The sequence below is a fragment of the Serpentinimonas raichei genome, assembly GCF_000828895.1.
GTDB lineage: Bacteria > Pseudomonadota > Gammaproteobacteria > Burkholderiales > Burkholderiaceae_C > Serpentinimonas > Serpentinimonas raichei.
In genome coordinates, this window is record NZ_AP014568.1 from 1,288,158 (window position 1) to 1,343,796 (window position 55,639).

53 protein-coding genes and 1 tRNA gene (2 of these 54 only partly in view) are annotated in these 55,639 nt (G+C 65.7%); 13 read left to right on the forward strand and 41 right to left on the reverse strand.

Going from position 1 to position 55,639, the window contains the following annotated elements:
* The 14 genes from cas3 to SRAA_RS06095 form a co-directional block, all read right to left on the reverse strand.
* Positions 1-801, reverse strand: partial view of a CRISPR-associated helicase/endonuclease Cas3 gene (gene cas3, locus SRAA_RS06030; RefSeq protein WP_045531467.1) — the 5' portion only. It extends 1,851 nt beyond the left edge of the window; only the first 801 of its 2,652 coding nucleotides appear in the window; the start codon lies at positions 799-801; the stop codon falls past the left edge of the window.
* A 10-nt stretch (positions 802-811) separates the two neighbouring features.
* Entirely contained in the window at positions 812-1,816 is a 1,005-nt protein-coding gene (locus SRAA_RS06035; protein ID WP_045531468.1) for a helix-turn-helix transcriptional regulator, read from the reverse strand.
* A 192-nt stretch (positions 1,817-2,008) separates the two neighbouring features.
* Positions 2,009-2,803, reverse strand: coding sequence for a TSUP family transporter (locus SRAA_RS06040; RefSeq protein WP_045531469.1), 795 nt, complete (start codon positions 2,801-2,803; stop codon positions 2,009-2,011).
* Between the two features lie 14 nt (positions 2,804-2,817).
* Positions 2,818-4,023, reverse strand: coding sequence for an acyl-CoA dehydratase activase-related protein (locus SRAA_RS06045; protein ID WP_082039941.1), 1,206 nt, complete (start codon positions 4,021-4,023; stop codon positions 2,818-2,820).
* Positions 3,968-6,166, reverse strand: a complete 2,199-nt coding sequence (locus SRAA_RS06050; protein ID WP_045531471.1) for a BadF/BadG/BcrA/BcrD ATPase family protein — start codon at positions 6,164-6,166, stop codon at positions 3,968-3,970. Before SRAA_RS06050 ends, SRAA_RS06045 begins: the two co-directional genes overlap by 56 nt.
* Positions 6,163-7,824: a hypothetical protein gene (locus tag SRAA_RS06055; protein WP_197538498.1), complete on the reverse strand. Its 1,662-nt coding sequence runs from the start codon at positions 7,822-7,824 to the stop codon at positions 6,163-6,165. The genes SRAA_RS06050 and SRAA_RS06055 overlap by 4 nt, the downstream gene beginning before the upstream one ends.
* A 241-nt stretch (positions 7,825-8,065) precedes the next feature.
* The gene (locus SRAA_RS06060; RefSeq protein ID WP_045531473.1) at positions 8,066-9,241 is read right to left on the reverse strand and encodes an acetyl-CoA C-acyltransferase; all 1,176 of its coding nucleotides are present in this window, start codon (positions 9,239-9,241) and stop codon (positions 8,066-8,068) included.
* Between the two features lie 32 nt (positions 9,242-9,273).
* Positions 9,274-11,388: a 3-hydroxyacyl-CoA dehydrogenase NAD-binding domain-containing protein gene (locus SRAA_RS06065; protein WP_045531475.1), complete on the reverse strand. Its 2,115-nt coding sequence runs from the start codon at positions 11,386-11,388 to the stop codon at positions 9,274-9,276.
* Between the two features lie 131 nt (positions 11,389-11,519).
* Positions 11,520-12,215 (reverse strand): ABC transporter ATP-binding protein, encoded by a 696-nt coding sequence (locus tag SRAA_RS06070; RefSeq protein WP_045533391.1) that lies wholly within the window; start codon positions 12,213-12,215, stop codon positions 11,520-11,522.
* 18 nt (positions 12,216-12,233) lie between these two features.
* The gene (locus SRAA_RS06075; protein WP_045531477.1) at positions 12,234-13,007 is read right to left on the reverse strand and encodes an ABC transporter ATP-binding protein; all 774 of its coding nucleotides are present in this window, start codon (positions 13,005-13,007) and stop codon (positions 12,234-12,236) included.
* Positions 13,004-14,302 (reverse strand): branched-chain amino acid ABC transporter permease, encoded by a 1,299-nt coding sequence (locus SRAA_RS06080; RefSeq protein ID WP_045531478.1) that lies wholly within the window; start codon positions 14,300-14,302, stop codon positions 13,004-13,006. The genes SRAA_RS06075 and SRAA_RS06080 overlap by 4 nt, the downstream gene beginning before the upstream one ends.
* 12 nt (positions 14,303-14,314) lie before the next feature.
* Positions 14,315-15,340 carry a branched-chain amino acid ABC transporter permease gene (locus SRAA_RS06085; protein ID WP_045531479.1) on the reverse strand — a complete coding sequence of 342 codons (1,026 nt, stop codon included), beginning with the start codon at positions 15,338-15,340 and terminating at the stop codon, positions 14,315-14,317.
* Between the two features lie 165 nt (positions 15,341-15,505).
* Complete coding sequence (locus SRAA_RS06090) at positions 15,506-16,759, reverse strand: branched-chain amino acid ABC transporter substrate-binding protein (RefSeq protein WP_045531481.1); 1,254 nt, start codon at positions 16,757-16,759, stop codon at positions 15,506-15,508.
* Between the two features lie 138 nt (positions 16,760-16,897).
* A complete protein-coding gene (locus tag SRAA_RS06095) occupies positions 16,898-18,535 on the reverse strand; it encodes a 3-(methylthio)propionyl-CoA ligase (protein ID WP_045531482.1) in 1,638 nt (545 codons plus the stop codon).
* 138 nt (positions 18,536-18,673) lie between these two features.
* On the opposite strand from SRAA_RS06095, the gene SRAA_RS06100 reads away from it, so the two are divergent.
* The 4 genes from SRAA_RS06100 to SRAA_RS06115 all read left to right on the forward strand — a co-directional run bounded on the left by SRAA_RS06100 (position 18,674) and on the right by SRAA_RS06115 (position 21,754).
* On the forward strand, positions 18,674-20,152 hold the full coding sequence (locus tag SRAA_RS06100) for a protein adenylyltransferase SelO (protein ID WP_045531484.1): 1,479 nt from the start codon (positions 18,674-18,676) through the stop codon (positions 20,150-20,152).
* A gap of 22 nt (positions 20,153-20,174) precedes the next feature.
* A complete protein-coding gene (gene msrB, locus SRAA_RS06105; protein WP_045531485.1) occupies positions 20,175-20,588 on the forward strand; it encodes a peptide-methionine (R)-S-oxide reductase MsrB in 414 nt (137 codons plus the stop codon).
* 71 nt (positions 20,589-20,659) lie between these two features.
* Positions 20,660-20,950: a BolA family protein gene (locus tag SRAA_RS06110; RefSeq protein WP_045531487.1), complete on the forward strand. Its 291-nt coding sequence runs from the start codon at positions 20,660-20,662 to the stop codon at positions 20,948-20,950.
* A gap of 30 nt (positions 20,951-20,980) precedes the next feature.
* The gene (locus SRAA_RS06115) at positions 20,981-21,754 is read left to right on the forward strand and encodes a peptidylprolyl isomerase (RefSeq protein ID WP_045531488.1); all 774 of its coding nucleotides are present in this window, start codon (positions 20,981-20,983) and stop codon (positions 21,752-21,754) included.
* Positions 21,755-21,864: 110 nt separating this feature from the next.
* On the opposite strand, the gene tadA is transcribed toward SRAA_RS06115, so the two are convergent.
* The 7 genes from tadA to dusB form a co-directional block, all read right to left on the reverse strand.
* Positions 21,865-22,965 carry a tRNA adenosine(34) deaminase TadA gene (gene tadA / locus SRAA_RS06120; RefSeq protein WP_045531490.1) on the reverse strand — a complete coding sequence of 367 codons (1,101 nt, stop codon included), beginning with the start codon at positions 22,963-22,965 and terminating at the stop codon, positions 21,865-21,867.
* Between the two features lie 3 nt (positions 22,966-22,968).
* Entirely contained in the window at positions 22,969-23,703 is a 735-nt protein-coding gene (locus SRAA_RS06125) for an aquaporin (protein WP_231849256.1), read from the reverse strand.
* Positions 23,700-24,236 carry an arsenate reductase ArsC gene (locus tag SRAA_RS06130; protein ID WP_045531492.1) on the reverse strand — a complete coding sequence of 179 codons (537 nt, stop codon included), beginning with the start codon at positions 24,234-24,236 and terminating at the stop codon, positions 23,700-23,702. The genes SRAA_RS06125 and SRAA_RS06130 overlap by 4 nt, the downstream gene beginning before the upstream one ends.
* Positions 24,229-24,570: an ArsR/SmtB family transcription factor gene (locus SRAA_RS06135; RefSeq protein ID WP_045531493.1), complete on the reverse strand. Its 342-nt coding sequence runs from the start codon at positions 24,568-24,570 to the stop codon at positions 24,229-24,231. Before SRAA_RS06135 ends, SRAA_RS06130 begins: the two co-directional genes overlap by 8 nt.
* A 107-nt stretch (positions 24,571-24,677) precedes the next feature.
* Positions 24,678-26,282, reverse strand: coding sequence for a bifunctional phosphoribosylaminoimidazolecarboxamide formyltransferase/IMP cyclohydrolase (gene purH / locus SRAA_RS06140; protein WP_045531494.1), 1,605 nt, complete (start codon positions 26,280-26,282; stop codon positions 24,678-24,680).
* Between the two features lie 102 nt (positions 26,283-26,384).
* Positions 26,385-26,621: a helix-turn-helix domain-containing protein gene (locus tag SRAA_RS06145; RefSeq protein WP_045531496.1), complete on the reverse strand. Its 237-nt coding sequence runs from the start codon at positions 26,619-26,621 to the stop codon at positions 26,385-26,387.
* Positions 26,618-27,628 (reverse strand): tRNA dihydrouridine synthase DusB, encoded by a 1,011-nt coding sequence (gene dusB, locus SRAA_RS06150; protein WP_045533395.1) that lies wholly within the window; start codon positions 27,626-27,628, stop codon positions 26,618-26,620. The genes SRAA_RS06145 and dusB overlap by 4 nt, the downstream gene beginning before the upstream one ends.
* A 160-nt stretch (positions 27,629-27,788) precedes the next feature.
* Here dusB and SRAA_RS06155 point away from each other — a divergent pair, with 160 nt between their 5' ends.
* On the forward strand, positions 27,789-28,280 hold the full coding sequence (locus tag SRAA_RS06155; RefSeq protein WP_045531497.1) for a YqaA family protein: 492 nt from the start codon (positions 27,789-27,791) through the stop codon (positions 28,278-28,280).
* Positions 28,281-28,319: 39 nt separating this feature from the next.
* Here the strand turns inward: SRAA_RS06155 and SRAA_RS06160 are convergent, their stop codons facing one another.
* From SRAA_RS06160 to ettA, 3 genes are all read right to left on the reverse strand, one after another.
* A complete protein-coding gene (locus SRAA_RS06160; RefSeq protein WP_082039942.1) occupies positions 28,320-28,715 on the reverse strand; it encodes an Hpt domain-containing protein in 396 nt (131 codons plus the stop codon).
* A complete protein-coding gene (locus SRAA_RS06165) occupies positions 28,708-29,511 on the reverse strand; it encodes a helix-turn-helix domain-containing protein (protein WP_082040089.1) in 804 nt (267 codons plus the stop codon). Before SRAA_RS06165 ends, SRAA_RS06160 begins: the two co-directional genes overlap by 8 nt.
* A 98-nt stretch (positions 29,512-29,609) precedes the next feature.
* Positions 29,610-31,274, reverse strand: coding sequence for an energy-dependent translational throttle protein EttA (gene ettA, locus SRAA_RS06170; protein ID WP_045533403.1), 1,665 nt, complete (start codon positions 31,272-31,274; stop codon positions 29,610-29,612).
* A gap of 354 nt (positions 31,275-31,628) precedes the next feature.
* On the opposite strand from ettA, the gene SRAA_RS06175 reads away from it, so the two are divergent.
* Both SRAA_RS06175 and gloA read left to right on the forward strand, forming a co-directional pair.
* On the forward strand, positions 31,629-33,482 hold the full coding sequence (locus tag SRAA_RS06175; RefSeq protein WP_045531500.1) for a DEAD/DEAH box helicase: 1,854 nt from the start codon (positions 31,629-31,631) through the stop codon (positions 33,480-33,482).
* A 23-nt stretch (positions 33,483-33,505) separates the two neighbouring features.
* On the forward strand, positions 33,506-33,895 hold the full coding sequence (gloA, locus tag SRAA_RS06180) for a lactoylglutathione lyase (RefSeq protein ID WP_045531501.1): 390 nt from the start codon (positions 33,506-33,508) through the stop codon (positions 33,893-33,895).
* Here gloA and dcm read toward each other — a convergent pair.
* The 5 genes from dcm to SRAA_RS06205 form a co-directional block, all read right to left on the reverse strand.
* Complete coding sequence (gene dcm / locus SRAA_RS06185) at positions 33,892-35,046, reverse strand: DNA (cytosine-5-)-methyltransferase (RefSeq protein WP_082039943.1); 1,155 nt, start codon at positions 35,044-35,046, stop codon at positions 33,892-33,894. The genes gloA and dcm overlap by 4 nt on opposite strands.
* A gap of 5 nt (positions 35,047-35,051) precedes the next feature.
* Positions 35,052-36,401: a serine--tRNA ligase gene (serS, locus tag SRAA_RS06190; protein WP_045531503.1), complete on the reverse strand. Its 1,350-nt coding sequence runs from the start codon at positions 36,399-36,401 to the stop codon at positions 35,052-35,054.
* Positions 36,402-36,446: 45 nt separating this feature from the next.
* A complete protein-coding gene (locus SRAA_RS06195; protein WP_045531505.1) occupies positions 36,447-37,424 on the reverse strand; it encodes a Bug family tripartite tricarboxylate transporter substrate binding protein in 978 nt (325 codons plus the stop codon).
* Between the two features lie 135 nt (positions 37,425-37,559).
* Entirely contained in the window at positions 37,560-38,498 is a 939-nt protein-coding gene (ispH, locus tag SRAA_RS06200; protein ID WP_045531506.1) for a 4-hydroxy-3-methylbut-2-enyl diphosphate reductase, read from the reverse strand.
* Positions 38,498-38,944: an FKBP-type peptidyl-prolyl cis-trans isomerase gene (locus tag SRAA_RS06205; protein WP_045533407.1), complete on the reverse strand. Its 447-nt coding sequence runs from the start codon at positions 38,942-38,944 to the stop codon at positions 38,498-38,500. The genes ispH and SRAA_RS06205 overlap by 1 nt, the downstream gene beginning before the upstream one ends.
* An 82-nt stretch (positions 38,945-39,026) precedes the next feature.
* Between SRAA_RS06205 and radC the strand changes: the two genes are divergently transcribed.
* On the forward strand, positions 39,027-39,701 hold the full coding sequence (radC, locus tag SRAA_RS06210; protein WP_045531507.1) for a RadC family protein: 675 nt from the start codon (positions 39,027-39,029) through the stop codon (positions 39,699-39,701).
* 25 nt (positions 39,702-39,726) lie between these two features.
* Here radC and ahpF read toward each other — a convergent pair whose 3' ends face one another.
* From ahpF to SRAA_RS06225, 3 genes are all read right to left on the reverse strand, one after another.
* On the reverse strand, positions 39,727-41,322 hold the full coding sequence (gene ahpF / locus SRAA_RS06215; RefSeq protein ID WP_045531509.1) for an alkyl hydroperoxide reductase subunit F: 1,596 nt from the start codon (positions 41,320-41,322) through the stop codon (positions 39,727-39,729).
* Between the two features lie 52 nt (positions 41,323-41,374).
* Positions 41,375-41,938, reverse strand: coding sequence for an alkyl hydroperoxide reductase subunit C (ahpC, locus tag SRAA_RS06220; RefSeq protein ID WP_029463154.1), 564 nt, complete (start codon positions 41,936-41,938; stop codon positions 41,375-41,377).
* Between the two features lie 163 nt (positions 41,939-42,101).
* On the reverse strand, positions 42,102-43,604 hold the full coding sequence (locus SRAA_RS06225; RefSeq protein ID WP_045531511.1) for a CoA-acylating methylmalonate-semialdehyde dehydrogenase: 1,503 nt from the start codon (positions 43,602-43,604) through the stop codon (positions 42,102-42,104).
* Positions 43,605-43,750: 146 nt separating this feature from the next.
* Here SRAA_RS06225 and bfr point away from each other — a divergent pair, with 146 nt between their 5' ends.
* A complete protein-coding gene (gene bfr, locus SRAA_RS06230) occupies positions 43,751-44,227 on the forward strand; it encodes a bacterioferritin (protein WP_045531512.1) in 477 nt (158 codons plus the stop codon).
* Between the two features lie 69 nt (positions 44,228-44,296).
* Positions 44,297-45,082, forward strand: coding sequence for a PP2C family protein-serine/threonine phosphatase (locus tag SRAA_RS06235; protein WP_045531513.1), 786 nt, complete (start codon positions 44,297-44,299; stop codon positions 45,080-45,082).
* On the opposite strand, the gene SRAA_RS06240 is transcribed toward SRAA_RS06235, so the two are convergent.
* The 9 genes from SRAA_RS06240 to cysS all read right to left on the reverse strand — a co-directional run bounded on the left by SRAA_RS06240 (position 45,075) and on the right by cysS (position 54,119).
* Positions 45,075-46,892: an EAL domain-containing protein gene (locus SRAA_RS06240; RefSeq protein WP_045533409.1), complete on the reverse strand. Its 1,818-nt coding sequence runs from the start codon at positions 46,890-46,892 to the stop codon at positions 45,075-45,077. The two genes, SRAA_RS06235 and SRAA_RS06240, sit on opposite strands and share 8 nt — an antisense overlap.
* An 85-nt stretch (positions 46,893-46,977) precedes the next feature.
* Entirely contained in the window at positions 46,978-47,496 is a 519-nt protein-coding gene (locus SRAA_RS06245) for a disulfide bond formation protein B (protein WP_082039944.1), read from the reverse strand.
* A gap of 18 nt (positions 47,497-47,514) precedes the next feature.
* Complete coding sequence (locus tag SRAA_RS06250; RefSeq protein WP_045533413.1) at positions 47,515-48,291, reverse strand: ferredoxin--NADP reductase; 777 nt, start codon at positions 48,289-48,291, stop codon at positions 47,515-47,517.
* A 72-nt stretch (positions 48,292-48,363) separates the two neighbouring features.
* A tRNA-Ser gene (locus SRAA_RS06255) sits at positions 48,364-48,456 on the reverse strand.
* Positions 48,457-48,514: 58 nt separating this feature from the next.
* Entirely contained in the window at positions 48,515-49,798 is a 1,284-nt protein-coding gene (locus tag SRAA_RS06260; protein ID WP_045531515.1) for an aspartate kinase, read from the reverse strand.
* 70 nt (positions 49,799-49,868) lie between these two features.
* Entirely contained in the window at positions 49,869-50,813 is a 945-nt protein-coding gene (gene tilS, locus SRAA_RS06265) for a tRNA lysidine(34) synthetase TilS (protein WP_045533415.1), read from the reverse strand.
* A 76-nt stretch (positions 50,814-50,889) separates the two neighbouring features.
* Positions 50,890-51,900, reverse strand: a complete 1,011-nt coding sequence (locus tag SRAA_RS06270; protein WP_045531516.1) for an acetyl-CoA carboxylase carboxyltransferase subunit alpha — start codon at positions 51,898-51,900, stop codon at positions 50,890-50,892.
* 69 nt (positions 51,901-51,969) lie between these two features.
* On the reverse strand, positions 51,970-52,713 hold the full coding sequence (locus tag SRAA_RS06275; protein WP_082040090.1) for a DNA-3-methyladenine glycosylase family protein: 744 nt from the start codon (positions 52,711-52,713) through the stop codon (positions 51,970-51,972).
* Positions 52,713-54,119, reverse strand: coding sequence for a cysteine--tRNA ligase (gene cysS / locus SRAA_RS06280; RefSeq protein ID WP_045531518.1), 1,407 nt, complete (start codon positions 54,117-54,119; stop codon positions 52,713-52,715). The genes SRAA_RS06275 and cysS overlap by 1 nt, the downstream gene beginning before the upstream one ends.
* Before the next feature lie 127 nt (positions 54,120-54,246).
* On the opposite strand from cysS, the gene SRAA_RS06285 reads away from it, so the two are divergent.
* The 3 genes in view from SRAA_RS06285 to SRAA_RS06295 are tightly spaced (at most 50 nt apart) and all read left to right on the forward strand, a layout consistent with a single transcriptional unit that may run on beyond the window.
* Positions 54,247-54,822, forward strand: coding sequence for a tetratricopeptide repeat protein (locus SRAA_RS06285; RefSeq protein WP_171820227.1), 576 nt, complete (start codon positions 54,247-54,249; stop codon positions 54,820-54,822).
* 50 nt (positions 54,823-54,872) lie between these two features.
* Positions 54,873-55,496, forward strand: a complete 624-nt coding sequence (locus SRAA_RS06290; protein WP_082039947.1) for a peptidylprolyl isomerase — start codon at positions 54,873-54,875, stop codon at positions 55,494-55,496.
* Positions 55,497-55,500: 4 nt separating this feature from the next.
* Positions 55,501-55,639, forward strand: the beginning of a protein-coding gene (locus SRAA_RS06295; protein WP_045531520.1) for a peptidylprolyl isomerase. 383 nt of this gene lie beyond the right edge of the window; 139 of the gene's 522 nt are visible here — the first part of the coding sequence; the start codon lies at positions 55,501-55,503; the stop codon falls past the right edge of the window.

Genomic DNA, 55,639 nt, shown 5'->3' on the forward strand with positions numbered 1-55,639 from the left:
GCCGTAGCGCGTGAGCATCCGGGTTGACTTAATGTGGTCGAGCCGTTCGCACAGGTAGTCCGCCAGTGCCGGGCCGGGTGCGCGATAGTTAAACTCGCCGGTATTCGACCCCAGCCAGTCGCAACTCGCGCAAAACCCCGCAAGCAGCGCGCGGGCTGGCAAAGAGCAAGTTGGTGGCCGGTCTTGCAGGCTGAGTCCGGCGGGCTGGAGAAACAGGCTTGCAAACGCTGTGACGAGAGTGCGGCGGGCGTCGCGGTCATGCTTGATCAGGGCAGGATCGGCCTCCAGTGCGGCCAAGCCTTCGAAATGAGGCTTGGGGAAATCGCCGTGGTGTCCGGTCACGGCAGCCAGCCAGTTATCCCAGCCCGACCAGATGGCACGATCGGCGTCGCGCGCACCCAGCCAAGTTTCGTACTCTGTAGCCGCCCACGCGATCCCGGCATGGCCGTGGTCGAAGGTGCTGATTTCCTGTGGTGGAATTTCGTGGTCCGTGCCCTTCGCAATCATGCGCCATGCCGCCGCCAGCGCGTCCGGCGCTTTGAGCTGGAAGCGAATATCGGCCTTGCCCAGATCGTGCAGGGAGACAAAAAATGTCACCCAAGCACGCAAGTGATTTTCCGACGTTTTCGGAAGCGCTGCGATAAACCTCCCGCGCAACGCGGGGCAGACATCCCACCAGGCGGCGGCGACCGCTGCCACATCGAGCATGTGATACGCCAGTGGATGCCATGTCTGCGTGTCCGAATGGTTGGGATCGGCCTTGCCCCAATAATGCGCGATGAATTCGGGTGACGGGTTCATGTCGGAAATCCTACTCGCCCCCAGGCTCAAAACCTGAGCCTTTGGATTTTCCGCGCCAATACTGGCTTGCCGCCGCATCAAGCGCATTTTTAACGACTTCGCGAAATTCGTCTGGCGCGACCACTTCCACCTCCGCGCCGTATTTCAAAACATCCATCAGCAACTCGCGGTCGTCGGAATACGGCACGCGCAGTTCGTACCGGCCATCCGCCAACCAGCGGCTCTGTTGCTCGGGGTGCCAGATTTCTTCGGCCACCCAGCGGGCGCGTTTGGCTGTGAAGACGAGGACGGCCACAGCGCGGGGTTTCCCGGAAAAGATGCCGTAGCTGCTGCCGAGTTCGCGGTTGAGCGTGGATTCGGCGACGGTCTTGGCAGGTTTGGTGAGTGGCTCGACTTCGCGGATGCATTCGACGGCGAAGCTGCGCAGGCTTTTTTTGTCGTGGCACCAGGCGTCGAGATACCAGTTGTTGCGGTAGTGGGCGAGCCGCTGCGGAGAGATTTCGCGCGCCGTGGATTCGTCTCGTTCGCGGTTGTAATAGTCGATGCGGAGCCGATGGCGCTGCAGGACGGCGCCTGCGACGATCTGAAAGTGACGTGGGTTTTTATGCCGCGCAGCCATGGCCAGCAGGCGGATGCGGCCGGCTTCGCCCAAGCTGAGGTGACGGCTGGCAAGCAGCTGGTCGATGCGGGTTTGCAGGGGGCGCAGGTGGTCTTCGAGCAGGCCGGGCTCCAGATTGCTGAGCAGGTGTTTCAGGGTGACCAGGGCGAGCAGTTCGTCGGCGGTGAACCACAGGCCGGGAAGGGCGAAGCGGCCGTCGGCTGTGTCGTAACGGTAGCCGCCGCGATCCTTGTCGTGGATGAGCGGGGCGTTGAGTTTGTTGCGCAGGTCGGCGATCAGTCTGGAAAGGGTGGCACGCGCGAAATCATGCGCACCGATCAGGTCGGCGCGCGCGATGCCGGTGCGTCGCCCGTCGAGCAGGCGGTGAAGTCGGTAGAGTTCGTCGAGTTTGCTCAATTTCGGTGCGGTTTGATTCGTTCTTTTCACCGCGCGATGTGTTGTTATCGTTATGCGGGCAGTGTATCCGTGCATTCGCAAACGGGTGGGCGGCCGCAAATGCCCGGCTGGCTAACAGCCTGGGGATTTCATGATGCGGAGTTCAGGCGGTGTTGACTGTGGGGTGGGGGATTTGCAGATGTTCCCTAAGCGCTAAATCAGCCCGACCATCAAACCCAAGCCGATCAGCAGCATCAGGGCGGCCACACCCACGCGCACGCTGTCCAGCGTGACTTTGGGCAGCAGCCGCTGGCCCAGGAAGGAGCCCAAGAAGGCGCACAGCACCGCCACCGGGGCCAACCAGTCGTCGCTGGCGGCCCAGTGCGTGCTGAGCGGCCCCAGGCCATAGACCAGCAGGCGCGACAGATCCACCAGCACCGCCGCAACGATTCCGGTGGCCAGGAAAGCCTCTTTGGACAAGCCCGCCTTGAGCAAAAAAGCCGTGCGCAAAGCCCCTTGATTGCCCGAGAGTCCACCCAAAAAGCCCGACAGCACGCCGCCCAGCGGCATCCAGCGCGGGGCAAAAGACATATGCTGGAAGCGTGGCCAAAACTCCAGCAGGGCAAAGGCTACGATCAAGGCCCCGATCACGAACTGGATCGGGGTGATCTCCATCTGCATCCCGACCAGGGTGTAGCGTGCCAACACCGGCAACGCATCGAGCCAAACCATCAGGCTGGCCCCGAGCAAGGCCGCGCCTGCAGCGGGCAGGCCAAAGCGCCACACCAGCGGCCAGTTGGCGTGGCGCTGCATGAGGCCAAACTTGAACAGGTTGTTGGCCAAATGCACCATCGCGGTGGCCGCTATCGCCAGCGGCACCGGAAAGAACAGGGCGAACACCGGCAGCAACAGCGTGCCCAGCCCGAAGCCAGAAAAAAAGCTCATCCCCGCCGCCAGCAGCGCCGCCAAGCCAATGAGCGCCAACGGAACCCACGAGCCGAACTCCATGCCCGGCACCGCGCTCAGGCCTTAAGCAAAGGGCAGTCGGGCTGGCTGGCGGCGAGTTTTTTGCCGATGATGTCGGCCCCTTGCTTGGCCAGGTAGTGCGCCACGGTTTCAACCCGGATCTTGACCGAGCCGGCCGGTTTGGTCGAATCCAAATCTTGGAAGGAAAAGAATAGGGTGCCAGAGCGCTCCACGATCGATTGCACCGGCGAATAGGTGGGCTGATCCATGCCGCACTCGTAGCTGGCCAGCCGCACCACGGCCGCAATCCAGGGCATGCGCGCCGCCACCTTGGCGCCCCACATGATCTCGTTGGTGTTGCCGCTGTAGGAGGATTTCCAGACATCGCGGATGTCGAGCGGCGAACGGATGTGGCCCTCGGCGATGTCGGGGTCGAACATCCAGTGCAGCAAATCGGGGTCGGTGGGCAGGTACTGCGCCCACAGAACCGGGTAGCCGTGCGCCTGCAAATCGACCTCGATCTCGTGCCCGATGCCCGGGTCCATGTGGTAGGGCCGCGCCAGCACCAAGATGCACGGGCGCTGCTCGCGCGCGCACCACTCCAAAATCTCACGTGCCTTGGCGCGCAGGCGCTGGTTGTAGGCATTCAGCGTGCGGTAGCCGACCTCCACCGCGTGCGTGGTTTCGGCCAGCGTCAGACCGGGAAAAGCATCCTGCATGCCCTCGTACAACTGCTTGGGCACCACCGGCGGGTCGGCCAGCGACACAAACGGCGTGACGTGCAACACCCGGGCTTCGGCAAAGGCGTCGCGCTCTTTGATGAAACCGGCCTTGATGTTCTCCGAGGCCGCCATCACGCGCGGACAGGTGAGCGAGGCATCCACATGCCCGTCGAGGTACGAGGGCACGGAGTGGATCATGGGCGAGAACAGGATGTCGATCTTGCGCTTGCTGCGCGCCAACAACTCACCGTAATGCCCCGAGATGCACTTGACCGGGTAGCAGCAGTCCACCGTGCCGCGCCCCTTGGCGTAGGTGCGCGACTGCTCATCCGATGTATCGGAGGAGAATTCGATGCGCCGCGGATCTATCCCCAGCGCCTCCAAGAAGCCAAACCAGAATTGGTGCGTGCTCCAGATGTTGAGCACGCGCGGAATGCCGATGCGCAGCTTGGCGCGCGCCTGGCGTTGTTCGGCCCGCTCGGCTTCAGTCGGCGCCGGCTGGAACCAGCTCTTCTTTGGCGCGCTTGAAGGCGCCTTCACGAACCAGTTCAGCAATGTTCGGGTAGGCACGTCGCGCTTCCTCCAGTTGATCTTTGACTACTTTCATTTCTTGCACGTCTTCGAGCAAGCCCTTGGGGCAGGTGTTGCCGCTGATGACGCGCTCCCAGCCCGCCTCCACCGGCACCTTGCTCCAAGGCCGGCCGGCCGCGCCGGGTATCTGCACGTCGATGAAAGTGCGACGGCAGTTCACGGGGCACCAGTGGCAGACCGTGTCTTCGTTGGTGGTGGCCTTGTATTCCAGCGCCTCGATCAGATCATAGCCGCGAAACTGGGTGGGTTTGCCGCTCTTGAACCAGTCGAGCGCGCACAGCGCGGCCCCGATGGCGCCCGCCTCGCCCGAGTACGGGTGCACCACCACCTCGGCGCTGGGCACCTTGGAATGGATGAAATCGACCTGCGCCTTGACCACCGCCAGGTTGCGGTGCGTGCCGCCTTGCAGCACGAACTTGCGCCCCACTGCGGCCAGATTCTGTATCTGCCCGGCATAGACCCAGACGTTGAGCGGCAGCACCGAGGCCAGCGCGGCCATGATTTCTTCGCGCGCCCAGCCCTTGCGCTGCTGGTTCACGATGTCGGACTGCAAAAACACCCCGCAGCCCATGGCCAGCGCCGGGATCGAGCGCGCCTCGAAGGCGTTTTGGGCGTATTCATCGAGCGGGATGCGGTAGCGCTCGGCCACCCCCTGCAAAAAAGCCCCGTTGCCCGATGAGCACTGCGAATTGAGCCGGAAATCGGCCACCGTGCCTTGGCGCAGCAGCATGATCTTGACGTCGGTGCCGCCCACGTCGCAAATCACGTCGGCATCCGGGATGTAGTGCAGCGCGGCGGTGGCGTGCGCCACGGTCTCGACCACCGCCATGTCGGAGCCGACGATGTCTTTGAGCAGGTCTTTGCCGTAGCCGGTCAGGCCCACCGCCCCGATGCGCTCGAACCCGGCTTGGCGCACGGCGCGCATCAGGCCCTTGGCGTCTTCGATCGGGTTGCCGTTGGAGGGCACGTACTGGCTGGCCAGCACCTCGCCACTTTGCGACAGCACCACCGCCTTGGCCGTGGTGCTGCCGAAATCGCAGCCCAAAATCACGGTTTGTTGGGTATGACCCGCTGCGGCCGCCGCCTCGGCGGTGGGCATCACGCGCTGGGTCTGGCCGTAGGACTGCAAAAATTGCTCCAGCTCTTGGGCACTGGCGGCCAAGCCCTTGGCCCCTTCGCGCGCCTTTTGCTCGTGCTGCCCTTCGCTGATCCACCACTGCAAGCGCTCGGTGCCGCTGTAAACGCCGACCGTGGCCGGCTCGCTGCGCCCGATTTCGATGCAGCCGATGCAGGCGTAGTAGAGCGCCTCGGTGGGCACCAGAATCAGGGATTCGGGGCTGGAGCCCTCGGGCAGCGCGACGTGGCGCTCGCTCCAGAGTTTGGCCAGATGGTAGCGCCAGGCCTCTTGCAAGCCTTTGAAGAACAGATTGGGGCCGCCCAGCAGCAGCACCTGCGGCGTAGGGATATTGCCCTTGGTCAGGGTGGCCAGGTTTTGATAGACCACCGCCTCGAACAGGCTGGCGATGATTTCTGGCACCGGCACGCCGCTCTTGACCAGCGTGTTGGCGTCGGTTTCGGCAAAAATGCCGCACTTTGAGCTGATTTTGTGCAAATCGAGCCCGGTGTAGCCCATTTGCGCCAGCTCAGCGGGTGCCACCTGCAGTTTGCGGGCGGTTTTTTCGATGAAGGTGCCGGTGCCGCCGCTGCAAGCGGACTGCATAAAGACTTGCTTCGATTTGCCGTCGCCGCTGGGGGTGAAAAACAGGGTCTTCATGTCTTCGCCGCCGATTTCGGAGACGAAGTTGACTTCTGGGTGCAGCTTTTCCACCGCCGCCGCTACCGCCACCACTTCCTGCGCGCACTTGGCCCCCAGCAGGGGCGCGATCAGCCCGGCGCCCGAGCCGGTGAGGAAGATGCGATCGACCCCGGGCGCAAAGCCGCATTCGGCCTCGAGGCGCTGCAAAAACTCCAGCACCTTTTCGGCCTGTTTGGTGTCGTGGCGCTGGTAGTCTTGCCACAGCACGGTACCGCTGTCGTCTTCGAGCAGCCCCTTGACGGTGGTGGAGCCTACATCGAGGCCGAGCCGTTTCATGCGCGCACCCCGGACAAGCCTTTGAGGTGCGCGATGTGCAGCGCCAAGTTGGCCGCCGTGCCGGCCACGCCATAATGCGGCACCTTGTAGGTGGCGCGCGACAACTCGGGCCGCGCCGCCACTTCGGCCGCCAATTGCGCCTCGGTCAGGCCGATGCGCTGCAGCACCGACTCGAACTCGCGCACGGCGCGCTTTTTGGCCTCGGTCAGGATCATCTGGCAGCGCGAGAGCGCGTGCACCTCGGCGTCGCCCTTGATTTCGATCGGCGCGTAGAGCAAATCAGGGTATTTGCCCTGCACCGCCGCCATGGCCCCGATGCTCATGGTGTTGGGCATGCAGGCGTAGGGCGAGAGCTCGCAGGTCATGTGCGCCTTTTTGTGCAGGTGCGACCACAGGGCCTTGCCGATCAGCATATCACCCTCGCCCCCGCTGAGCTGCTTGTGGTAGTAAGGGGCGGCCAAATCGCGCAACACCTTTTGCTCGGGCAAGGCGTGCGGCACATCGCCCAGCGCGTGCCGCATGCGGTTGTAGGTCCAGCGCAGCAGGCGCTCGATGGCGGCGTAGGTGGCGTCTTGGCGCCGCGCCCCGGCTTCGATGCCGATGCGCTCTTGGGTTTTCTGGCGCCCGTGGCGCAGCAGGTATTCGAGCCAGACCACCACCGGGGCCGGATAGACCTCGGCCCCTTCGCTTTCCAGCCAGCTGTGGATGTTGTAGTTGGGGTCGCCCTCGACCGTTTGCAGGTAGAACTCGCCGGTGATTTTGACCAGCGGCTTGACGCGCAGCCGATCGACCTCGATCGCATCGAAGCGCCGCCGCACCTCGCGCAGCGCGTTGATGAAGTAGGGCGTGGCGAAGTGCCACACCAAGGGGCCCCATTTTTTGCCTTGGGCGGGCCGCTGACGCATGGCTTCGTAAAGATATTCGACCGCTTCGCGCGCGACGCGGGTGGTTTCACCGGGGTTTTTCTCGTAGGGGCGCACCTGGTACTCCAAGTCTTGCACCACGTCGGCCAGCAGCACGCCCCACACCGCCCCAAGGGTGAAGGCCGGGCTGAGATCGAGCCCGCCACCGTGCGCCGGGCCTTGGTCGACCTTGGTTTGTTCCAGCAAGAAAAAGCGGAACGAGTCCAGCCCGACGTTGCGCAACGCCAGCTCGTAGCTCTGGTGGTACTGGCCAAAACGGCAGGCGCCACAGGCGCCGGCGGTGATGTATATGTATTCTTGGTTGACGCGCTCAACCCCGATGCGCTCTCGTTCGCGGCTCAAAAAGTTGGTCAGATTGCCGGTGACAAAGCTGGTCGGGCAGCACTGGCCGATGTCGGCCACCTCGCGCCCGGTGAGCAAGTCGGCCCGGGTTGCGTTGGGCAGCACCTGCACCCGGTAACCGAGGTTTTCCATGCCGCCCTGGATCAGGCGCTCGGCGCGCCAGTGCAGGCCACCAAACAAAATTGTGACCTTGTCGCGCTCCTCGCGCTTGAAAGGCCGGGGCTGGTAGGAGCGGTAGTGGCCGCTGGGCTTGGGGCTGCTGCCTGAGGGCGCATGCTTGGGCAGCGGCGGCAGCCCGACCGGGGCGCGTGCAGCAGGTGCCGTGAGGTTGTCGGTGACGACCCGAATTTTCTGCAGCGCGGCCAGGCCACGCGATGCTTCGCTAATGCTCATATTCACTCCTGTTGATGCAATAAGCCCAAATCCAGCCACCCGCACGCCCCAAAAGGCGTTGCACCAATTTTGCCGCATGCACGCCAAGAATGGGGCTAACCCGCAATAAAACTGCGGTTATAGGCTGCAAGCCGATGTTCAGTCCAAGCAGATGTGGCAGCGACCAATTTATTTCGAATATAAAAAAGAGCCAGGGTTCCAAAGAACCCCGGCCCAGTGCAGCAAAAGAACGCAACAGCGCTCAAAACACCTCGAACACCCCAGCCGCGCCCATGCCGCCGCCGATGCACATGGTCACGCAGACCCGCTTGGCCCCGCGCCGGCGGCCTTCGATGAGGGCGTGCCCGGTCAGGCGCTGACCAGACACGCCGTAGGGGTGCCCGAGCGCGATCGCGCCGCCATTGACGTTGAGCCGCTCGTTGGGGATGCCGAGCCGGTCGCGGCAATACATCACCTGCACCGCAAAGGCCTCGTTGAGCTCCCACAGGTCGATGTCATCGACGGTTAAGCCGAGCTTGGCCAGCACCTTGGGCACGGCAAACACCGGGCCTATGCCCATTTCGTCGGGCTCGCAACCGGCCACGGCAAAGCCGAGGAAGCGGCCCAGCGGCTGCAGGCCGAGCTTTTGCACCTGGGCTTCGTGCATCACCACACAGGCCCCGGCCCCGTCGCTAAACTGGCTGGCGTTGCCAGCGGATACCACACCACCCGGCAGCGCCGGCTTGATGCCGCTGATGCCCTCGCGCGTGGTGCCTTCGCGCAAGCCTTCGTCTTGGCTCACGCTGAGGTTGCGCGTGATCAGGCCCAGGGTTTTGTCGGCCACACCGGCGCGCACCTCGATGGGCGCGATTTCGTAGTCAAAGCGACCGGCGGCCTGCGCGGCGCAGGCTTTTTGCTGGCTTGCGGCACCGTACTCGTCCATCGCCTCGCGCCCAATCTGGTAGCGCTGCGCCACTTGCTCGGCGGTTTGCAGCATGGTCCAGTAGATCGCGGGCTTGGCCTTTTTGAGCGCCGGGTCGATCAGCATGTGCTGGTTCATCTCTTGCTGCACGCACGAGATGCTCTCGACCCCACCCGCCACATAGACCTCGCCTTCGCCCGCGATGATGCGCTGCGCCGCCAGCGCGATGGTTTGCAGGCCCGAGGAGCAAAAGCGGTTCACGGTCAGGCCGGAGGTGGTGACCGGGCAGCCGCCAGCGAGCGCGATCTGGCGCGCGATGTTCATGCCGGTGGCCCCTTCGGGGTTGGCACAGCCCATGATCACGTCTTCGACCGTGGCCGGGTCGATGCCGGCGCGCTCGATGGCGTGGCGCACCGCGTGGCCGCCCAGCGTGGCCCCGTGCGTGAGGTTGAAAGACCCTTTCCAGCTTTTGGCCAGCGGGGTGCGTGCAGTCGATACGATGAGGGCTTGGCTCATGGGGGTGATGCTCCGGGTTCGGTGGCTGGCGTTTAGCCGGTGAAAGTGCGGCCTTCGGCGAGCAGGCGCTCGATCAAGGGGGCGGGCTGCCAGAAACTGGCGTCGTCGTGCGGGTTGCGGGCAAAGCGGCGCATGGCTTGCACCACGTTGAATAGGCCAAACTGGTCGGCGTAGTGCATCGGGCCGCCGCGCCAGACCGGGAAGCCGTAGCCGGTGAGATAGACCATGTCGATGTCGCCGGCCTTGGCGGCGATGCCCTCTTGCAGCAGGTGCGCGCCCTCGTTGACCAGCGCAAACACCATGCGCTGCACGATTTCTTCGTCGCTGATGGCGCGCGGCTGCACCCCGATCTGCTGGCGGTTTTGCTCGATCAGTTGCTGCACCAGCGGGCTGGGGATGGGGTCGCGCTTGCCCGGGGCGTAGTCGTACCAGCCGGCGCCGGTTTTTTGGCCAAAACGCCCGAGTTCGCACAGCAAATCGGCGGTTTTGCTGTAGCGCACCTCAGGCTTTTCCACGTAGCGGCGCTTGCGGATGGCCCAGCCGATGTCGTTGCCGGCCAGATCGCCGACGCGAAACGGCCCCATGGCAAATCCGAACTGCTCCAGCGCCCGATCGACCTGCTGCGGCGTGCAGCCCTCGTCGAGCAAGAAGCCGGCTTGGCGCACGTACTGCTCGAGCATGCGGTTGCCGATGAAGCCGTCGCACACGCCCGAGACCACGCAGGTTTTTTTGATCGTCTTGCCCAGCGCCATGACGGTGGCCAACACGTCGGGGGCGGTTTGCGCGCCGCGCACCACTTCGAGCAGCTTCATCACGTTGGCAGGGCTAAAGAAGTGCAGCCCGACCACGTCCTGCGGGCGCCGGGTGAAGCCGGCGATGCGGTTGAGGTCCAGCGTCGAGGTGTTGGAGGCCAAAATGGCGCCGGGCTTCATGACCGCATCGAGCTGTTTGAACACTTGCTCCTTGACGCCCATGTCCTCGAACACGGCTTCGATCACCAGATCGGCGTCGGCCAAGTCGGCGTAGCTCAGGGTGCTGCGCAGCAATGCGAGGCGCTGATCGAGCTTGTCCTGCTTGAGCTTGCCCTTGCTGACTTGGGCCTGGTAGTTTTTGTGGATGATGGCCAGCCCGCGATCGAGCGCGGCCTGCTGCTGCTCGAGCAACACCACCGGGATGCCGGCGTTGAGGAAGTTCATGGCGATGCCGCCGCCCATGGTGCCGGCCCCGATGACGGCCACCGAGCGGATGGGGCGCGTCGGGGTGTCGGCGGGCACGTCGGCGATTTTGCTGGCGGCGCGCTCGGCCGCGAACACGTGGCGCAGCGCCATGCTCTCGGGCGTGTGCATGAGGTTGACGAACATTTCGCGCTCCAGCGCCAGCCCGTCTTCAAAGGGCTTGTGTGTGGCCAGCTCCACGGCGTCGATGCACTTGAGCGGGGCCGGGTAGCGCGGCGCCATACCCTTGGCCATGTTGCGCGCAAACTGGAAATAGGCCTCGCCCTGCGGGTGCTGGCACGGCAGATCGCGCACCCGTGGCAGCGGCGTGCCGTCGGCGTGGCGCTGCGCCACCTCGCGCGCCAGCGCCAGCGCTTCGTCGAGCAGCGTGTCGTTCGAAGCGGCGATGCGGTCGAACAGCTTTTGCCCCGGCAACTGGGCCAGCAGCTCGCTGGCCACCGGTTCGCCACTGACGATCAGGTTCAACGCCGGCTCTACGCCCAAGGCGCGCGGCAGGCGCTGGGTGCCACCGGCGCCGGGAATCAGGCCCAGCTTGACTTCGGGCAGCGCCATGCGGGTGCCGGGGGCGGCAATGCGGTAGTGGCAACCCAGCGCCAGCTCCAGCCCGCCGCCCATGCACACGCCGTGCATGGCCGCCAGCACCGGTTTGGGCGAGGCCTCGCAGGCGCGGATCAGGCCGAGCAGATTGGGCTCTTGGTAGGCCTTGGGGGAGCCGAATTCTTTGATGTCGGCCCCGCTGGAAAACACCTTGCCCGCCCCGGCGATGACGATGGCGCGCACCGCCGGGTCGTCTTGTGCCCGTTGCAGCGCCTGCACCGCTGCGCGGCGTGTGCTCAGGCCCATGCCGTTCATGGGCGGGTTGTCGAGCGTGATCACGGCCACCTCGCCGTGGGTTTGGTAGTGGGCGGTCATGCGGTCTCCTTGAAGGGGTTGCAGGGCTGCGTGGGGCCGAAAACTGCACGGCCGTTCGCTCTCGGATTCATTCTACAAAGGCCAGGGGCTTGCACAGGGCGGCCGCTGTCGCCGGTTTGTCTGGCCGAGGCTCAAACCTCCAGCCACTCGCGCCGGATGTAGCGGTTCTCTTGCAGCGCAGCCGGGGTGTCGTCGAACACAATGCTGCCGTGCCCCATCACCAGCGCGCGGTCCGAGATTTGCAGCGCGATGGTGAGCTTTTGCTCGATCAGCAGCACCGAGACGCGCTTGGCCTTGAGGGTTTGCAAAAAGGCCGCCACCTGCTCGACGATCTTGGGCGCCAGCCCCTCGGTCGGCTCGTCGATGATGATCAGCTCCGGATCGCCCATCAGGGTGCGGCACAGCGTGAGCATCTGCTGCTCGCCGCCCGAGAGCACCCCGGCCTCGGTGTGCTCGCGCTCCTTGAGGCGCGGGAACATGGAATACATGTCGTCAAAGCTCCAGCGCGGGTTTTTATGGCCGCTCTTTAGTCCCAGCAGCAGGTTTTGCTGCACCGTGAGCTTGGGGAAAATGTCGCGGCTCTCGGGCACGTAGCCTATGCCTAGGTGCGCGACCTCGAACGGTTTGCGCCCGCTGATGCGCTGGCCCTTCCAGACGATGCTGCCCTCGGTGTCCACCAGCCCCATGATGGCCTTGGCCGTGGTCGAGCGCCCAGAGCCGTTGCGCCCCAGCAGGGCGACGATCTCGCCCGGTGCCACCTTGAACGCCACCCCGTGCAGGATGTGGCTTTTGCCATAAAAGGCGTGCAAATTGTCGATTTCAAGCATGTTTGCTTTCTGCTGCACTCAGTGCGCTTCGGCCAGCACCGAGCCCAGGTAGGCCTCTTGCACCCGGGCGTTGGCGCGCACCGCCTGCGGGGTGTCGAAGGCGATCAGTTCGCCATACACCAGCACCGCGATCTTGTCGGCCAGGCCAAACACCACCCCCATGTCGTGCTCCACCGTGAGCAAGGTCTTGCCCACCGTGACTTCGCGGATCAGGTCGATGAAGCGCTTGGTCTCGCTCTTGCTCATGCCCGCCGTGGGCTCGTCGAGCAAGACCACGCCAGCGCCCCCGGCGATGGTGACGCCGATCTCGAGCGCGCGCTGCTCGGCATAGCTCAGGTTCATGGCCAGCGTGTCGCGTTTTTTCTCTAGCCGCATCTGGTGCAGCAGCTCATCGACGCGCTCGATCACGTCTTCGAGGTCGGCCAAAAACTTGAGGAAGCTGTAGCGGTAGCCCATGCTCCAGAGCACGGCGCAGCGCAGGTTTTCAAACACGCTCAGCTTGGGGAACAGGTTGGTGATCTGGAAGCTGCGGCTCAGGCCCATGCGGTTGATGGCGTAGGCCGGCTTGCCGTCGATGCGCTGGCCATTGAGCCAGATTTCGCCGCTGCTGGGGCCAAAACGCCCGCTCATCAGGTTGAACAGGGTCGATTTGCCGGCGCCGTTGGGGCCGATGATGGCCACCCGCTCACCGGCCGCCACGGCCAGATCGACGCCGCGTATGATTTCGGCCTTGCCAAAGCGCTTGCACACGCTTTTGAGTTCGATCGCATAGGGGACGGCGCTGCTGCTCATGAGGTCTCCCGGCGTTTGATTTCTTTTTCGATGTCGGTCTGGATCTCGGCCCACTGGCGGCTGAAGTAGCGCCGGCACAGCTCGAACAGGCCAAAGCTGGTGAGCGCCACGAACACGGCCCCGAACCAGACGTCGGCATCGAGCGTGTTGAGCGACATGCCCAAGAACGGCACCTCGTCGCCCATGGCGGTGCCCAGTTGCAGGTGATAAATCATTTCGATCAGCGCCCCCATGCTGGCCAACAGCACCAGCGCCGTCACCCCCAGCCCGAGGTAGCTGGCCCAGAGCTCGCGCAGCCGCCCAAACATGGCCAGCCGCAGGTTCATCATGATCAGCCCGGCGATGCCGCCCGGCGCGTACATCACCATGAACACAAAGATCAGCCCGAGGTAGAGCATCCAGGCCTTGGTGATTTCGGAGAACATGACAAAAGCCAGCACCATCAGGATGCCGCCGATGATGGGGCCAAAGAAAAAGGTGACGCCGCCCAGAAAGGCAAACAGCAGGTAGGAGCCGGAGCGGATCGGGCCCACCACCTCGGAGGTGACGATCTCGAACAGCACCGCCGCCATGCCGCCCGCGATGCCGGCAAAAAAACCGGCCAGCATGAACACCAAGTAGCGCACCGTCTGCGGGTCGTAGCCAATGAACTCGATCCGCTCCGGGTTGTCGCGCACCGCGTTGATGATGCGCCCCAGCGGCGTGCGCGTGTAAGCAAACATCAGCACCACGCACAAAAAGGTGTAAAAAGCGATCAGGTAATAGACCTCGATGCCGGGCCCGAAGCTGATGCCCAGAAACGGCTCGCCGATCACGCGGTTGGCCGAAACGCCGGCTTCGCCGCCAAAAAAGATGAAAAACACCATCGAAGCGATGAAGATCAGCTCACCCACCCCGAGCGTGATCATGGCAAAGGCGGTGCCGGCTTTCTTGGTCGTCACGTAGCCAAACAAGGCGGCAAAGAACAGCCCCGCCAAACCGCCGATCAAGGGAATGAGCGCCACCGCCGGCACCGGCAAACCGGCCTCGCCCAGCAGCAGCAGGGCGTGAATGGCCACATAAGAGCCCAAGCCGGCATAGACGGCGTGGCCGAAGCTGAGCATGCCGCCCTGCCCCAGAAGCATGTTGAACGACAGGCAAGCGACGATGGCGATGCCCATTTGCGCCATCATGCTGATGGCAAAGCTGCTGTCGAACACCTGCGGCGCCAGCAACAGCACCAAGGCAAAGAGCGACCAGATGAACCAGCGCCCGACGTTGATGGGCCTGAATTGGTAGTATTTTGCGGCGGTCATGGGCTGCCTCGTTCAGTGGTCGCGGTTGCCGAGCAAACCGTGCGGCCGGAAAATCAGCACCAGCACCAGCAGCAAAAAGGGCAGCAGCGGCGCCGCCTTGGAGACTGTGAAGCGCATCAACTCGTGCGCCTGCGCCTCGGCCGACAGCGCCACCCCCAGCCCCATCAGCAGGCTGCCCAGCGACTGGTCCACCGCCACCGCAAAGGTCTGCATCACGCCGATCAGCAGCGAAGCCAGAAAGGCCCCCGCCAGCGAGCCCAAGCCGCCCACCACCACCACCACGAACACGATCGCCCCCAGCGTGAGCGCCATCGCCGGTTCGGTGACGAAGGTGCTGCCACCCATCACCCCGGCCAGCCCGGCCAGCCCGGTGCCGGCGCCAAACACCAGCATGAACACGCGCGGCACGTTGTGGCCCAGCGCCTCCACCATTTCCGGGTGCTTGAGGGCGGCCTGGATCACCAGCCCGACCCGGGTGCGCGTGATCAGCAGCCAGAGCGAGGCCAGCATCAGCAGCGCCATGCCCATGATGAAGGCCCGCGTGGCCGGAAACTGCGAGCAGATCGCCGTGCCCAGCGGGGTGCACAGATCGAGCGCGGCGCGGCCCCAGACGAAGCCGAGGCTGCCGTCGGGCTGCGAGAGCAGCGTGAAAGCCGAGCCTTGCAGCAGCTCGGGCGGCCGGAAATCGAGCGCGATGCGGCCCCAGATCAGTTGCACCAGCTCGAGGATGATGTAGGACAGGCCGAAGGTCACCATCAACTCCGGCACGTGCCCGTATTTGTGCACCTTGCGCAGGCTGAACTTTTCGAACCAGGCGCCCATCAAACCCACCAGCAGCGGCACCAGCAGCAGCGCGAACCAAAACCCGACCACCTGCGACACCGCAAAACCCAAGTAGGCCCCGACCATGTAAAAGCTGGCGTGGGCAAAGTTGAGCACGCCCATCATGCTGAAGATTAGCGTCAGGCCCGAGCTGAGCATGAACAGCAGCAGCCCAAAGCTGATGCCGTTGAGCAATGAGATGATGAAAAACTCCATCGGCGTCTCTGGTTAGGTGTCAGGGGCAGCAAGCAGGCGGCGGCGGGTGACGGGCGACGTGCAGAACCGCATTGCGCTCACGGGAAGGAGTCGGCATAAACCCCCAACACACCCTGCGCCCGATGTGATGCAACGGGGTGTGCTGGCAGGAACGGCGGGTTGCTATCAGGTCGGAGCGGCCGGGCGCTGCATATTGCAACTGGTCGGCGTGCTGGCCACATAGGCCGGGAATTCGCGCACCGGCACCAGCGTCATGCCGGTGTTTTCCGGGCTGTAGGGGTGGCGCGCATCGACGCGCTGCCAGCGCGTGAGAAACAGCGGCTGCTGCAACTGGTGATCGGCGCGGCGCATTTCGACCTGGCCGCTAAAGCTGTTGAAGCGCAGCCCCGAGAGCGCGTGCGCCACCCGCACCGGGTTGGTGGAGCGGGCGTTGGCGATCGCCTGCCCCAAGCCGTTGTAGATGTGGATGAGCGAGCCGGTGAAGAAATCGTCGTTAAAGCGCTGGCGAAACTCGTTCATCCAGACCTGCATCTGGCCGCCCATGTTGTAGTGGTTGTAGGCGATTTGATAGACCCGCCCTTCGGAGGCGGTGCCGAGCGCGGTCGGGGTGCCGGTGACGCCGGCGTAGTAGGTGAAGAAGCGGCCACGGTAGCCGGCGTCGTTGGCGGCGCGGATCAGCAGCGTGAGGTCGGAGCCCCAGTTGCCGGTGATCACCGAATCGGCCCCGGAGGCCATGATCTTGGCCACGTAGGGGGCAAAGTCGCGCACCTGCGCCAGCGGGTGCAGGTCTTCGCCCACGATCTGGATGTCGGGGCGCTTGCGTGTGAGCATTTCGCGCGCAAAGCGCGCCACCTGATGCCCGTGGGCGTAGTTCTGGTTGATCAGGAACACGCGCCGTATGGTGGGCTCGCCGCGGATGAAGGTGGTCAGGGCCTCCATTTTCATGGAGGTGTCGGCGTCGAAGCGGAAATGCCAGAAGCTGCAACGTGAGTTGGTGAGGTCGGGGTCCACCGCCGAATGGTTCAGATACACCACCTCGCGCCCAGGGTTGCGGCTGTTGTGGCGGTTCACGGCGTCGATGATGGCCCCGGCAATGCCCGAGCTGTTGCCCTGCGAGATGAAGCGAATGCCGCGGTCGATCGCCGACTGCATGGCGGTGAGGGTTTCGGATGCGCTGAGCTTGTTGTCAAAACCCGTGACCTCGAAGCGCACCCCGGCCGGGTTGCCAGCACCGCTGAGCTTTTCGGCAAAAAACTGCGCGCTGCGCAACTGGTTGATGCCCACCGGCCCCATCAGGCCCGATTGCGGGTCGATCAGGGCGATGCGCACCGTCTCGCCCCGTTGCGCCCAAGCCGGCACAGCGGGTAAGGCACCGGTGAGCAGGGCAGCGGCGGTGAGTTCGCGGCGGGTCAATTTCATGTCTGGTCTCCTGTTATGGGCTGATGCCTGCGCAGCTTAGCGGGAATCGGGCTCAGGGGCTCTCAGGGAATGCCCCTAGCCGCTATCGCTTTGGCGACTCAGGCGGGCATTTATCGGGACTTTTGTGCTCTTTTGCACTCACAGACCGGGCAGACGGTAGCCCTGCAACTGCTCGCGCAGCTTCATTTTTTGCATTTTTCCGGTGGCGCCGAGCGGAATCGCATCCACGAACAACACGTCGTCGGGGATCTGCCATTTGGCAATCTTGCCGGCGTAGAAGTCCAGCAAATCTTCGCGCGTGAGCTCTTGCCCCGGTTTTCTGACCACCACCACGATCGGGCGCTCGTCCCACTTGGGGTGCGGCACGCCGACGCAGGCCGCCATCAGCACCGCCGGGTGCGCCATGGCGATGTTTTCCACGTCGATCGAGCCGATCCACTCGCCGCCGGACTTGATCACGTCCTTGCTGCGGTCGGTGATCTGCATGAAGCCGTCGGCGTCGAGGGTGGCCACGTCGCCGGTCGGGAACCAGCCATCAAGCAGCGGCGCCGGGCCTTCGGCGCGAAAATAGTCGCGCACCACCCACGGACCCTTGACCAGCAACTCGCCGGCCGAGCGCCCGTCCCAAGGCAGCTCCTGGCCGTTGGCATCGACGACCTTCATGTCGATGCCAAATATCGCCCGCCCCTGCTTGAGGCGGATCTGCATCTGCTCCTCTTCGGGCAGGCTCAGGTGCTGGTTTTTGAGCGTGCACAGGGTGCCCAGCGGGCTGAGCTCGGTCATGCCCCAAGCGTGCAGCACCTCGATGCCGTAGCGCTCCCGAAAGGCTCGGATCATGGCCGGCGGGCAGGCCGAGCCGCCGATCACGGTGCGCTGCATCTGCGGCAGCTTCAAATCGTGCTGCGCCATGTGGGTGAGCAGCATCTGCCACACCGTGGGCACGCCGGCGGCAAAGGTCACGCCCTCGGCGGCCAGCAGTTGATACACCGATTGGCCATCGAGCGCCGGGCCGGGCAGCACCAGTTTGCAACCCACCGCGCACGCCGAGTAGGGGATGCCCCAGGCGTTGACGTGGAACATGGGCACCACCGGCAGCACGCTGTCGCGCGCGCTCAGGCACATCACGTCGGGCAAGGCGGATGCGTAGGCGTGCAAAATGGTGGACTGGTGGCTGTAGAGCACGCCCTTGGGGTTGCCGGTGGTACCGCTGGTGTAGCACAGGCTGGAGGCGCTGCGCTCATCGAAGCGCGGCCACTGGTAGCTGCTGGGGTGGCCGCCGATCCATTCCTCATAGTTTTGCAGGTTTGGCACTTGTTCGACCCCGGGCAGTTTGGCCAGCGCGGCCTCGTCGCACAGCGCCACCCACAGGCGCACGCTCGGGCACTGGGCGGCGATGGCTTGCACGATGGGCCAAAAGGTGAGGTCAAAGCACAGCACCTGGTCTTGTGCGTGGTTGACGATCCAGGCGATTTGCTGCGGCAGCAGGCGCGGATTGATGGTGTGCAGCACGCGCCCAGAGCCGCTCACGCCAAAATACAGCTCGAAGTGGCGGTAGCCGTTCCAAGCCAGCGAGGCCACTCGCTCGCCCGGCTCCAGCCCGAGCGCATCGAGCGCCTGCGCCAACTGGCGCGAGCGCAGCGCCGCCTGGCGGTAGTTGCTGCGGTGGATGTCGCCCTCGACCCGGCGCGAAACGATCTCGACCTCGCCGTGGTGGCGCGCCGCGTGTTCGATCAGATCGGAAATCAGCAGGGGTTGTTCTTGCATCAGGCCAAGCATGGTTTGTCTCCGGTGGGTTGTTGTTAGGGTGCCCTTGCTGCTGCCAAGTGGCAACTTGGGCACGCGGGCGCATCATCTTAACGGGCTGCCACAGCCCCACCCACACCGGGGCATTGCCGTTGACCGCACAATGCTTGCATGGAATTGCAAAGCAGCCGCTTCGAATCACTGGGTACGGCCTTCTACACCCGGCTCAGGCCCCAGCCCCTGCCCGAGCCCTATTGGGTCGGCTACAGCGACGCGGCCGCAACCGAACTCGGCTTGCACACCGACTGGCCCTACGACGGTGCGAGCTTGGCTTGCGCCAGCGGCAATGCGCTGCCGCCGGGTGCCTCGCCTTTGGCCAGCGTCTATAGCGGGCACCAGTTTGGCGTCTGGGCCGGCCAGTTGGGCGACGGGCGTGCGCTCTTGCTGGGCGAGCGCCGTGGGCCCGAGGCGCTGTGGGAAGTGCAGCTCAAGGGCAGCGGCCCCACGCCGTACTCGCGCATGGGCGACGGCCGCGCCGTGCTGCGCAGCTCGATCCGCGAATTTTTGTGCAGCGAGGCCCTGCACGCGCTGGGCGTGCCCAGCACCCGTGCCCTGTGCGTGACCGGCTCGCCAGCCCCGGTGCGGCGCGAGCGCATCGAGACCGCGGCCGTGGTGACGCGGCTGGCACCGAGCTTCATCCGCTTTGGGCATTTCGAGCACTTTGCGCAGCGCGGCCAGCACGCGGAACTGCAGGCCTTGGCCGATTTTGTGATAGCGCACCACTACCCCGAATGCGCCGCTTGGCCGAACCCGGCGCAGCGCGTGGCCGCCCTGCTCGAAGCCGTGACCGTGCGCACCGCCGAGCTGCTGGCGCAGTGGCAGGCGCTCGGTTTTTGCCACGGCGTCATGAACACCGACAACATGAGCATCCTCGGGCTGACGATCGATTACGGCCCGTTCCAGTTCATGGACGGCTTCGACCCGCAGCACATCTGCAACCACTCGGACGACAGCGGGCGCTACGCCTTTGGGCAGCAGCCGGGCATCGCCCACTGGAATTTGTATTGTCTGGCGCAGGCGCTGCTGCCGCTGCTCGATGGCACACAACAGGCCGCCGAGGCGCTGCGCCACTACAAGCCCCGGTTTGAGGCCGCGCTGCAACAGCGCCTGAACGCCAAGCTGGGCCTGAACGAGCCGCGCGCCGGCGACGCCGCCTTGGCCGACGAGCTGCTGAGCCTGCTGGCCGCCGAACAGACCGACTACACCCGGTTTTGGCGCAGCCTGAGCGAGGGCGTGGCCGAATTTTCGCTCAGCGGCCGCGTGACCGAACTTGGTGCGGCGCGCGCGCTGTTGCAACAGACCGACGCTTTCAACAATTGGGCGCGGCGCTGGCGCGAACGCCTGCAGAGCGACGCCGCGCAGACCCCCGAACTGGCGCGTGAGCGGATGCGGCGCAGCAACCCGCGCGTGGTGCTGCGCAACCACCTGGCGCAAGCCGTGATCGAGGCCGCCGAACAACGCCAGTTCGAGCCCCTGCAACGCTTGCAGGCCGCGCTGGCGCAACCCTACGCCGATCTGCCCGACTGCGACGACCTGGCCGCCGAGGCACCTGCATGGGCGGCGCAGATCGCCATCAGTTGCTCCTCCTAAAAACCCGTCCCTGACCCGGCCCATGGAATTTGCTATCCACAAAACCCCTGAACAGTGGCGCGAGCTGCTGGCCGCCAAAGGGGCCGAGCCCTTGGCCTATGCCGTGCTGCGCCAGGCCGCCACCGAGCGCCCTTTTAGCGGCCGCTACGAGGCGCATTGGGCCAGTGGCCGCTACCACTGCATGGGCTGCGGCCAGCCCTTGTTCGACAGCGAAACCAAGTTCGACGCCGGCTGCGGCTGGCCCAGCTTCAGCCTGGCCCTGCCGGGCGCCATCACCGAGCGCCACGACCGCAGCCACGGCATGCTGCGCATCGAAACCCTGTGCAGCCAGTGCGGCGCGCACCTGGGCCACGTCTTCCCCGACGGCCCGACCCCTACGGGTCTGCGCTACTGCATGAACTCGGCCGCGCTCGACTGGCAAACTCCATCTGACTAGCGCGCCCCCCCCTTGGCTTGCCTTCCGCTCCCGGCCTAGCTCCTCTAGTCGGCACGATAATCCCATCTGCTATGCAACAAGCCCCCTCCCCCCACCCCCATCCCGCCACCGCCGAGGCCCTGCACGCCACCTTGCAGCAGTGCTTCGCACCCAAGCTGCTGGAAGTGCTCGACGAGAGCGCCGCCCACGCCGGCCATGCCGGAGCCAACGCGCACGGCTTTGGCAGCCACTTCCGGGTCCGCATTGCCTCCGAGCGCTTCCAGGGCCTGAGCCGCGTGGCTGCGCACCGGCTTGTGTATGATGCGCTTCGTCCCTATATAGACGCTGGCCTGCACGCGCTGGCGATCGAAATCCGGCGCTAGTTTTTTCGCTCAAACCCTTACCTTCGCTCCATGAAACTCCTACTCACCGCCGTGGCCCTCGCTGCCACCCTCGCCCTGCCCGCCTATGCGCAAAACCTGGCTGTTGTCAACGGCAAGCCAGTACCCACGGCGCGCCTCAACACGCTGGTGCAACAAGCCGAGCGCGGCGGCCGCCCCGTCGATGACGCCATGCGCGCCCAGTTGCGCGAAGAAGCCATCATGCGCGAGATTTTTGCGCAAGAGGCCGAACGCCGTGGCCTGCGCGCCAGCCCCGAGTTCCGCGCCCAAGTCCAACTGGCCTCGCAAACCATCCTCATCCGCGAGCTGTTCGCCGACTTCCAGCGCAAAAACCCGGTCACCGATGCCCAAGTGCAAGCCGAATACGAAAAATTCGCCGCTGCCAACCAAGGTCAAGAATTCCGCGTGCGCCACATCCTGGTCGAGACCGAGGCCGAAGCCACCGCCCTGCTGGCCCAGATCCGCGCCGGTGGCAACTTCGAGGAACTGGCGCGCACCCGCTCGCGCGACCCCGGCTCCGCCCCCCAAGGCGGCGACCTCGACTGGGCCGGCGCCGACGTGTTCGTGCCCGAGTTCTCGCAAGCCATGGTCAAGCTCGGCAAAGGCCAACTCAGCCCCGAGCCGGTGCGCAGCCAATTTGGCTGGCACATCATTCGCGTCGATGACGTGCGCCGCGCCCAACTGCCACCGCTGGAACAGTTGCGCCCGCAGATCGAGCAAAACCTGATGCAGCAGCGCCTGATGGCGTTCCAAGAAGAACTGCGCGGCCGGGCGCGGATACGCTGAAGCGCGCACGTGAAGGGCTGAGGCTGGGCGCGCTGGGGGCCGCGTGCCTCATGCCGTCCGCTTCGCGGCCAGAAATCGGCCCACAGCCCCCAGCGCACCCAGCCTCTGTTTCAGCACCAACCCCGCGCGCGCCAAGCCCGCTGCGCTGCCCGGTGCCCAGCGTCGGGATACGGCAGATCAGCCCAAGCGCCCGCTGGCCACTGCGGACTCGGCGGCGGGCTGCATTCGGCCAAATCCAGCAGCCGCGGCCCGGCGCGCTGCTGCAGCGCCTGCGCCAGTTGCGCCTGCCCCGGGGCATGGACGAGCTGCAGGCGCTGCATGCCCACGGCATCGCACAGCGCCAGCAAAATGGCGACGTGGCGCTCCAAGCTGTGCCAAGCGGCTTGCTTGGGTTTGTCGCTCTGGCCAAAACCGATCAAGTCCGGCACCAGCCAGCGCTGGCCCTTGCTGCGGCGCTGCTGCTCCAGCCAGCTCGCCCACTGCGGCCACCAGCCATCGGGGCCGTGCAGCAGTAACGTCGCGGATGCGGATGCGGATGGGGTTGTAGGGGCGGCTTGCGGCTCTGCAGCAATATCCAACGCGTGCAGGCGCAAGCCCTCCAGTTCGGGCCAATCGTGCCACATCCGGCTGTGCATCTGCCAGTGCGGGAACACCTGCCACAAGGACTCAAAAGCCGCCGCCGGGGTGCGCAGGGCGTCGGGCCGCAAGGGCGTGTGGACGCGCTTGGCCGCTAGGCGGCGCAGGGCGAAAAAATCCTCCAGCAAGGCCGCGCACTCCTGTGCCCGCACCCCGCCTTGAACCTCGGTTTGGTGATTCAGCGCCGGGTAGGCAAACAAATCCAGCACCGACCCGGCGGCCCCGCTCTTGGGCTCGCGCGCCCCATAGACCACGCGCCGCACACGGCTGTGCAAGGCGGCCTGGGCGCACATCGGGCAGGGCTCTAGGGTGACGTAAAGCTCGCAGCCGTCGAGGCGGTAGTTTTGCAGCGCCTGCGCCGCCTGGCGCAGCACCAGCATTTCGGCGTGTGCGCTCGGGTCGTGCAGGCCGATGGGCCGGTTGTGCGCCACCGCCAGCACGCGCGCCGTCGCAACGCCCTGCTCTGGCCCACGCTGCACCAGCACCGCCCCCACTGGCACCTCGCCCGCTGCGGCCCCCAGCCGGGCCTGCTCCAGCGCCAGCCCCATGAAGTATGCGTCGTCGCTGGGTTGCATGGCTCAGGGGCCTGATTGCTCGCTCAAGGCTTGCGCCACCGAAGCTGGCTTGGGTGTGGGTGTGGGCATGCGCAGCGCCTGCAGCAACAGCGCCCCCAGCAGCCCCCCAGCCACCTGCGCCGCCACCAAGGCCGGGAATGAGGCCGGCGCCACCCCGGCAAAGCTGTCGCTGAACATGCGCCCAAAGGTAGCCGCCGGATTGGCCAATGAAGTCGAGGCCGTGAACCACATCGCCGCCCCGATGTAGGCCGCCACCAGCGCCGGGGCCGTGCGCGCGCAACTGCGCCCGATCACAAACACCAGCCCGGCCGTGGCCAGCACCTCGGCCAGCCACAGCGGCGGCCCGCTGCGCACCTGCTGCGCCAGTTCCAGCGGCGCGTGCCCAAACATCAGATTCGCCAGCACCACCCCCGCCAGCGCCCCGGCCAGTTGCGCCCCCACGTAGCCCAAGCGCGCGCTCCAAGGCAGGCCGTTGGCGGCACCGAACACGGCTGTCACCACCGGGTTGAAATGCGCGCCGCTGATCGGCCCCAGGGTTTGAATCAGCACGAACAGGATGAACACCGTGGCCACGGTGTTGGCCAGCAGCATCAGCGCCACGTTGCCATCGGCCAGGTGCTGCGCCATGATGCCCGAGCCCACCACGGTGCACACCAGCAGCAGCGTGCCCACGAATTCGGCCAGCAGGCGCTGCGCCAGAGCGGGCTGCAGCGGCTCTGGCATAGCTTGCGCGCTCATGCTTGGGCCAGCCGACGCGCAATTTGCGCCAGCCGCTGGCCGTCCGATTCGGGTTCGGTGATCCCGCAGGCCGCAAGGTCGGCGCTGGCAGCAAGCAAAACTTCAAGGCGGCTGCGTATGGCTTGCAGGGTGCTGCGAAAACGCTGCAGGCGCTGCTCTGGGCTTTGTTCACCTGCCACTTCGGAGGGATCCGCATAGCCCCAATGCGCCGTGGCCGGGTGTCCGGGCCAGATCGGGCAGACCTCGCCCGCGGCGTTGTCGCACACGGTGACGATCAGGTCCATCGGCGGCGCATCCGGGCCGGCAAATTCATCCCAGTTTTTGCTGCGCAAACCCGCTGTGGCCATGCCGGCCTCTTGCAAGGTGGCCAGCGCCAGCGCGTGAGGCTGCTGCCCCGGCCGCGGGCTGCTGCCGGCCGAAAAAGCCTGCCAGCGCCCCTGCCCCAAGTGGTTCAAACAGGCTTCGGCCAAGATGCTGCGCGCCGAGTTGTGGGTACACAAAAACAGCACCCGAATGGGGCGGGGATCAATCATGTTGAGGCTCCAGCAGATTGCAAAACAGGGATGGGGGACTCAGGCAGCTCTGCCCTTGGCAGCAGTTTTCGCTCAAGTAGGCCAGCAGCGCATTCATGCGCTCCAGCGCGGCCCGGTAGTGGATGTGGCGCCCGCTGCGCTGCGCCAGCACCAGCCCGGTGTGCATCAGTTCCTTGAGGTGAAACGAGAGCGTGGCCGCCGGCAACACCAAGTTTTGCGCCAGCGCGCCGGGTGTCAGACCACCCGCACCCGCCACCACCAAGGCACGAAAGACGCGCAAACGCACCGGGTGCGCCAGGGCGGCAAAACAGGAGGCGGCTTGGGAGTCTTCCATAATTCGATGATTATCGAATTGTACGATACAGCAAGGCATGATGCACCCGACCAGCACAAAAACCCAAGGCAGCAAGCGCAAAGACTGGCACACCGCCCAGGTCGCCCTCAATGCCTGAAGTGCCGCACCCCGGTAAACACCATCGCCAGCCCGCGCTCGTTGGCGGCGTCGATCACCTCTTGGTCGCGCACCGAACCGCCGGGCTGGATGATGCAGCTCGCGCCCGCTTCGGCCACCACATCGAGCCCATCGCGAAACGGGAAAAACGCATCGCTGGCCACCGCCGAGCCGTGCAGCGACAAGCCCGCGTGAGCCGCCTTGATGCCGGCGATGCGCGCCGAATCGAGCCGGCTCATCTGCCCTGCGCCCACCCCCAGCGTCATGCCGTCGTGGCAAAAGACGATCGCGTTGGACTTCACGTATTTGGCCACCTTCCAGGCAAACAGCAAGTCGTCGAGCTGCGCCGGTGTGGGTTGCAGCGCTGTCACCACTTTCAAGTCCGTGCGCTGCAGCTCGAAATTGTCCGCCGTCTGCAGCAGCAGGCCCGAGCCCACGCGCTTGATGTCGATCGCATTGCGGCCGCGCGCCCAGTCGGAGGCACCGACTTGGGGCAGGGTGGGCAGCGCGATTTTGAGCAGCCGCACATTGGCCTTGGACTTGAACACCGCCAGCGCCTCGGGCGTGAAATCGGGCGCCAGCAAGACCTCGACAAACTGTTTCGACACCGCCAGCGCCGCCGCGCCGTCGAGCGGCCGGTTGAAGGCGATGATGCCGCCAAAGGCGCTGGTCGGGTCGGTCTGAAACGCCTTTTCGTAGGCCTGCTGCGCAGTTGAGCCCAGCGCCACCCCGCACGGATTGGCGTGCTTGACGATCACGCAGGCCGGCACCTCGAAACCCTTGACGCACTCCCAGGCCGCGTCGGCATCGGCGATGTTGTTGTACGACAACTCCTTGCCCTGCAACTGCGTGCCCGTCACCAGCGCACCCGGCGCGGGCTCTAGGTCGCGGTAGTAGGCCGCCTGCTGGTGCGGGTTCTCGCCGTAGCGCAAATCTTGCAGCTTGACGAAGCGGCCGTTGCTCTGGCCCGGAAAGAGCAAGCGCGGCGGCGTCGAGTAACCCGCAGGCACACCCGCAGATAGGTCCAATGCCGACAGATAGTCGCTGATGGCGCCATCATAATGGCTGATGCGGTTGAAAGCCGTTATGGCGAACTGTAGGCGGGTGCGCTCGCTCACGCCCCCGTCTTGCAGCTCGGCCAGCAGCAGCGGGTACTGGCTGGCGTCGGTGAGCACCGCCACGTCGCGCCAGTTCTTGGCCGCCGAGCGCACCATCGCTGGGCCGCCGATGTCGATGTTTTCAATCGCCTCATCGAGCGTGCAGCCGGGTTGCGCCACCGTGGCCTCGAAAGGATAGAGGTTGACCACCAAAATGTCGATGGGGGCGATGCCTTGCGTTTGCAGCGCCAGCATGTGCTCGGGCCGCTCGCGCCGCGCCAGCAGGCCGCCGTGCACCGCCGGGTGCAGGGTTTTGACGCGGCCGTCGAGCATTTCAGGGAAACCGGTGAGCTCGGCCACCTCGGTCACGGGCAGGCCGTCTTGCGCCAGCAGGCGCGCCGTGCCGCCGGTTGAAATGAGTTGCACACCCAGTGCGTGCAGGCCGCGCGCGAGTTCGAGCAGACCGGTTTTGTCGGAGACCGAGAGCAGGGCTTTCATGGGGAGACTTTCAATGCCTAAAAAATGATCAAAAAATGGGGCGGTGCAACCAGCGCAAGCGTCCGCTACAGGGGCCGTCGCTGACTCAGCGGGTACCTAGGCTCAATCGAGCAAACCGTGTTCCTGCAGCTTTTTGCGCAAGGTGTTGCGGTTCAACCCCAGCCACTGGGCCGCGCGCGATTGGTTGCCTTGGCAACGACCCAGCACCACCTCGAGCAGGGGTTTTTCCACCGTGCGCAGCAGCATATCGTGCATATTGGCCGGTTCGTTGGCGCCCAAATCCTTGAAATAGGCTTCGATGTTGGCGCGCACGCTCTCGGGCAAGCTCGGGGTGCTCATGCAGCCAGCCTCCAGTCGGGGGTGCAGGCGCTGTCGAAGCAATCTTGGACGCAGCGCAGTTGTTGCCCGGCCGATTCGGCGCAGTTGATGGCCCGCCTGAAGTCGGCCTGCTGCTGCACCGTGGCGGGCAGCGAACGCGCATACCAGCCCAGGTGTTTGCGCGCACTGCGCACGCCGCTGTGCTCGCCGTAGAGCTGATAGTGATCCAGCAAATGGGCGCGCAGCAAGCGGGCCAGCTCGGGCGCCGTGGGTGCCGGCAAATGTGTGCCGGTTGCCAGAAAATGGGCGATTTCCCTAAACAGCCACGGCCGGCCTTGGGCGGCGCGGCCGATCATGAGCGCATCGCAGCCAGTGGCGGCCAGCACCGCGCGCGCCTGTTCCGGGCTGTCGATGTCGCCGTTGGCCACCACCGGGATGCGCAATTCGGCCTTGATCGAGGCGGCTGTGTGGTGCTCGGCCAGGCCCTTGTAGCCTTGCTCGCGCGTGCGCCCATGCAGCGCGATCATCTGCACCCCAGCCGCCTCAGCGGCGCGCGCCAGTTGCGGCGCGTTTTTGGCGCTTTGGCACCAGCCGGTGCGCATTTTGAGCGTCACCGGCACGCCGTGCGGTTGGCAAGCCGCGACCACCGCCTCGATGATCGCCAAAGCGCGTGCTTCGTCTTGCATCAGGGCCGAACCGGCCCACTGGTGGCAGACCTTCTTGGCTGGGCAACCCATGTTGATGTCGATGATCTGCGCCCCGCAGTCGATGTTGGCGCGCGCGGCGTCGGCCATCTGCGCCGGGTCGGTGCCGGCGATCTGCACCGCGATCGGGCCGGGTTCGCCCACGTGGTCGAGCCGGCGCAGGGTCTTGCGGCTGTCGCGCAACTCGGGCCGGGCGCTGATCATCTCGCTCACGGCGTAACCCGCCCCCAACTGCTTGCACAGGATGCGAAAGGGCCTATCCGTCACCCCCGCCATGGGGGCGACGAACAAACGGTTGACGAGTGTGTAGGGGCCGATGCGCATCAGGAAACAAAAAAACCACAAGCCACGGGCCGCTGCCATAGGGGGGCCGACACGAGGGAAATGCTGAAAAATTATGCAGCCTATTGTAGCTTGCCCACCCAAGCGGCCAATTGATCTCGGTTCGCTGCGCCCGCTGCGCGCCCCTTATACTGGCACCACGATGGAAGCTGTGTTGTGGTCGATTTTAGATGCCTTGCGCCTGCCACAATTTGGGCTCAGCACGGTGTTCGTGGTGGCTTTTCTTTCGGCCACCCTGCTGCCCTTGGGCTCGGTGCCGGTGGTGCTGGGGGTCATCAAGCTCAACCCAGAACTGTATTGGCCCGTGATGCTGGTGGCCACCGCCGGCAACACCTTGGGCGGCATCACCAACTGGCTGGTTGGCTACGGCGCCCATTCGGCGGTGGACAAGGTGCGCGGCTCAGCCACCCACGTGCGCGCGCTGGATTGGCTGAAACGCTTTGGCCCCAAAGCCTGCCTGCTGAGCTGGCTACCCGGCATTGGCGACCCGCTGTGCGCCGTGGCCGGCTGGCTGCGGCTGCCGTTCTGGCAGTGCGTGCCCTACATGGCGCTGGGCATGTTTTTGCGCTACATCACCTTCATCACGGCTTTGCTGTGGTTGCTGCCCGACGAATGGGCGCAAACTCCGGGTTGAAACGCTGAGCCACCGCGCACTCAAAGCCAACGCAGCACTTTACGCAGCCAGATCGAGCCCGAACGCGGCCACCAGACGCAGACGCAACGCCGTCCACTGCCCTTGCAACTCGGCCCAATCGGCTCGCTCGGCTTGGACTTGCAAACCATGTGCCAAGGCACCGATTTCGGTGTGGCCCAAGGTGTGCAAAACGCCCTTCAAGCTGTGCGCCAAGCGCACCAGCGCCGCCCGATCCTGCTGCGCCGCCAGCAGCGCGGCAGCCAGCCGAAAATCGTGCTCGAACTGCTCGATGCAGGCGGCTCGAAAAGTTAGAAACAAAGCCAAATCGTTGTCGAACAAGCTCTGCACGGCCCCCTGCTCGCAAGGGGGCAGCTGCGCCACCGAGTCCGCCGCCAAAGCAGTCGGTGGCAGCGGCTCGGGTTTCATCTCAGCCATTCGCTGGCTGAGGCCGGGCTTCGGTCGCCACAGCCGCCTTGGCCTTGCTGGCGGCCTTGGCAGCCTTGGCAGGGGCTGGAGCCACCGCACCTCCCGCCGCCAACGCAGGAGGAGCGATTGCGCTTACCTCGGCGCTCCGATCGTCAAGCAAATGGCCCATCGCCGCCTCGATCAGCGGCGGCAGGTCTTGCACCAGGCGCGGTTTGTGCACCACCGCCACATCTTGTAGGGCATGGGCATAGGGTTCGCGCTGCGCCGCATCGAGCGCGGTGAGCACGATCAGCTTGCAGTTGCCAAACAGCGCGTGGCTGCGCAGCCCCGCAATGAGCGTGGCACCATCCATGCCTGGCAACAAAATGTCGACAATGATGAGGTCGGGCTGCAAATGGCCGAAGGAAACCAAGCCGGCAATGGCGTCGGCCGAAACGTGCAACTCTACGCCTTCAAAGCGTTGCCGCACCAGCGACGAGACCAGGTTCTGAAAATGCACCGAGTCTTCGATCAGCAGCACGCGCGGCACGTGCACCGAATGACGCCGCCGCCCACTCGGGCGCAGGGTTGCGCCGCCGTGCATGGCCGCCACCCCGGTCACGCCGGCGCGGCTGCCCTTGATCCAGCGCTCGAGCGAGTCGCGCGTGATGCGCCGGTGCCCGCCAGGGGTTTTCCAAGCTTGCAAGTCGCCCCGGTCCACCATCAGTTGCACCGAACGCACCGCCATACCAAGCATTTTGGCAACTTCCAGCGTGGTGAAATACGCGCCAGACGACATGTCAACGGGGTTGTTTGTATTGTTCATGGGCGTATTTTGCAACAAATGGCACATTCAGCACAAGACTGTTTTTAGTAATTTTGTCGGAAATTCTGCATGGCGGTGGCATTCATAGGCTCCAACGCTTAAGCCAGCGACTTGAAGCGCACCCGCTTGGGCCGTGCGCCCTCCTCGCCCAAGCGGCGCTGCTTGTCGGCCTCGTACTCGGTGAAGTTGCCGTCGAAAAACACCCACTGGCTCTCGCCCTCGTAGGCCAGGATGTGGGTGCAGATGCGGTCCAGGAACCAGCGGTCGTGCGAGATCACCATCGCGCTGCCCGCAAATTCGAGCAGCGCCTCTTCGAGCGCGCGCAGGGTTTCCACGTCGAGGTCGTTGGAGGGTTCATCGAGCATCAGCACGTTGCCGCCCAGCGCCAGCGTCTTGGCCAGGTGCAGCCGCCCGCGCTCACCACCCGAGAGGTTTTTCACCAGCTTTTGCTGGTCGTTGCCCTTGAAGTTGAAGCGCCCCAAGTAGGCGCGGCTGGGCATGATGAACTTGCCCACGGTGATGTTGTCGAGCCCGCCGGACACGTCTTCCCACACCGTTTTGTCGCCTTGCAGCGCTTCGCGGCTTTGATCGACAAAGGCCAGTTTGGCGGTCTTGCCGATCACGATTTCGCCCGCGTCGGGCTGCTCCACGCCCTGGATCATGCGAAACAGCGTCGATTTGCCGGCCCCGTTGGGCCCGATGATGCCCACGATGGCCCCGGCCGGCACGCTAAAGCTCAGGTCGTCGATCAGCAGCCGGTCGCCGAAGGATTTGCGCACGTGCTTGAACTCGATCACCTGCGCACCCAGGCGCTCGGCTACCGGGATGAAGATCTCGTTGGTCTCGTTGCGGCGCTGGTAATCGACGTCGGAGAGTTCCTCGAAACGCGCCAGCCGCGCCTTGCTCTTGGCCTGGCGGCCCTTGGCGTTGGCGCGCACCCACTTGAGCTCTTCTTTCATGGCGCGCAGGCGCGCGTCTTCGCTGCGCTGTTCGCTCTCCAAACGGCGCTCTTTCTGGTCCAGCCAGTCGGTGTAGTTGCCTTTGTAGGGGATGCCGTGGCCGCGGTCGAGCTCCAAAATCCACTCGGCGGCGTTGTCCAAGAAGTAGCGATCGTGGGTGATGGCCACCACGGTGCCTGAAAAGCGTTTCAGGAACTGCTCCAGCCAGTGCACGCTTTCGGCATCCAGGTGGTTGGTGGGCTCGTCGAGCAGCAGCATGTCGGGCCGGCTTAGCAGCAATCGGCACAGCGCGACGCGGCGTTTTTCGCCGCCCGAGAGGGTTTTGATCTGCGCCTCCCAGGGCGGCAGGTTGAGCGCGTCGGCGGCGAGCTCGAGTTGCAGGTCGGCGTTTTCGGAGCCGGAGGCGGCGATCACCGCCTCCAGCTCGGCCTGCTCGGCGGCCAGGGCGTCGAAGTCGGCATCGGGTTCGGCGTAGGCGGCATAGACCTCATCGAGCCGCGCCTTGGCCGCCAGCGCACCGCCTATGCCCTCTTGCACCGCCTCGCGCACGGTTTGCTCGGGGTTGATGTGCGGCTCCTGCGGCAGGTAGCCGATGCGGATGCCCGGCATGGGGATGGCCTCGCCCTCGATCTCTTTGTCCACCCCGGCCATGATTTTGAGCAGGGTCGATTTGCCCGAGCCGTTGATGCCGAGCACGCCGATCTTGGCGCCGGGGAAGAAGCTGAGCGAGATGTCTTTCAAGATCTGGCGCTTGGGCGGCACCGTCTTGCAGACGCGGTTCATGGAGAAAACGTATTGGGCCATGGGGATGTAAAACAAATGAAAGGAATGCGCACGCAACCCCACCGGGGCCAGCACTTCGCCTCGATTATCCGCTGCTTAAGCGGCTTTGTGCGGATTTGTGCCGCACGCCAGGTTCGGCCTGCGGGCGCACCCAACCTGTGGTTTTTAAACGCCATGCAGCGCACCCACCGCAGACAAGGGCGGTTTGTGCCACAATCGGGCGGTGCGTACTTGCATTCGGTACCACAGCAGCACCATGCTGGGGCTTGGACGGCCCACTTTGCTCCCCATCTGCCCCGCGATTGCCCTTGCCCCTTGCGGCGCAGGGAGTGGCCGATACCCCTCGACGCCCCATGATGGGCGCAACCTAGACCCATGACTTTTGACGAACTGAACCTCGCCCCGGCTCTGCTGGATGCCGTGCGCGAGCAAGGCTACACCCAACCCACCCCGGTGCAGGCGCAAGCCATCCCCTTGGTGCTGGCCGGCCACGACCTGCTGGCTGGCGCCCAGACCGGCACCGGCAAAACCGCCGCCTTCACGCTGCCGCTGCTGCAGCGCCTGCACGCTGGCCAAGCCGGCCCTGAAGGCCATGCCGGCCATGAGCCCCCCAAACGCGGCCAGCCGCGCCCCATTCGCGCCCTGGTGCTCACCCCCACCCGCGAACTGGCGGCGCAGGTGGAAGAATCGGTGCGCACCTACGGCAAGCACCTGCAGCTCAAATCCACCGTGATTTTTGGCGGGGTCGGCATGAACCCGCAGATCGACAAACTGGCCCGGGGCGTCGATGTGCTGGTGGCCACCCCGGGGCGGCTGCTGGACCTGGTGGACCAAGGTCGCCTGGATTTGTCCAAGGTGGAAATTCTGGTGCTCGACGAAGCCGACCGCATGCTCGACATGGGCTTCATCCACGACGTGAAGAAAATCCTGCGCCTGCTGCCACAAAACAAGCAGAGCCTGCTGTTTTCGGCCACCTTCAGCGACGAGATCCGCGAACTCGCCAACGGCCTGCTGCGCAGCCCGAAGCACATCCAAGTCACGCCGCCCAACACCACGGTGCAGCGCATCGTGCAGACCATCCACCCGGTCGGGCGCGGCAAGAAAAAAGCGCTGCTGGCGCACATCATCAAAGAGCACGACTGGAGCCAGGTGCTGGTGTTTACGCGCACCAAGTTTGGCGCCAACAACGTGGCCGACTACCTCAATGCCCACGGCGTCGGCGCGCTGGCGCTGCACGGCAACAAGAGCCAGAGCGCGCGCACCCAGGCGCTGGCCGACTTCAAGAGCGGCACCATCCGCGCCTTGGTGGCCACCGACATCGCTGCGCGCGGGATCGACATCGACGACTTGCCGCACGTGGTCAACTACGACATCCCCAATGTGTGCGAGGACTACGTGCACCGCATCGGCCGCACCGGCCGCGCTGGGGCCGAAGGGGCGGCGGTGAGCCTGGTGAGCCTGGACGAAGAAGGCTTCATGATGGCGATCGAGAAGTTCACCAAGCAACAGCTTGCGGTGCAGATCTTCCCCGATTTCATGCCCGAAGCCGACGAAAAAGCCGAACCCATCGCCATGGGGCGCCAAACCCTCTGGGGCGGGGCGGGCAAACCACCCAGCCGCGATGTCATGGCTGCCGCCGGGCGCGCCGCGCGCAAAGAGATGACCGACCGCGTGCGCGACAGCAAGGGCGGCGCGCGCACTGGCCGACCGGCGGGAGGCGCGCCAGCCCGATCCGGCGCGGGCCCCGCGCGGGTTGCGCCAGCGCGGACGGCGCCTGCGCGGGTTGCGGCAGCCCCCACCTTCCACGACGACGACTTCGACGACGACGCCCAGCCCCCGCGCCACGCCGACCCCTTGGCCCCGTCCCGGCTGGCCCATGCCCCCGGACGGCGCCGCAACGGTGGGGGCGCTGCCCCTGCTGGCGGGCGCAACCAGGCACCGGGTTCGGGCACCGGGCCACGCCAGGGCGGTCCGCGCCAAGGTCCGGGTCAAGCTCAGCCGGGCCAGGCACGCAGCCGAAGCGCCGGCAGTGCTGGCGCGGGCGGCCCCGGCAGCCCGGCACGCCAGCCCGACCCGCTGCGCACCGGCATCGACACCTTGGGCCAGCGCGGCGGCGGCAACCGTTCACGCACCGGCGGCGGTGGCCAGGGCCAAGGCCAAGGCGGTGGTGGCGGCGGTGGTGGTGGCGGTATCGACCCCCTGCGCACCCGCTTTGGGCGCATCAAATAAGCTCAAAAAACCAGGAGCAGACCATGCGCATTTTGCACACCATGCTGCGCGTAGGCGACCTCGATCGCTCGATCGCCTTCTACACCCAGGTGCTGGGCATGACCCTGCTGCGGCGCTCGGAAAACCCGCAATATCGGTACACGCTGGCGTTTTTGGGCTTTGAGGGCGGCAACCCCGGCCAGGCCGAAATCGAACTGACCCACAACTGGGGTGTGACGCAGTACGAAATGGGCAGCGCCTACGGCCACATCGCCATCGGCGTGCCCGATGCCTACGCGGCCTGCGAGCGCATCCGGCAGGCCGGTGGCGCCATCACCCGCGAGGCCGGACCGGTCAAGGGCGGCAGCACGGTGATCGCCTTTGTCACCGACCCCGACGGCTACAAGATCGAGCTGATCGAACGGGCGGACTAGGCCGCCCAAGCCTGCTGCGGCAAGGCTTGGCCCGTGCTACCCATCAGGCCGCGCACCGGCTCGACCATCAGGCGCGCCACCTCGCGCATGACCGGCATCACCACGCTGTTGCCAAACTGGCGATAGGCTTGGGTGTCGCTGACCGGTATCTTGAAAGTATCCGGGAACCCCATCAGTCGGGCGCATTCGCGCGGCGTCAGGCGGCGTGGCCGCTTGCCGGGCCCTTGGTCGACGAGGATCTCTGAGCCATCTTTGTGGTAGCGCGCCGACAGGGTGCGCGTCACGCTTTGGGGTTGCACCAGCCCAAAGCCAAAACCATTGCCGGCCGCCTTGTGCTTGAGGGCGTAGGCTTGCAGATACTCCCACAGCTTGGGCGTGAGCGTGTAGCGCGGTTGCACGGCGTGGCTTTGGTGATCAAAAAACCGGTCTGCGTCCCATTCCAGCACGGGCTCGCTGCCGTCGGTTCGGTGCAAGATGCCATGCAGTTTCGGACCTTGTGCGGGCAACTGCAAATCGTCCCAAGTAAACCGGGTCGGCCGGCAAAAGCCCACCAAAATGATGCGCTCCCGGTGCTGGGGCGTAAAGTGTCGGCCATCCAAGACGCGGTGATGCACCTCGTAGCCCAATTCTTCGCGCAGGGTCTGGAGAATCACGGCAAAGGTGCGGCCTTTATCGTGCGAGAGCAGGTTTTTGACGTTCTCCAGCAAAAAAGCCTGGGGGCGCTTGGCGGCAATGATGCGCGCCACATCAAAAAACAAGGTGCCCTGGGTCGTGCATTCAAAGCCATGCGCCCGACCGAGCGAGTTTTTTTTGCTCACCCCGGCGATGCTAAAGGGCTGACAAGGAAAACCCGCCAGCAGCACCTCGTGGTCGGGCACCTCGTGCGCCGGCAGCGGCACGATATCGCCCACAAAGGGGTGGGTGTCGCCAAAGTTCGCTAGGTAGGTCTGCTTGGCGAAGCGGTTCCACTCGCTGGTAAACACGCACTCGGCGCCGTGGGCGGCAAAGCCCAAGCGGATGCCTCCAATGCCGGCGAACAGGTCAACGACCCGCAACGCCGCACCTTGTGGCTGATCAAAAGGCAGGCAGGCCTGAATCGGCAGCCTGTGCGGCGTGGCGGCCTGCAGTTTGGTGGGCGCTGCTGCGCTCATGGGCGTCAAAGCGTCTCGGCCCCGCCCAAGTAGGGCCGCAGCGCCGCCGGAATGCCGATGCGGCCATCAGCCTGCTGGTGGTTTTCCAGCAGCGCGACCAGGGTGCGGCCCACCGCCAGCCCGGAGCCGTTGAGGGTGTGCAGCCACTCGTTTTTGCCTTGCGCGTTTTTGTAGCGCGCTTGCAGGCGCCGCGCCTGGAAGGCTTCGCAGTTGCTCACCGAGCTGATTTCGCGGTAGGTGTTTTGCGCCGGCAGCCAGACTTCGAGGTCGTGCGTGCGCGCCGCGCCAAAACCCATGTCGCCGCTGCACAGCAGCATCACGCGATAGGGCAGCTCCAGCAGTTGCAGTATGGTTTCGGCGTGCTGCGTCATGTCGTGCAGCGTCGCGTTGCTGCGCTCGGGGTGCACGATCTGCACCAGCTCCACTTTGTCGAACTGGTGCTGGCGGATCAGGCCGCGGGTGTCGCGCCCGGCGCTGCCCGCTTCGGAGCGAAAGCACGGGGTGTGGGCGGTGAATTTGAGCGGCAACTCGGCCTCGGGCACGATGCAGTCGCGCACGAAGTTGGTGAGCGTGACTTCGCTGGTGGGGATGAGGTAGAGCGCGCCCTCCTCCTCGCCCTCTTGGCCGCCTTTTTTGACGGCAAACAGATCGGCCTCGAACTTGGGCAACTGGCCGGTGCCGCGCAGCGTGGCGGCGTTGACCACGTAGGGCGTGTAGCACTCGGTGTAGCCGTGGCGCTCGGTCTGCACGTCGAGCATGAACTGGGCCAGCGCCCGGTGCAGCCGCGCCAGCCGGCCCTTGAGCACGGCAAAACGCGCGCCGCTGAGCTTGGCGGCGGTCTCGAAATCGAGCCCCAGCGGCTCGCCGAGCTCGACGTGGTCGCGCGGCGCAAAACCCAGCGCGGCCGGGCTGGCCCGGTAGCCGCCGGCCTCCGCACCCGGCACGCCTGTGCGCGGCGGAGCCCAGCGGCGCAGCTCCACGTTGGCGCTCTCGTCGGCCCCCAGCGGCACCTCGGGCTGCGGCAGGTTCGGCAGGGCCAGCAGCAGGGCTTGCAGCTCGGCCTGAATCTGCTCCAGCCGCGCCGCCGAGCGCTCCAGCGCCACTTTGAGCTGACCCACTTCGGCCATGGCCGCCTCGGCCTGGGCGTGCTGGCCTTGGCCCTTGAGCACGCCGATCTGTTTGGAGCAGCGGTTGCGCCGCGCCTGCAGCTCTTCGGTCTGCACCTGTAGGGCCTTGCGCTCGTGCTCGAGCGCACTGAAAGCGGCCACGTCGAGAAAGGGTTGCGGGTTTTTGCGGGTTTGCAAGCGGGCGACGACGGCGTCGAGGTCTTTGCGCAGGTGCGTGAGGTCTAGCATGGTGGGGCCGATTTTAGGGGTTGTGGGCAGCCCCTAAACCGAGCCTCAATCGGGGCGGATGCCGGTGCGCTGCACCAAGCGCGTGTAGAAATCGAACTCGAATCGGATTTGCTCGGCAAACTGCTCGGGGGTGCTGCCCACGACCGGCGCACCGGCGTCCTCGAGCCGCTGGCGCAGCGCCGGATCGGCCAAAACGCGCACGGTGTCGGAGTGGATGCGCTGCACCACCTCGCCGGGCAGGCCACGCGGGCCAATTAGACCAAAGAACCCCCCGCGGTTGGCGATCGGTAGCCCAACCTCAGCAAAGGTGGGCACTTGGGGCAGCTGGGCCAACCGCTGGGGCGACGCCACGGCCAGCGGAATCAGCCGGCCACCGGGTTGGATATGCGGCATCACCCCAGGCAGGGCATCAAAAATGATCGGCACACGGCCCGCCTTCACGTCAACCAGTGCGGGCGCGGTGCCGCGGTAGGGGATGTGCACCATGAAGATGCGGCTTTCGAGCTCGATCAGCTCGCCCAGCAGGTGCAGCAGGGTGCCGGTGCCGGGGGTGGCGTAGGAGTAACGACCGGGGTGGCGCCGAACTTCGCGCAGAAACGAATCGAAATCGCGCGCCGGGAATGAGGGATGCACCGCCAGCACCAAGGGGATGACGACGAGGTTGATGATGGGCGTGAAGTCGTTGACCGGGTGGTATGGCGTGTTGGGGATGAAGGCCGGATTGGTGGCCAGCGTCGAGACGGCGGACAGGCCCAAGGTGTAACCGTCAGGCGCCGCACGCGCGACCTCGTGGGTTCCGATGGCTCCACCGGCGCCGGTGCGGTTGTCCACCGCCACCGATTGGCCCAGCAGCGCCGCCAAGGGCGTGGCCACAGAGCGCGCCACCATATCGGCCGACCCACCAGGCGTGAACGGAACGATCAGGCGCAGCGAGCGGCTCGGGAAGGCGCGCGCCCAAGCGCGGCCACTGGCGGTGAGCATCGAGGCGAGCCCGGCGGCCCCCATGAGCGTGCGGCGTTGCATGGTTTTGTCTCCTGCATGGCTAAATGGCAAGCCATTGTAGGCAGCAACTTGGCGATTTCAAGGCCAATTTCGGCCGATCGGCATGCGGACTTACCCGCGCAAACCAGCCCCCACCCTGTGGGACGCTCTGCAGGCTCAATCCAGCTTGAGCCCCTTGGGCAGCGGGAACTTGAGGGTCTCGCGCGCGCCGTCTAGGCTGCGCACCGACACCGCCCCGAGCGCCTTGAGCCGCTGCAGCACGCCTTGCACCAGGGTTTCGGGGGCCGAGGCACCGGCGGTCACGCCCACGCGCGCTGCATCGGCAAACCAGTGGTCGCGCAGCTCCGAGGCGTCTTCGACCATGTAGGCGGGCACGCCCAAGCGCTGCGCAAGCTCGCGCAGGCGGTTGGTGTTGGAGCTGCTCGGGCTGCCTACCACCACCACGGCATCGACCAGTGGGCTGAGCAGCTTGACCGCGTCTTGGCGGTTTTGCGTGGCGTAGCAGATGTCTTGCTGCTTGGGCTCGCGCAAGGCCGGGAAGCGTGCGCGCACGGCGGCGGCGATTTCGGCCGCGTCATCGACGCTGAGCGTGGTCTGCGTCACCAGCGCCAGCCGCTCGGTTTGCTGCGGCTGCACCCGCGCCACGTCGGCCAAATCTTCCACCAGATGGATGCCGGCATCGAGCTGGCCCATGGTGCCTTCGACCTCCGGGTGGCCTTTGTGGCCGATCATGATGAACTCGTAGCCTTCTTGGTGCAGCTTGGCCACTTCCACATGCACCTTGCTCACCAGCGGGCAGGTGGCATCGAAGATGCGGAAACCGCGCCGCTCGGCCTCGCGCTGCACCGCCAAGCTGACTCCGTGGGCGCTGAACACCAGCGTGGCACCGGCGGGCACGTCGTCCAGCTCCTCGATGAAGATGGCCCCGCGATCCCTTAGGTCATTGACCACGTGGGTGTTGTGCACGATTTCGTGGCGCACGTAGATCGGGCGGCCAAACTTGGCCAGTGCGCGCTCGACGATTTCGATGGCGCGGTCGACCCCGGCGCAAAAGCCACGCGGCTCGGCCAGCAGCACCTCTTGCACGGCCGCCATCACAGCACCGCGATCAGTTGCACTTCAAAACGCACCGGCTGGCCTGCCAGGGGGTGGTTGAAGTCGATCTGGAGCGCGCCGTCGGGGCGCAGCTGGCAAACGGTGCCAGCATAGTGGCCCAGGCCGTCGGGGGTGGGGAACTGCAGCACATCGCCCACGGCGTGGCCCTGCAGCGGCAGGCCCAAGCGCTGCAGCAGCGTGCGCGCCACCCATTGCACCTTGTCTGGCTGGCGCTCGCCAAAGGCGGCACCGGCGGGCAGCTCGATCACGGCGTGCGCGCCGTCGTGCAAGCCGAGCAGTTGCGCTTCGAGCGCGGGCGAGAGTGCGCCGCTGCCCAGGCTCAGGGTGGCGGGCTGGGCGGCAAAGGTGTCGATCAGGCTGCGCCCGTCGGGCCCCGAGAGGCGGTAATGCAGGGTGAGGAAGGAGTCGGGGGCGACTGGGTTCATGGCGGGGCTGCGCGGCGGCAACAATAGAATAACTTGGCGTATTGTAAAAAACTTGGGAGCCGCCGCTGTGAACACCGCCTCAATGCCCTTGAAGGGCCTGCCCGCCGATGCGCGCCCGCGCGAAAAGCTGCTGCAGCGCGGCCCCGCCGCCCTGAGCGATGCCGAGCTGCTGGCGCTGCTGCTGCGCACCGGCATCCCGGGCAAAAACGTGGTGCAACTGGCGCAGGAGCTGGTGGACCGCTTTGGCGGCGTGGCCGGGCTGCTGCACAGCGGCCCGCAGGACCTGCAAAGCATCAAAGGGCTGGGGCCGGCCAAGCGCGCCGAGCTGCTGGCGGTGGTCGAACTGGCGCGGCGTGCGTTGGCGCAGGGGCTGGCCGAGCGGCCGCTGTTTGATACACCGCAGGCGGTGGCGCAGTACCTGCAACTGCATTTGGGCCACAAGCCGCACGAGGTGTTTGCGCTGTTGTTTCTGGATAGCCAGCACCGGCTGCTGGCCTACGAGGAGCTGTTTCGCGGCACCTTGGGGCAGACCAGCGTCTATCCGCGCGAGGTGGTGCTGCGCGCCCTGCACCACCACGCCGCCGCCGTGGTGCTGGCACACAACCACCCCAGCGGCGCCAGCGAGCCTTCGCGCGCCGACCAGCTCCTGACCGATTCGCTCAAGGCGGCGCTGGCGCTGGTCGATGTGCGGGTGCTGGACCACTTCGTGGTTACGGCAGCGGGCTGCCGCTCGATGGCCGAAATGGGGCTGGTCTAGCGGCCCCCCCGTGCACCCACGTGCATCAGACTTGCGGCACCGCCTCCCCCACCACCTGTTGCGGCTGCGGGGTGCGGATCAGGTAATCAAAAGCGCTCAGCGCCGCTTTGGCCCCTTCGCCGGCCGCAATCACGATCTGCTTGTAGGGCACGGTGGTGCAGTCGCCCGCGGCAAACACGCCGGGTACGCTGGTGTGGCCCCTAGCGTCGATCACGATCTCGCCGTGGGGGCTCAGGGCCAGCGCACCCTTGAGCCATTCGGTATTGGGCACCAGGCCGATCTGCACAAAAATGCCTTCCAGCGCCAGATCGTGCGCGCTGCCGGTGGCGCGGTTGGTGTAGCGCAGACCGTTGACGCGTGCGCCGTCACCCAGCACCTCGGTGGTCTGCGCCTGAGTGATCACGGTTACGTTGGGCAGGCTGCGCAGCTTGGCTTGCAGCACCGCGTCGGCGCGCAGTTCGGCGGCAAATTCGAGCAGCGTCACGTGCTGCACGATGCCGGCCAGGTCGATCGCGGCTTCCACGCCCGAGTTGCCGCCGCCGATCACCGCCGTGCGCTTGCCCTTGAACAGCGGGCCGTCGCAGTGCGGGCAGTAGGCCACGCCTTTGTTTTGGTATTCGCGCTCGCCCGGCACGTTCATGTTGCGCCAGCGCGCTCCGGTGCTCAGCACCACGCTGCGCGCTTTCAGCACCGCGCCACTGGCCAGTTCGATGCCGATCAGGCCACCCGGCTGTGCCGCAGGCAGCAGCCGCACCGCACGCTGCAGGTTCATGATCTGCACCTCGTAGTGGCGCACGTGCGCCTCCAGCGCGGCGGCCAGCTTGGGGCCTTCGGTGTGCAGTTGCGAGGGGTAGTTTTCGATCGCCAGCGTGTCGTTGAGCTGGCCACCCATGCGCTCGGCCAGCAAGCCGGTGCGGATGCCCTTGCGCGCCGCATACACCGCCGCCGCCGCACCGGCCGGTCCACCGCCGATGTTGAGCACATCGAAGGGCTCCAGCGCATCGAGCTGCTGCGCCTGCTTGACCAGAGCACCGGCGTCGAGCTTGGCCAGCACCTCTTCCACGCTCATGCGGCCCGAGCCAAACGCGGCCCCATTCAGATACACCGACGGCACCGCCAGCACATCGCGCTCGTTCACCTCTTGCTGGAACAGCGCGCCGTCGATCACCACCGTCTGCACGCGCGGATTCAGCAGCGCCAGCAGGCTGAGCGCCTGCACCACATCGGGGCAGTTGTGGCAGCTCAGCGACATATAAATCTCAAATCGGTAGTCGCCCGGCAAGGCCTTGATCTGCTCGATCAGGCCGGCTTCGACCTTGGGCGGATGCCCGCCCGCCCACAGCAGCGCCAGCACCAGCGAGGTGAACTCGTGGCCCAGCGGCACGGCGGCAAAACGCAACTGGCCCGGCTGGCCCTGCCCTTGCACGGTAAAGGATGGCACGCGCGCGTCTTGCCCGTCGGTGCGCAACGCGATTTTGTTTGAGAGCGCAGCGATGGTTTCGAGCAACTCGCGCATCTCTAGCGAGGCGCTGGAGCCATCCAGCGCGGCCACCAGCTCGATCGGCTGCTGCAGGCGCTCCAAATAGGCTTGGAGCTGGGCTTTGAGGGTATCGTCGAGCATCTCTGCAATCCTTGGGGTGTGGGCGGGGCCAGCGGGCTTTAGGGGGAGTCGCTTAGATTTTTCCTACCAGTTCCAGCGAGGGGGCCAGGGTTTTGGCGCCTTCGTTCCACTTGGCTGGGCAGACTTGGCCGGGGTTCTTGGCCACGTACTGGGCCGCCTTGAGCTTGCGCAGGGTTTCTTTGACGTCGCGCGCAATGGCGTTGTCGTGGATTTCGGCGGTCTTGATCTGGCCTTCGGGGTTGATGATGAAGGTGCCGCGCAGCGCCAGACCTTCGGCCTCGATGTGCACGCCAAAGGCGCGGGTCAGGGTGTGGGTGGGGTCGGCCACCAGCGGGAACTTGGCTTTGCCCACGGCGGGCGAGGTTTCATGCCACACTTTGTGCGAGAAGTGGGTGTCGGTGGTGACGATATAGACCTCGGCACCGAGTTTTTGGAACTCGGCGTAGTTATCGGCGGCGTCTTCCACTTCGGTTGGGCAGTTGAAGGTGAAGGCGGCCGGCATGAAAATCAGCACCGACCATTCGCCCTTGAGCGTTTCGTCGGACACTTGCACGAACTTGCCGTTGTGGAAAGCCTGGGCTTTGAAAGGCTGGACTGGGGTGTTGATGATCGACATGGAAACTCCTGAAGGGAAGGATTGAGGGTTAACGAGATTGGTGAAAACCCTAGTCATCATAGCCCAGCCGATAGCTGTTGTTTATTGATACTGGCTATCGCGAACATTGATGCACCGCCGCATGGGGCGCTGGTGGGGCGCTGAAGAGCCCCGTTGCGGTCGCCTACTTCATCGTTGGCATGACGAATTCGGGGTCGCGCACGCCGGTGGGCCAGCGCGCGGTCACGGTCTTGAGCCGAGTATAAAAGCGCACCCCGTCGGGGCCGTGCATGTGCAGCGGGCCAAACAGGCTGCGCTTCCAGCCGCCAAAGCTGTGAAACGCCATCGGCACCGGGATCGGCACGTTGATGCCGACCATGCCCGCCTGCACCCGGTGCGCAAACTGGCGCGCCGCGTCGCCATCGCGGGTGAAAATGGCGGTTCCGTTGCCGTATTCGTGCTCATCGACCAGCTTGAGGGCGGCCTCGAAATCGGGCACGCGCAGCAGGCACAGCACCGGGCCAAAAATTTCTTCGCGGTAGATGCGCATCTCGGGGCGGACGCGGTCAAACAGGCAGCCGCCCAGAAAAAACCCATCCTCGTAGCCGGGTACGCGCAAGCTGCGGCCATCGACCAGCAGCTCGGCGCCCTCGGCCACGCCGGAATCCACGTAGGCGCGCACGCGCTCGCGGTGCGCCGCCGTCACCAGCGGGCCGATATCGGGCTCGGCTTGGTTGCCGGGCCCGATGCGCAGCCCCTCGACCAAGGGCCGCAGCTTGGCGATCAGCGCCTCGGCCGTGGCATCGCCCACGCACACCGCCACCGAAATGGCCATGCAGCGCTCGCCCGCCGAACCGTATGCGGCCCCGAGCAGCGCGGCGGCGGCTTGCTCCAGATCGGCGTCGGGCAGGATCACCATGTGGTTCTTGGCCCCGCCCAAGGCCTGCACGCGCTTGCCCAGTGCGCTGCCGCGGGCATAGATGTAATCGGCCACCGGCGTCGAGCCCACGAAGCTGAGCGCCTGCACACGCGGGTCGTCGAGCAGGGCATCGACCGCCACCCGGTCGCCCTGCAGCACGTTGAACACGCCATCGGGTAGGCCAGCATCCTTGAGCAGCCGGGCCAAGATCAGCGGCGCGCTCGGCACGCGCTCGGAGGGCTTGAGCACGAAGGTGTTGCCGCAAGCCAGCGCCACCGGGAACATCCACATCGGCACCATGCAGGGAAAATTGAAAGGCGTAACGCCCGCCACCACCCCCAGCGGCGCGTACTCAGTGTAGGAATCCACCCCGCGGCCGACGTTGATCGAATGCTCGCCCTTGAGCAGGTGCGGCGCGCCACAGGCGAACTCGACCACCTCTAGCCCGCGCGTGAGCTCGCCGTGGGCGTCGGCCAGCACCTTGCCGTGCTCGGCGCTGATGGCGGCGGCGATTTCATCGGCATGGCGCTCCAGCAATTCCTTGAAGCGAAACAACACCCGCGCGCGCTGCAGCGGCGGCGTTTGGCCCCAAGCCGGGAAAGCGGCTTGGGCGGCGGCCACCGCCTGCGCCGCCTCGGCAGCCGTTGCCAGCGGCACTTGGGCCTGCACCCGACCCGTGGCCGGGTCGAACACCTCAGCGTGGCAGCCGCTGCGGCCAGCCAGGCTTTGGCCGTTGATGAAATGGGGGATGTGGCGCTGGGTGCTCATACAAAAAAACGGCGGCCAAATGGGCTTGGGCAGGGCATTCTAGCGCCCCCTTAAAAGCGCCAAACAAAAGCGCTAAACTGCGCAATGGCAAACCCAAAGCGCGCCGTGCGTGCTGTCTGCTCAAACAACTTTAAGGAACCTCCACCATGCAAGGCGACATACAAGTCATCGGCCATCTGCAAGCCCAGCTCAAAAACGAGCTGACCGCCATCAACCAGTATTTCGTGCACTACCGCATGCTCAAACACTGGGGCTTGGACAAGTTGGCGCAAAAAGAGTACCAAGAATCGATCGGCGAGATGAAGCACGCCGACCGCCTGATGGACCGCATTTTCACCCTCGACGGCCTGCCCAATCTGCAAGATTTGGGCAAGCTCAACATCGGTGAGAACGTGCCCGAGATTCTGAGCAGCGACCTGACCTTGGAGCGCACTGCCCAAGCCACCATCAAAGACGGCATCGCCCACTGCGAGAGCGTACGCGACTACGTTTCGCGCGACCTGCTGCTCGAGATTTTGGAAGACACCGAAGAACACATCGACTTTCTGGAAACCCAGATCGACCTGATCGACAAGGTCGGGGCGCAGAACTACCTGCAGAGCATGATGGGCAGCGTCGAATAAAGCCTAGGGGAAGGCTCGACCAAGGCACACCGATCGCCCCCTTTGGCGGGCGATCCGCCCCACCCCATCATGTCCGCCCCTTACCGCATCAGCGCCAGCACCGGGATCGACCAAGGCGATCGCCCGTATCAGCAAGACCAGCTCGGCTTGCTGGCGCATCGCTACATCAAGGGCTGCTTGCTGGGCGTGATTGCCGACGGCATGGGCGGGCTGGCGGGCGGACGCAAGGCGGCGGATCAGGTGCTGTTGACGGCGCAGCAGTTGTTTGATCAATTCGATCCGTCCACCGACGATGGGGCGGCGTTTTTGCTGCGCTTGGCGCAAGAGGCGCACATCGGCATCCGCCTGACGGCCGCCGCCGCCGACTTGGAGCCGCACAGCACCTTGGCCAGTTTTTTGATACTGCCCAGCGGCGACTGCCACTTCGTGCACTCGGGCGATTCGCGTTTGTACCATTTTCGCGGATCGCAGTTGCTGCACCGGAGCAAGGACCATTCGCTGGTTGAAGCGCTGGTCGAACAAGGCCAGCTGAATGAAGAGCAAGCCCGAACCGACCCGCGCAGCAACCTGTTGTTGCATTGCCTAGGCACCCAACAAGCCCCCACCATCGACAGCCACCGCTGTGAACCGCTGCAAGTGGGCGATGTGCTGCTGGCTTGCAGCGACGGCATTTGGCAATGTTTTACAGGCCAAGAGCTAAACACCCTGCTGCAACGCGCCACACCCCGCCAGGCTTGCGAGGAACTGGTGGCGCAGGCGCGACTGCGCGCCTACGGCCATTGCGACAACCTGAGCCTGATCGTGCTCAGGCTCGACCCTCCCGCAGCGCCCCAGTCCTTGCTGCGCCCTACCTAAGCGGCGAAGTGGGGGCGGTTTGGGGCGCGGGTTCGAGCAAATACAAACCGGAGCGGCTTTGTTTGGCGTGGTGCTTGGCACTGGCTGCGGCATTGGCCACGCTCTCGGCGTCGGCATAGCGACCCGGCGCAATCTTGACCACGCCCAAGCTGACGCTGGTGCAAGGGTGAAAGCGCAGTTGGCCGTTGCGGTCTTCGGCGTGTACGCCGCCCGCAATCTGATCGGCTTGGTCGTAGAGCTCGAGCGCCTTGCGGTTGAAGGTTTGCACCGAGCGCTCGAGCCGCTCGTGCCAGTCTGGGCTTTGCAGCAGCAGCACAAAGTCGTCGCCACCCACATGACCGATGAAGTCGCGCCGCGGGTCGCAGACGGCTTGCAGGCACTCGGCTTGCAGGCGAATCACGGCGTCGCCACGCCAGTAGCCGTAGTGGTCGTTAAAGGCCTTGAACTGGTTCAGGTCGGCGTAGCAGGCGATGAAATCCTGCTGGTTGTCGAGCAGGCGCTGGATGTGCAGCGTGATCGGGATGTTGCCGGGCAGGAAAGTGAGCGGGTTGGCGTGCCGCGCCGCCTCGATGCGCGCCTCGGTCACCATGCGCACCAGGTCGGCCCCGGTGCCTAGGCCCCGGTACTGGCCGCCTTCGGTGATGATGAAGCCCTCGCTGAGGTAGCGCTGGTCGGCTGCGGTCAGGATTTCGGTCAGGTTTTCGATTGGGGTGTGGATATCGACCAGCAGGGGGTCGGGGTTGGCGTGCAGGCGACACGGCCTGCCGCCGTAGATGTCGCGAAAGAAAATCTGGAGAAACAAATCCTGCAAGGTCTTGCGGCTGATCAGCCCCACCGGGCGCTCGCCCTCCATCAGGGCCAGCGCGTGCAAGCCCTTGTGCTGCTTGAACAGGCCCGCCACCAGCTCGTGGCTGGCTTGGGCCTCAACCGTGGGGGCTTCGATCAGCAAGGCGCGTGCCGTCAAGCCCCGGTTGCTGACCTGCTTTTGCAGTGGCAAGACGCTGATCTGGCGGCTGCTCAACACCCGCTCGGCATCGGGCAAGGGGACAGTGACCGGATCGGCCTGCGGGCGCCCAAGGTAGAAGCCTTGGGCGTAAGGCAGCCCCAGATCGCGCAAGATTTCGAGCTCATCGGCCGTTTCGATGCCTTCAGCCACCAGCTTGGCGCCAAAGATCTCTGCCAGACGGCTCAGGGCCTGCACGGTTTGCAGCTTGTGGCTGTGTTGGTTGACATCGCGCACGAAGTATTTGTCGATCTTGACGTACTCGGGGTGCAGCTCGGACCACAGGCGCAGGCTGGAGCGCCCGTCGCCAAAATCATCGAGCGCCAGCGCCCCACCGTGGCGCCGCAGGCGCTCGATCACGCTCTGGATGGCGTCGATTTCGACGACCTGCTCGTGCTCGGTGAGTTCGAGCACCAGCGATGAGAGCGACAGCCCGAGGGCCTGCGCGTGGTCGAATAGGCGCACGATCTGCTGGCGTTCGGCGGCCTTGACCAAAACCGAGGCGCTGATGTTGAGAAACAGCCGCCCGACGCGCGCGCTGCGGCTCCAGCACCACAGGGCCCGAAACAGGCATTCGAGCTCGAACTCGAGCGTTAAATTTTCGCTCTGCGCCGAGGCCAGCAGCTCGAGCGGGCCGTTCCACGGGCTGTTGGGGGGCGGTCGCACCAAGGCTTCGTGCGCATAGACCGAAACCCCGGCCAAATCGACGATGGGCTGAAAATGCACCCGCAGCGCCGCGCTGTCGATCAGTTCGCGGATGCTGCAGATTTGCTCCTGCCCAGCCAGCCCAAGGGAATCAGAATGCATGCGCATAAATGGCCCGCCTCACGAATTGAAATTTCAACTTTCAATTGTCAGCGGCCCGCATGACAAGGGGATGAAACCAAGTGCGCTAGCGCACGCGCCGGCGCAGCAAAGCCACAAACACCGCCAATGCCAACAGTGCCATGCCCGTGAACACAAAGAAAGACCAGTTGGCGATCGTCAGGCCCAGAAACCACCAATCCACCTTGGCACAGTCGCCGCTGCCGCTGAACAGCATCGGGATCAGGCGCTCGAGCGGGAAGCTGGCGATCATGCCGTAGAAGTCGCGCCCGCAGGTGACGAACTCGGGCGGGTACCACTGCAACCAGCTCTGGCGCGCGGCGGTAAAGGCGCCAAAACTGGCCATGAGCGCGATGGCGGTCGAGCCCGCCAGATGCACCCCACGCTGCGCGAAGGCCGCAGTGAGCAGCGCCAGCAGCATGACGCCGAGCAAGGCGTAGCGCTGCACCACGCACATCGGGCACGGCTGCAAGCCCACCACGTGCTGCAAATACAGGCCGTAGCCAAACATGCCCACGCACACCAGCGCCAGCAGCAGCAGCCAGCGGCGCGGGTGTTGCCCCAAAGAGTCAAGCCAAGCCATCATGCGCCCTATGGTAGCGCATCAGCTCTCGACGAAGGCGCGCTCGATCACATAGTCGCCTGGCGTACTCGTGTTTCCTTCCACGAACTGGCGCTGTTCCATCATGCGCTTGAGGTCACGCAGCATCTCGGGGCTGCCGCAGATCATGACCCGATCCTGCGCCGGATCCAGCGCCGGCAGGCCCAGGTCGGCGGCCAGCTTGCCGTTATCGATCAGGTCGGTGATGCGGCCGCGGTTTTTGAAGGGCTCGCGCGTCACGGTCGGGTAGTAGCGCAGTTGCGCGCGCACCATCTCGCCCAGAAACTCGTGCTGCGGCAAGTCCACCGTGAGGTATTCGTAGTAGGCCAGTTCCTTGACTTCGCGCACCCCGTGCACCAGCACCACCTGCTCGAACTTCTCGTAGGTGGCCGGGTCGCGCACGATGCTCATCCACGGCGCCAGCCCGGTGCCGGAGCCGAGCAGATACAGGCGCTTGCCCGGCAGCAGGTAGTCGATCAGCAGCGTGCCGGTGGGCTTGCGCCCGACCACGATGGTGTCGCCGGGCACGATGTGCTGCAAGCGGCTGGTGAGCGGGCCGTCGGGCACCTTGATGCTGAGGAACTCCAGGTGCTCCTCGTAATTGGCGCTGGCGATGCTGTAGGCGCGCAGCAAGGGCTTGCCGCCCTCGGTGCGCAGGCCGATCATGGTGAAGTGGCCGTTGGAGAAGCGCAGCGAGGGGTCGCGCGTGGTGGTGAAGCTAAACAGCCGGTCGGTCCAGTGGTGGACGCTCAAGACCCGTTCTTCGTTGAATGCGCTCATGGGGGGATGGGTGCGGGGGGCGGGGGTGTGGGTGCGGCCCAAGCGCGCCGCTGGGGCGCAGGGCCAAAATGGTGGCGGAGTGAGAGGGATTCGAACCCTCGATGCGGCTCTACACCGCATACTCCCTTAGCAGGGGAGCACCTTCGGCCTCTCGGTCATCACTCCAGCGCTTTTGATTATGCCCGAAATCGGCCCGATCTTGAGCAAGCGCCGCGCAAAAGCCTCAGTTCGAGGCCAGGCTGTCGGTGGGCTGATCGAGGTCGAACTCGCGGTGCAAGGCGCGCACCGCCAGCTCCATGTATTTTTCGTCGATCACGACCGAGGTCTTGATCTCGGAGGTGCTGATCATCTGGATGTTGATGCCCTCTTCGCTCAGACTGCGAAACATGCGGCTGGCCACGCCCACATGGCTGCGCATGCCGATGCCGACGATGCTGACCTTGCAGATGCGCGCATCGCCCAGCACCTCGGCCGCGCCCAGTGCGGGCACAACCTGGCTGCGCAGCAGCTCCAGCGTTTTGGGGTAGTCGTTGCGGTGTACGGTGAAGCTGAAGTCGGTCTTGCCTTCTTTGCTGATGTTTTGGATGATGACATCGACTTCGACGTTGGCCGCCGCCACCGCGCCCAGAATCTGGTAGGCGATGCCGGGCCGATCGGGCACGCCGAGCACAGTGATCTTGGCTTCGTCGCGGTTGAAGGCGATGCCGGAGACGACGGCTTGTTCCATGGTTTGCTGTTCCTCAAAAGTGATCAGGGTGCCGGATTGGGCTTCGGTGTTCAGATCGATGTCCCAGGGCGTGAAGCTCGACAACACGCGGATGGGCATGCGGTACTTGCCGGCAAACTCGACCGAGCGGATTTGCAGCACCTTGGAGCCCATGCTGGCCATTTCCAGCATTTCTTCGAAGCTCACGCGCGCCAGGCGGCGCGCCTCGGGCACCACGCGCGGGTCGGTGGTGTAGACACCGTCGACGTCGGTGTAGATCAGGCACTCGTGCGCGCCGATGGCTGCGGCCACCGCCACCGCCGAGGTGTCCGAACCGCCGCGCCCGAGCGTGGTGATGTGGCCGTCGGCATCGACACCCTGAAAGCCGGTGATGACCACCACCTTGCCGGCCGCCAGATCGGCCTGGATGCGGGCCTGGTCTATGGCTTCGATGCGCGCCTTGGTGTAGGCGCTGTTGGTGCGGATCGGCACCTGCCAGCCGCAGTAGCTCACGGCCGCCAGCCCTTCGGCCTGCAAGGCGATGGCCAGCAGTGCCGACGAGGCCTGCTCGCCGGTGGCGGCGAGTTGGTCCAGTTCGCGCTCAGTGGCCGAACTGGCCGCAGCCGGGGCCAGCTCTTTGGCCAGCGCCAGCAGGCGGTTGGTCTCGCCGCTCATGGCGCTGGGCACCACCACCATCTGGTGGCCGGCGCGCTGCCATTTGGCGACGCGTTTGGCGACGTTGCGGATGCGCTCGGTCGAGCCCATGCTGGTGCCGCCGTATTTGTGAACGATGAGTGCCATGAGAGGGGGTGCGATGGGTGTGGTGTGGCCGTACCGTGCAGCCAAGGCTGCCAGCCAGTGAGTCAAAGCCTCAAATTATAAATGGCGGCATGGCAGCATCCGACTCAAGATCCAAGTGCGCACCGCAACGCCGCACCCGCCCCTGCCCCACCTTGATCTCGATTTGGTGGCCCCGGGTGCGACAGGCGGCCACTTGGTGCAGCAGTTGCTGCAGTTGGGCGGCGCTGGCCTGGGTGCCGTGCTGGCTGCGCAGCCAGTGGCGCAGCAGGTTGGCTTGGCGGTCGGGGCTTAAGGCTTGTACGGCGGCGATGGCGGGCGGGTTGCCCACCGCCAGCAAGTCCTGCGCCGCCAGCTCGTCCAGCAGGCGCTGCGCCTGGGCAATCTGGCTGGTGCTGCGCGCCACCGTGCGCAGGCTGGCGGGAAAGTGCTGCAGCAGCGCAGGCAGCAGGTGCGCGCGGATGCGGTTGCGGGTGTAGCGCAAGTCTTGGTTGCTCGGGTCTTGCTGGTAGGGCACGGCTTGGGTGTCGAGCCACTGGCGCAGCGCCGCGCCGTCTTCGTGCAGCCAAGGGCGGCCAAAGCAGACCCCGTGGCGCTGCATGGCCTCGGGCATGGCCGCCAGCCCCGGCAGCCCGGCGCCGCGGCTGAGCGCCAGCAGCAGGGTTTCGATCTGGTCTTGCGCCTGCTGCCCCAGCAGCACCCAAGCCGCGCCGTGGGCTTGGGCCAGCCGCGCCAGCGCCGCGTAGCGGGCTTGGCGCGCCGCCTCTTCCGGGCTTTGGCCGCGCGCGGGCCCAGCTTGCACCCGCTCGATGCGCAGCGGCAGCCCGAGTTGATCGCAGCAGCGCTGCGCGTGCTCGGCAAAGCCTTCGGCCGCCGGCTGCAAACCGTGGTGGATGTGCAAGGCCTGCACCCGGCCGGGCCAGAGCGCGTGCGCCGCCCGCAGCAGCGCGGTGGAATCGGCCCCGCCGCTGTAGGCCACGGCCCAAGGCTGGGGGGCGGCCTGCGCTTGCGTGGGCAAGCCGTGGCGCTGCGCCCAGGCGCGCAGACTGGCCAGTCCGGGGGGTGGTGGAGCCGGGGCCGGGGCCACCACCGCCTCAACCCGCGTGGCTTTCGGCGCGACCGCTGCCGCTGCGGCTGTCGGCCTTGGTGTCGGTGTAGCGGCCAAAGCCGTTGAGGCGGGCGTGGCGCTGCTCCAGCAGCTCTTTGGGCTTGTAGTCGGCCACCTGGCGCAGGGCATCGGTGAGCGCGCGCTTGAGGAACACCGCCATCTGCTTGGGGTCGCGGTGCGCGCCGCCCACCGGCTCGCTGACGATCTTGTCCACCAGCCCGAGCGCCTTCAGACGGTGCGCGGTGATGCCCAGCGCCTCGGCGGCGTCGCTGGCGCGTTCGCTGGTTTTCCACAAGATCGAGGCGCAACCCTCGGGGCTGATGACCGAATAAACCGCGTATTGCAGCATCAGCACCTGATCGGCCACGGCAATGGCCAGCGCGCCGCCGGAGCCGCCTTCGCCGATGATGGTGCTGATGATCGGTACTTCGAGCTGCGCCATCTCGTAGATGTTGCGCCCGATGGCTTCGGACTGGCTGCGCTCCTCGGCATCGATGCCGGGAAAGGCTCCGGGGGTGTCGACAAAGGTGAACACCGGCAGGCGGAACTTCTCGGCCAGCTTCATCAGGCGCAGCGCCTTGCGGTAGCCCTCGGGGCGCGTCATGCCAAAGTTGCGCAGCGTGCGCTCCTTGGTGTCGCGGCCTTTTTGCTGACCCAACACCATGCAGGGCTGGCCGTTGAAGCGCGCCAGCCCGCCCACGATGCTCTGGTCATCGGAAAAGTGGCGGTCGCCGTGCAGCTCGACAAAGTGCGTAAAAATCTCGCGCACGTAGTCGAGCGTGTAGGGGCGCTCGCTGTGGCGGGCGATTTTCGTCACCTGCCACGGCGTCAGGTGGGTGTAGATGTCCTTGGTGAGTTGCAGGCTTTTTTTGCTGAGCTGCTCGATCTCTTGCGAGATATCGACCGCCGATTCGCTCTGCACGTAGCGCAGCTCTTCGATTTTGCTTTCCAGCTCGGCAATCGGTTGCTCGAAGTCGAGGAAACTTTTTTTGGCCAAGATCGGGCTCCTGGGTCGGTGAGGGGAAAAATTAATGCGGGCCGTGAGGCTCAGCGCGTACGCGGGCGGTCAATACGCCACCGGCAGCGGGTCCAGCGAGCGCCAAATATACCAAGTCGCCACGCTGCAATAGGGGCCCCAGGGGGCGGCGACTTCGCGCGCGTCGCTGCGGCTGACCGGCTCGCCCGAAAAATAACTCTGGCTGATGCCCCGGATCAGGCCCACGTCGTCGAGCGGCAACACGTTGGGGCGCAGCAGGTGAAAAATCAGGAACATCTCGGCGGTCCAGCGCCCGATGCCGCGAATCGCCACCAGTTGCTTCACGATGGCCTCGTCGTCCATGCCCGGCCAGTCTTCGGGGCGCATCTGGCCGCTGTCGAAGTGCAAGGCCAAATCAACCAGATACTCGACCTTGCGCGCGCTCAGACCGGCGGCGCGCATCTCATCCACGCGCAGCCGCAGCAAGGCGGCGGGCTCGAATTGGGGCAGCAGCTTTTCGAAACGCTGCCACACGGCTTGCGCCGCCACCACCGAAATCTGCTGCCCGATCACGCTGCGCACCAGGGTGACGAAGGGGTCGCCGTGCGACTGCAAGCCCGTGTGCGGCGTGTGGGGGATGAGCTTGCATAACACCCGGTCGCGCTCGCTCAGGTGGGTACAGGCCTCGGCCCAGTAGGGTGGCACCCGACAGAATGACACCGAGCCGGGCGGCGGGATGCTGCCGGGCACCGCTGCGGCCGCAGGGCAAACGACGGCTGCGGCTGCGGCTGCGGCTGCGGCGGCTACGGCCTTGGGCACGCGAACGGCTCCCATCAGGCGCGCACCCAAGTCGTGCCCTGGGCGCTGTCTTGCAGCAGCACGCCCTGGGCCTGCAACTGCTGGCGAATGCGGTCGGCCAGGGCAAAGTCGCGCGCGGCCTTGGCGGCGCTGCGCTCGGCGATCAGGGCCTCGATGGCGCTGACCGTCAAACCTTGAGCGGACGCAGCCGCACCCACGCCGCCTTGCAAAAAGGCCTGCGGCTCTTGTTGCAGCAAGCCCAAAATGCCGCCCAGCGCCCTGAGCAGCGCGGCCAAGGCGGGGCTGCGGCTGCGGTTGACTTCGGTCGCCAGCTCGAACAACAGCGCCACCGCTTCCGGGGTGCCAAAGTCATCGTCCAGCGCCGCCTTGAAGCGCGCCGCGTGCGGCTCGGCCCAGTCGATGGCGGCATAGGGGGCCGCCGGGGGCAGCGGCACCGCCGCCAGCGCGGTGTAGAGGCGCCGCAGGGCGGCACGGGCGTCGTCGAGGTGCGCGTCGGAGTAGTTGAGCGCGCTGCGGTAGTGCGCACGCAAAATGAAGAAGCGCAGCGTTTCGGCCTCGTAGCGTTGCAACACCTCGCGGATGGTAAAAAAATTGCCCAGGCTCTTGGACATTTTTTCCTCATCGACGCGCACGAAACCGTTGTGCATCCAGACCGTGGCCAGCGGCTGGCCGCTGGCGCCTTCGCTCTGGGCGATTTCGTTTTCGTGGTGCGGAAACTGCAAATCGGCCCCGCCGCCGTGGATGTCGAAGGGCTCGCCCAGCAGGGCGCAGCTCATGGCCGAGCACTCGATGTGCCAGCCCGGCCGCCCGGCCCCGTAAGGGCTGGGCCACTGCGCTTCGGTGGGCTCATCGGGCTTGGCCGCTTTCCAGAGCACGAAGTCGAGCGGGTCGCGCTTGTCGTCTGCCACCGCCACGCGCTGGCCGGCGCGCAGCTCGTCCAGGCTCTTGCCCGAGAGCTTGCCGTAGCCGGCAAAGGCGCGCACGGCAAAGTTCACGTCGCCGTCGGCGGCGCGGTAGGCCAGCCCCTTGCTTTCCAGCCGCTCGATCAGGGCCAGCATCTGCGGCACGTAGTCGGTGGCGCGCGGTTCGTGGGTCGGGCGCTCGATGCCCAGCGCGTCGGCGTCTTGGTGCAGCGCCTCGACCATGCGCTCGGTCAGGGCGCGGATGGTCTCGCCGTTGCGCAGCGCGCGGGCGATGATCTTGTCGTCGATGTCGGTCACGTTGCGCACGTAGCTGACGCGGTAGCCGCTGGCCTTGAGCCAGCGCTGCACCACGTCGAAAGCCAGCATGGAGCGCGCGTGCCCGAGGTGGCAGAGGTCATAGACGGTCATGCCGCAGACGTAGAGGCGCACATGGCCGGGCTGCAGCGGCGAGAAGGTTTCGGTGCGGCGCGTGAGCGTGTTGTAGATGCGCAGGGTCATGGGTTGGGGGCGGAGCGGGCAAGGGCGGGCGTGGTTTGGGGCACCGCAGATACAATCGGGCAAGTATATCGGCGCCGCCCCTGCGGCCACCGATTCCCGCATTCGAGCCCCAGCCCTGCCCGTTCACATGCCCTTTGCCCTTCCTGACCGCCCTTGGCGGCCGTTGCATCCGCCCCACGCCTGGCGCCTGTTGGCGGCCGCCCTGCTGGCGCTGCTGCTCGGGCTGGGCAGCGCACCCGCCTCGGCCCAAGATGCCCCCTACGACGCGGTGCAGCGCCAGACCCAGGCCGGTGACTGGGCCGCCGCGCTGGCGCAGGCCGACGCCTGGCTGGCGCAGCACCCGGCCGATGCGCAAATGCGTTTTTTGCGCGCCGTAGCGTTGCAACGCCAAGGCCAGACCGAGGCCGCCCAAGCCGCCTTCACCGCCCTGACGCAAGAGCACCCGGAACTGCCCGAGCCGCACAACAACCTGGCGGTGCTGCACGCCGCTGCCGGTCGCTTGGCCGAAGCGCAACAGGCGCTCGAACAGGCGCTGCGCCTGCACCCGCACTACGCCATCGCGTGGCGCAACCTGGGCGATGTGCAGTTGCAGCGCGCGGCCGAGTCCTACCGCCGCGCCCTGCAGCACGCCCCGCACGCGGCTGGCCTGGCGCAGCGCCTGCAGACCGTCGAAGCCTTGCTGGCCCCGGCTGCGGCGCGCTAAAACACAGCGCACCAGCCCCACACCAGCCCCCATACCCATAGGTCCACACCATGCAACGCCGCCAACTCGCCCCCCTGCTGCTCGGCTCCGTCGCGCTGACCAGCGCCCTCTGGCTGGGCAGCGCCCATGCCCAGGCCCCTGCTGCCGCTCCCGCTGCGGCACCGGCCCCTGCCAGCGCCCCGCGCGTCACGCTGCAAACCAATCTGGGCACCATGGTGCTCGAACTCGACCCGGTGCGCGCACCGCTGACGGTGCAAAACTTCCTGCGCTACGTGCGCGAAGGCCATTACAACGGCACCGTGTTTCACCGCGTCATCCCCGGCTTCATGATCCAGGGCGGCGGTTTCACGGCCGACATGCAGCAAAAGCCCACCCGGCCCCCGATTGCGCTGGAGTCGCGCAACGGCCTGAGCAATTTGCGCGGCACGGTGGCCATGGCGCGCACCTCGGTGCCCGATTCGGCCACGGCCCAGTTCTTCATCAACACCGTGGACAACCCCTGGCTGGACCAACCGCGCTCGCCAGACGGGCACGGCTACGCGGTGTTTGGCCGCGTCGTCACGGGCCTGGACGTACTCGACCGCATCCGCGCCGTGCCCACCGGCCGCCAAGGCCCGCACAGCAACGTGCCACTGCAACCCGTCACCATCCTCAACGCCACTTTGGAGCAATAACCCCATGGCCAACCCGCAAGTTGAACTGCACATCGCCGGACGCGGCGTCATCACGATCGAGCTCGACGCCGAAAAAGCGCCCATATCGGCTGCCAACTTTCTCGCCTACGTGCGCAGCGGCCACTACGACGGCACCGTGTTTC

Bases quoted from the DNA above. Each gene is read 5' to 3' on its own strand.
- dcm (WP_082039943.1), bottom strand. From the start codon at position 35,046: ATGAGCGCAGCAGCGCCCACCAAACTGCAGGCCGCCACGCCGCACAGG.
- bfr (WP_045531512.1), top strand. From the start codon at position 43,751: ATGCAAGGCGACATACAAGTCATCGGCCATCTGCAAGCCCAGCTCAAA.
- serS (WP_045531503.1), bottom strand. From the start codon at position 36,401: ATGCTAGACCTCACGCACCTGCGCAAAGACCTCGACGCCGTCGTCGCC.
- SRAA_RS06240 (WP_045533409.1), bottom strand. From the start codon at position 46,892: ATGCATTCTGATTCCCTTGGGCTGGCTGGGCAGGAGCAAATCTGCAGC.
- SRAA_RS06250 (WP_045533413.1), bottom strand. From the start codon at position 48,291: ATGAGCGCATTCAACGAAGAACGGGTCTTGAGCGTCCACCACTGGACC.
- ispH (WP_045531506.1), bottom strand. From the start codon at position 38,498: ATGGCGGCCGTGCAAGAGGTGCTGCTGGCCGAGCCGCGTGGCTTTTGC.
- SRAA_RS06055 (WP_197538498.1), bottom strand. From the start codon at position 7,824: ATGAGCATTAGCGAAGCATCGCGTGGCCTGGCCGCGCTGCAGAAAATT.
- SRAA_RS06125 (WP_231849256.1), bottom strand. From the start codon at position 23,703: ATGAGCGCGCAAGCTATGCCAGAGCCGCTGCAGCCCGCTCTGGCGCAG.
- SRAA_RS06235 (WP_045531513.1), top strand. From the start codon at position 44,297: ATGTCCGCCCCTTACCGCATCAGCGCCAGCACCGGGATCGACCAAGGC.
- SRAA_RS06135 (WP_045531493.1), bottom strand. From the start codon at position 24,570: ATGGAAGACTCCCAAGCCGCCTCCTGTTTTGCCGCCCTGGCGCACCCG.
- SRAA_RS06100 (WP_045531484.1), top strand. From the start codon at position 18,674: ATGGAATTGCAAAGCAGCCGCTTCGAATCACTGGGTACGGCCTTCTAC.
- SRAA_RS06195 (WP_045531505.1), bottom strand. From the start codon at position 37,424: ATGCAACGCCGCACGCTCATGGGGGCCGCCGGGCTCGCCTCGATGCTC.
- cysS (WP_045531518.1), bottom strand. From the start codon at position 54,119: ATGACCCTGCGCATCTACAACACGCTCACGCGCCGCACCGAAACCTTC.
- SRAA_RS06260 (WP_045531515.1), bottom strand. From the start codon at position 49,798: ATGGCACTCATCGTTCACAAATACGGCGGCACCAGCATGGGCTCGACC.
- SRAA_RS06070 (WP_045533391.1), bottom strand. From the start codon at position 12,215: ATGCTTGAAATCGACAATTTGCACGCCTTTTATGGCAAAAGCCACATC.
- SRAA_RS06090 (WP_045531481.1), bottom strand. From the start codon at position 16,759: ATGAAATTGACCCGCCGCGAACTCACCGCCGCTGCCCTGCTCACCGGT.
- SRAA_RS06155 (WP_045531497.1), top strand. From the start codon at position 27,789: ATGGAAGCTGTGTTGTGGTCGATTTTAGATGCCTTGCGCCTGCCACAA.
- SRAA_RS06040 (WP_045531469.1), bottom strand. From the start codon at position 2,803: ATGGAGTTCGGCTCGTGGGTTCCGTTGGCGCTCATTGGCTTGGCGGCG.
- SRAA_RS06145 (WP_045531496.1), bottom strand. From the start codon at position 26,621: ATGAGCACCCCGAGCTTGCCCGAGAGCGTGCGCGCCAACATCGAAGCC.
- SRAA_RS06275 (WP_082040090.1), bottom strand. From the start codon at position 52,713: ATGGGAGCCGTTCGCGTGCCCAAGGCCGTAGCCGCCGCAGCCGCAGCC.
- SRAA_RS06085 (WP_045531479.1), bottom strand. From the start codon at position 15,340: ATGGAGTTTTTCATCATCTCATTGCTCAACGGCATCAGCTTTGGGCTG.
- ahpF (WP_045531509.1), bottom strand. From the start codon at position 41,322: ATGCTCGACGATACCCTCAAAGCCCAGCTCCAAGCCTATTTGGAGCGC.
- SRAA_RS06075 (WP_045531477.1), bottom strand. From the start codon at position 13,007: ATGAGCAGCAGCGCCGTCCCCTATGCGATCGAACTCAAAAGCGTGTGC.
- SRAA_RS06080 (WP_045531478.1), bottom strand. From the start codon at position 14,302: ATGACCGCCGCAAAATACTACCAATTCAGGCCCATCAACGTCGGGCGC.
- SRAA_RS06110 (WP_045531487.1), top strand. From the start codon at position 20,660: ATGCAACAAGCCCCCTCCCCCCACCCCCATCCCGCCACCGCCGAGGCC.
- gloA (WP_045531501.1), top strand. From the start codon at position 33,506: ATGCGCATTTTGCACACCATGCTGCGCGTAGGCGACCTCGATCGCTCG.
- dusB (WP_045533395.1), bottom strand. From the start codon at position 27,628: ATGCGCATCGGCCCCTACACACTCGTCAACCGTTTGTTCGTCGCCCCC.
- ettA (WP_045533403.1), bottom strand. From the start codon at position 31,274: ATGGCCCAATACGTTTTCTCCATGAACCGCGTCTGCAAGACGGTGCCG.
- SRAA_RS06245 (WP_082039944.1), bottom strand. From the start codon at position 47,496: ATGATGGCTTGGCTTGACTCTTTGGGGCAACACCCGCGCCGCTGGCTG.
- SRAA_RS06060 (WP_045531473.1), bottom strand. From the start codon at position 9,241: ATGAGCCAAGCCCTCATCGTATCGACTGCACGCACCCCGCTGGCCAAA.
- msrB (WP_045531485.1), top strand. From the start codon at position 20,175: ATGGAATTTGCTATCCACAAAACCCCTGAACAGTGGCGCGAGCTGCTG.
- SRAA_RS06205 (WP_045533407.1), bottom strand. From the start codon at position 38,944: ATGAACCCAGTCGCCCCCGACTCCTTCCTCACCCTGCATTACCGCCTC.
- SRAA_RS06115 (WP_045531488.1), top strand. From the start codon at position 20,981: ATGAAACTCCTACTCACCGCCGTGGCCCTCGCTGCCACCCTCGCCCTG.
- SRAA_RS06175 (WP_045531500.1), top strand. From the start codon at position 31,629: ATGACTTTTGACGAACTGAACCTCGCCCCGGCTCTGCTGGATGCCGTG.
- SRAA_RS06095 (WP_045531482.1), bottom strand. From the start codon at position 18,535: ATGCTTGGCCTGATGCAAGAACAACCCCTGCTGATTTCCGATCTGATC.
- SRAA_RS06050 (WP_045531471.1), bottom strand. From the start codon at position 6,166: ATGAAACGGCTCGGCCTCGATGTAGGCTCCACCACCGTCAAGGGGCTG.
- SRAA_RS06285 (WP_171820227.1), top strand. From the start codon at position 54,247: ATGCCCTTTGCCCTTCCTGACCGCCCTTGGCGGCCGTTGCATCCGCCC.
- SRAA_RS06290 (WP_082039947.1), top strand. From the start codon at position 54,873: ATGCAACGCCGCCAACTCGCCCCCCTGCTGCTCGGCTCCGTCGCGCTG.
- radC (WP_045531507.1), top strand. From the start codon at position 39,027: ATGCCCTTGAAGGGCCTGCCCGCCGATGCGCGCCCGCGCGAAAAGCTG.
- purH (WP_045531494.1), bottom strand. From the start codon at position 26,282: ATGAAAGCCCTGCTCTCGGTCTCCGACAAAACCGGTCTGCTCGAACTC.
- SRAA_RS06160 (WP_082039942.1), bottom strand. From the start codon at position 28,715: ATGGCTGAGATGAAACCCGAGCCGCTGCCACCGACTGCTTTGGCGGCG.
- SRAA_RS06225 (WP_045531511.1), bottom strand. From the start codon at position 43,604: ATGAGCACCCAGCGCCACATCCCCCATTTCATCAACGGCCAAAGCCTG.
- tadA (WP_045531490.1), bottom strand. From the start codon at position 22,965: ATGCAACCCAGCGACGACGCATACTTCATGGGGCTGGCGCTGGAGCAG.
- SRAA_RS06165 (WP_082040089.1), bottom strand. From the start codon at position 29,511: ATGAACAATACAAACAACCCCGTTGACATGTCGTCTGGCGCGTATTTC.
- SRAA_RS06065 (WP_045531475.1), bottom strand. From the start codon at position 11,388: ATGACCGCCCACTACCAAACCCACGGCGAGGTGGCCGTGATCACGCTC.
- SRAA_RS06130 (WP_045531492.1), bottom strand. From the start codon at position 24,236: ATGATTGATCCCCGCCCCATTCGGGTGCTGTTTTTGTGTACCCACAAC.
- ahpC (WP_029463154.1), bottom strand. From the start codon at position 41,938: ATGTCGATCATCAACACCCCAGTCCAGCCTTTCAAAGCCCAGGCTTTC.